The 47,790-nt window shown below is 46.5% G+C and carries 42 protein-coding genes; 23 read left to right on the plus strand and 19 right to left on the minus strand.

Annotation, left to right across the window (positions count from 1 at the left end):
- Positions 1-248: 248 nt before the first annotated feature.
- Entirely contained in the window at positions 249-2,318 is a 2,070-nt protein-coding gene (locus H8K52_RS18280) for an esterase-like activity of phytase family protein (protein WP_246464673.1), read from the minus strand.
- A gap of 337 nt (positions 2,319-2,655) precedes the next feature.
- On the opposite strand from H8K52_RS18280, the gene H8K52_RS18285 reads away from it, so the two are divergent.
- Entirely contained in the window at positions 2,656-2,799 is a 144-nt protein-coding gene (locus tag H8K52_RS18285; RefSeq protein WP_186924353.1) for a hypothetical protein, read from the plus strand.
- Positions 2,792-3,043, plus strand: a complete 252-nt coding sequence (locus tag H8K52_RS18290) for a hypothetical protein (protein ID WP_186924354.1) — start codon at positions 2,792-2,794, stop codon at positions 3,041-3,043. The genes H8K52_RS18285 and H8K52_RS18290 overlap by 8 nt, the downstream gene beginning before the upstream one ends.
- A gap of 44 nt (positions 3,044-3,087) precedes the next feature.
- Here the strand turns inward: H8K52_RS18290 and H8K52_RS18295 are convergent, their stop codons facing one another.
- Positions 3,088-3,372: a hypothetical protein gene (locus H8K52_RS18295; RefSeq protein ID WP_222613839.1), complete on the minus strand. Its 285-nt coding sequence runs from the start codon at positions 3,370-3,372 to the stop codon at positions 3,088-3,090.
- 264 nt (positions 3,373-3,636) lie between these two features.
- A complete protein-coding gene (locus H8K52_RS18300; RefSeq protein ID WP_186924356.1) occupies positions 3,637-4,749 on the minus strand; it encodes an ornithine cyclodeaminase in 1,113 nt (370 codons plus the stop codon).
- 261 nt (positions 4,750-5,010) lie between these two features.
- Between H8K52_RS18300 and H8K52_RS18305 the strand changes: the two genes are divergently transcribed.
- Together H8K52_RS18305 and H8K52_RS18310 are read left to right on the plus strand one after the other, a co-directional pair.
- A complete protein-coding gene (locus H8K52_RS18305) occupies positions 5,011-5,445 on the plus strand; it encodes an Lrp/AsnC family transcriptional regulator (protein WP_186924388.1) in 435 nt (144 codons plus the stop codon).
- A gap of 376 nt (positions 5,446-5,821) precedes the next feature.
- Positions 5,822-6,238: a hypothetical protein gene (locus tag H8K52_RS18310; RefSeq protein WP_186924357.1), complete on the plus strand. Its 417-nt coding sequence runs from the start codon at positions 5,822-5,824 to the stop codon at positions 6,236-6,238.
- Between the two features lie 35 nt (positions 6,239-6,273).
- On the opposite strand, the gene H8K52_RS18315 is transcribed toward H8K52_RS18310, so the two are convergent.
- The 3 genes from H8K52_RS18315 to H8K52_RS18325 all read right to left on the minus strand — a co-directional run bounded on the left by H8K52_RS18315 (position 6,274) and on the right by H8K52_RS18325 (position 9,345).
- Entirely contained in the window at positions 6,274-7,068 is a 795-nt protein-coding gene (locus tag H8K52_RS18315; RefSeq protein ID WP_186924358.1) for an EAL domain-containing protein, read from the minus strand.
- Between the two features lie 362 nt (positions 7,069-7,430).
- Positions 7,431-7,937 (minus strand): single-stranded DNA-binding protein, encoded by a 507-nt coding sequence (gene ssb / locus H8K52_RS18320; protein ID WP_186924359.1) that lies wholly within the window; start codon positions 7,935-7,937, stop codon positions 7,431-7,433.
- A gap of 160 nt (positions 7,938-8,097) precedes the next feature.
- Entirely contained in the window at positions 8,098-9,345 is a 1,248-nt protein-coding gene (locus H8K52_RS18325) for an MFS transporter (protein WP_246464675.1), read from the minus strand.
- Positions 9,346-9,729: 384 nt separating this feature from the next.
- Here H8K52_RS18325 and uvrA point away from each other — a divergent pair, with 384 nt between their 5' ends.
- Both uvrA and pth read left to right on the plus strand, forming a co-directional pair.
- On the plus strand, positions 9,730-12,597 hold the full coding sequence (gene uvrA / locus H8K52_RS18330; protein ID WP_186924390.1) for an excinuclease ABC subunit UvrA: 2,868 nt from the start codon (positions 9,730-9,732) through the stop codon (positions 12,595-12,597).
- 330 nt (positions 12,598-12,927) lie between these two features.
- On the plus strand, positions 12,928-13,506 hold the full coding sequence (gene pth / locus H8K52_RS18335; protein WP_186924360.1) for an aminoacyl-tRNA hydrolase: 579 nt from the start codon (positions 12,928-12,930) through the stop codon (positions 13,504-13,506).
- Between the two features lie 95 nt (positions 13,507-13,601).
- Here pth and H8K52_RS18340 read toward each other — a convergent pair whose 3' ends face one another.
- From H8K52_RS18340 to H8K52_RS18350, 3 genes are all read right to left on the minus strand, one after another.
- Positions 13,602-16,388 (minus strand): TonB-dependent receptor plug domain-containing protein, encoded by a 2,787-nt coding sequence (locus H8K52_RS18340; RefSeq protein WP_246464676.1) that lies wholly within the window; start codon positions 16,386-16,388, stop codon positions 13,602-13,604.
- A gap of 369 nt (positions 16,389-16,757) precedes the next feature.
- Positions 16,758-16,955, minus strand: coding sequence for a type II toxin-antitoxin system antitoxin (locus tag H8K52_RS18345; RefSeq protein WP_186924361.1), 198 nt, complete (start codon positions 16,953-16,955; stop codon positions 16,758-16,760).
- 209 nt (positions 16,956-17,164) lie between these two features.
- Positions 17,165-18,109: an SPFH domain-containing protein gene (locus tag H8K52_RS18350; protein ID WP_246464678.1), complete on the minus strand. Its 945-nt coding sequence runs from the start codon at positions 18,107-18,109 to the stop codon at positions 17,165-17,167.
- 204 nt (positions 18,110-18,313) lie between these two features.
- On the opposite strand from H8K52_RS18350, the gene H8K52_RS18355 reads away from it, so the two are divergent.
- A complete protein-coding gene (locus H8K52_RS18355; protein WP_186924362.1) occupies positions 18,314-19,699 on the plus strand; it encodes an MATE family efflux transporter in 1,386 nt (461 codons plus the stop codon).
- A 134-nt stretch (positions 19,700-19,833) separates the two neighbouring features.
- Complete coding sequence (gene ychF, locus H8K52_RS18360) at positions 19,834-20,925, plus strand: redox-regulated ATPase YchF (RefSeq protein ID WP_186924363.1); 1,092 nt, start codon at positions 19,834-19,836, stop codon at positions 20,923-20,925.
- 71 nt (positions 20,926-20,996) lie between these two features.
- Here ychF and H8K52_RS18365 read toward each other — a convergent pair whose 3' ends face one another.
- The 5 genes from H8K52_RS18365 to H8K52_RS18385 form a co-directional block, all read right to left on the minus strand.
- Positions 20,997-21,305 (minus strand): RHS repeat domain-containing protein, encoded by a 309-nt coding sequence (locus tag H8K52_RS18365; protein ID WP_186924364.1) that lies wholly within the window; start codon positions 21,303-21,305, stop codon positions 20,997-20,999.
- Between the two features lie 33 nt (positions 21,306-21,338).
- Positions 21,339-21,518, minus strand: coding sequence for a hypothetical protein (locus H8K52_RS18370; protein WP_186924365.1), 180 nt, complete (start codon positions 21,516-21,518; stop codon positions 21,339-21,341).
- A gap of 150 nt (positions 21,519-21,668) precedes the next feature.
- On the minus strand, positions 21,669-22,397 hold the full coding sequence (locus H8K52_RS18375; RefSeq protein ID WP_186924366.1) for a hypothetical protein: 729 nt from the start codon (positions 22,395-22,397) through the stop codon (positions 21,669-21,671).
- A gap of 9 nt (positions 22,398-22,406) precedes the next feature.
- Complete coding sequence (locus tag H8K52_RS18380) at positions 22,407-22,634, minus strand: hypothetical protein (RefSeq protein WP_186924367.1); 228 nt, start codon at positions 22,632-22,634, stop codon at positions 22,407-22,409.
- Between the two features lie 3 nt (positions 22,635-22,637).
- Positions 22,638-23,660 carry an RHS repeat-associated core domain-containing protein gene (locus tag H8K52_RS18385; protein ID WP_186924368.1) on the minus strand — a complete coding sequence of 341 codons (1,023 nt, stop codon included), beginning with the start codon at positions 23,658-23,660 and terminating at the stop codon, positions 22,638-22,640.
- Between the two features lie 95 nt (positions 23,661-23,755).
- On the opposite strand from H8K52_RS18385, the gene H8K52_RS18390 reads away from it, so the two are divergent.
- From H8K52_RS18390 to H8K52_RS18405, 4 genes are all read left to right on the plus strand, one after another.
- Positions 23,756-24,091 carry a hypothetical protein gene (locus H8K52_RS18390; RefSeq protein WP_222613840.1) on the plus strand — a complete coding sequence of 112 codons (336 nt, stop codon included), beginning with the start codon at positions 23,756-23,758 and terminating at the stop codon, positions 24,089-24,091.
- Positions 24,092-24,284: 193 nt separating this feature from the next.
- On the plus strand, positions 24,285-25,355 hold the full coding sequence (locus H8K52_RS18395) for an HD domain-containing phosphohydrolase (protein ID WP_343044249.1): 1,071 nt from the start codon (positions 24,285-24,287) through the stop codon (positions 25,353-25,355).
- Between the two features lie 49 nt (positions 25,356-25,404).
- Entirely contained in the window at positions 25,405-26,553 is a 1,149-nt protein-coding gene (locus tag H8K52_RS18400; RefSeq protein WP_186924370.1) for an FIST signal transduction protein, read from the plus strand.
- Positions 26,553-30,116 (plus strand): PAS domain S-box protein, encoded by a 3,564-nt coding sequence (locus tag H8K52_RS18405; RefSeq protein ID WP_186924371.1) that lies wholly within the window; start codon positions 26,553-26,555, stop codon positions 30,114-30,116. Before H8K52_RS18400 ends, H8K52_RS18405 begins: the two co-directional genes overlap by 1 nt.
- Before the next feature lie 26 nt (positions 30,117-30,142).
- Here the strand turns inward: H8K52_RS18405 and H8K52_RS18410 are convergent, their stop codons facing one another.
- Positions 30,143-30,946 carry an AraC family transcriptional regulator gene (locus tag H8K52_RS18410; RefSeq protein ID WP_186924372.1) on the minus strand — a complete coding sequence of 268 codons (804 nt, stop codon included), beginning with the start codon at positions 30,944-30,946 and terminating at the stop codon, positions 30,143-30,145.
- Between the two features lie 246 nt (positions 30,947-31,192).
- Between H8K52_RS18410 and H8K52_RS18415 the strand changes: the two genes are divergently transcribed.
- The 5 genes from H8K52_RS18415 (at position 31,193) to H8K52_RS18435 (ending at position 38,821) form a co-directional block, all read left to right on the plus strand.
- Positions 31,193-32,479, plus strand: coding sequence for an MFS transporter (locus H8K52_RS18415; RefSeq protein ID WP_186924373.1), 1,287 nt, complete (start codon positions 31,193-31,195; stop codon positions 32,477-32,479).
- A gap of 284 nt (positions 32,480-32,763) precedes the next feature.
- Positions 32,764-34,350: a phosphoethanolamine transferase gene (locus tag H8K52_RS18420; RefSeq protein WP_222613841.1), complete on the plus strand. Its 1,587-nt coding sequence runs from the start codon at positions 32,764-32,766 to the stop codon at positions 34,348-34,350.
- Between the two features lie 372 nt (positions 34,351-34,722).
- Positions 34,723-36,342, plus strand: coding sequence for a methyl-accepting chemotaxis protein (locus H8K52_RS21660; protein ID WP_222613842.1), 1,620 nt, complete (start codon positions 34,723-34,725; stop codon positions 36,340-36,342).
- Positions 36,343-36,707: 365 nt separating this feature from the next.
- Positions 36,708-37,520 (plus strand): peptidylprolyl isomerase, encoded by an 813-nt coding sequence (locus tag H8K52_RS18430; RefSeq protein WP_186924375.1) that lies wholly within the window; start codon positions 36,708-36,710, stop codon positions 37,518-37,520.
- 8 nt (positions 37,521-37,528) lie between these two features.
- Positions 37,529-38,821, plus strand: a complete 1,293-nt coding sequence (locus tag H8K52_RS18435; protein ID WP_186924376.1) for a dicarboxylate/amino acid:cation symporter — start codon at positions 37,529-37,531, stop codon at positions 38,819-38,821.
- Here H8K52_RS18435 and H8K52_RS18440 read toward each other — a convergent pair.
- Complete coding sequence (locus H8K52_RS18440) at positions 38,798-39,607, minus strand: hypothetical protein (protein WP_186924377.1); 810 nt, start codon at positions 39,605-39,607, stop codon at positions 38,798-38,800. The two genes, H8K52_RS18435 and H8K52_RS18440, sit on opposite strands and share 24 nt — an antisense overlap.
- A gap of 281 nt (positions 39,608-39,888) precedes the next feature.
- Between H8K52_RS18440 and H8K52_RS18445 the strand changes: the two genes are divergently transcribed.
- Both H8K52_RS18445 and H8K52_RS18450 read left to right on the plus strand, forming a co-directional pair.
- On the plus strand, positions 39,889-40,635 hold the full coding sequence (locus H8K52_RS18445; protein WP_186924378.1) for a hypothetical protein: 747 nt from the start codon (positions 39,889-39,891) through the stop codon (positions 40,633-40,635).
- Positions 40,636-40,865: 230 nt separating this feature from the next.
- The gene (locus H8K52_RS18450) at positions 40,866-41,999 is read left to right on the plus strand and encodes a sensor domain-containing diguanylate cyclase (protein WP_186924379.1); all 1,134 of its coding nucleotides are present in this window, start codon (positions 40,866-40,868) and stop codon (positions 41,997-41,999) included.
- On the opposite strand, the gene H8K52_RS18455 is transcribed toward H8K52_RS18450, so the two are convergent.
- The 3 genes from H8K52_RS18455 to rsmD all read right to left on the minus strand — a co-directional run bounded on the left by H8K52_RS18455 (position 41,996) and on the right by rsmD (position 43,543).
- On the minus strand, positions 41,996-42,256 hold the full coding sequence (locus H8K52_RS18455) for a YfhL family 4Fe-4S dicluster ferredoxin (protein WP_186924380.1): 261 nt from the start codon (positions 42,254-42,256) through the stop codon (positions 41,996-41,998). The genes H8K52_RS18450 and H8K52_RS18455 overlap by 4 nt on opposite strands.
- Positions 42,257-42,283: 27 nt before the next feature.
- Entirely contained in the window at positions 42,284-42,772 is a 489-nt protein-coding gene (coaD, locus tag H8K52_RS18460; RefSeq protein ID WP_186924381.1) for a pantetheine-phosphate adenylyltransferase, read from the minus strand.
- Positions 42,773-42,874: 102 nt separating this feature from the next.
- Positions 42,875-43,543: a 16S rRNA (guanine(966)-N(2))-methyltransferase RsmD gene (rsmD, locus tag H8K52_RS18465; RefSeq protein WP_186924382.1), complete on the minus strand. Its 669-nt coding sequence runs from the start codon at positions 43,541-43,543 to the stop codon at positions 42,875-42,877.
- Between the two features lie 174 nt (positions 43,544-43,717).
- Between rsmD and ftsY the strand changes: the two genes are divergently transcribed.
- The 4 genes from ftsY (at position 43,718) to rpoH (ending at position 47,610) form a co-directional block, all read left to right on the plus strand.
- Positions 43,718-44,803, plus strand: coding sequence for a signal recognition particle-docking protein FtsY (ftsY, locus tag H8K52_RS18470; RefSeq protein WP_186924383.1), 1,086 nt, complete (start codon positions 43,718-43,720; stop codon positions 44,801-44,803).
- 33 nt (positions 44,804-44,836) lie between these two features.
- Positions 44,837-45,523 carry a cell division ATP-binding protein FtsE gene (locus tag H8K52_RS18475; RefSeq protein ID WP_186924384.1) on the plus strand — a complete coding sequence of 229 codons (687 nt, stop codon included), beginning with the start codon at positions 44,837-44,839 and terminating at the stop codon, positions 45,521-45,523.
- Between the two features lie 27 nt (positions 45,524-45,550).
- Positions 45,551-46,468: a cell division protein FtsX gene (locus H8K52_RS18480; RefSeq protein ID WP_186924385.1), complete on the plus strand. Its 918-nt coding sequence runs from the start codon at positions 45,551-45,553 to the stop codon at positions 46,466-46,468.
- 242 nt (positions 46,469-46,710) lie between these two features.
- Positions 46,711-47,610 (plus strand): RNA polymerase sigma factor RpoH, encoded by a 900-nt coding sequence (gene rpoH / locus H8K52_RS18485; protein ID WP_186924386.1) that lies wholly within the window; start codon positions 46,711-46,713, stop codon positions 47,608-47,610.
- Positions 47,611-47,790: the final 180 nt, after the last annotated feature.

A 47,790-nucleotide genomic window follows, 5' to 3' on the forward strand; every position in this document is an offset into this window, starting at 1 on the left:
AACCAGTTGTTCCAAGGTGACCATTTCTAATTCGTGTTGGAAAGGTGTGGGTGTTTTTAGCATGCCGCTATTAAACCAAAAGGCCTCGCACTTGGCGAGGCCTTTTGGGGTTTGTCAGCAGTCTGAAGGGCACCTCTCGGTGCCCTTTTTTCCAACTTAGCTGCTAGCCAAAATGCTCTACTCTAGGGAGTTTAAAAAACCTCGCCATTCGCCAATGGCAGCGCTTATCACTCATGACAGTGGAGATTTTATGGAACAATAAACTCGTTCAATTTCTTAGTGAACTTAATTAACCACAAGCGATTTGGTCGTTCAGTGTCTGCACCACGAGCAACACGAGTCGTATTTCCCGCGGCACATCCAGCACTTGAACTGGCCGCCAACGCCCCATTCAAATCAACTGTGCACTTGGTGATATCAGCACCATCAACAATAGCACCGCTGCCATTCTGCACGATCGTCTTTAAACCAAAGTCATCATCATTTGCCAGTGCCAAGGTATTCTCATCCACCAGTGCTAATCCTTCTGCTTTCTCCGCCAACCAACCCGCTGCATTCAAATCTAACAACAGCGTTTTCTTCAAGACCACCACATTGGCGTAGTTCACGGCATTCACAGCGCTACCAGTCATGCTGCTTTTTTCCAGATCAGTACTAAGCGCGGCAATATCTGTCACATTATTGGGGATCTGCACTAACATCAAACGATTAAACACTTTGCCATCGGTGCCAGCACCTTGTTCGATCACGATAAATTTGCCATTCCCGAGTGAGATCAAATCGCCTAACTTCGCACCACCTGTTTTACCGCCAGAATACATTGCTGGATCAAGTGGATATGCATACAACTTCGTTTTTTCTGTGCTCGGATCAAACTCGACCCAGCGATTAAACTTGGCATAATCCTTAATACTTTCACTCGTCGCAGCACTTGCACCGGGAACGACAAACGAGGCTTTGCCGTCATCTAGTGGACTCTGGATAAAGCCATGCAATTTACCACTTGCTAATTCTAAACTCAGGCCTTCCATGCCACGATTCGCGCGACGTTTCAACAACACCGCTGGCAAATCCGAGGCGTTCGTGCCTGGCTGATATTTTTTCAAAATAACGCCAGTACTCAAATCGATCTTCAAGATGAATGGACCATACTCATCAGAAACCCATAACGCGTTGCGAGCAACATCCAACACGATAGATTCAGTATCGATGCCGTAATCGCTGAAGATCGTTTTCGTATTCGCTTCATATTTGGCGGCATCTGTGAGCGGAACTTCGCCTGAGGAACCCACTTTTCCTGCAGCGATAGACAAACCAGATGCATTAATCGAACTTGAGAACTTGATTGGCATCGTTGACTTCAGCACTGCACCAGTCTTACCCACTGAGATAACACCAATCGACGGTGTAAAACTCGGAGAAGGGAAAAATTTGCCATCACTAGTACCCGTAGAACCAGTCGTAATCATGGCATTTGGTACTTTCGGCCCATCACCATTTGGACCACGATCCGTGATTCCATAAAACTCCAGTGAACCATCGCTGGCTTTGCCTTTGAAGGTCAAACCAGAACCATAGGACGGTAAAAAGCCTTTTGGAAAATCGGCTTTAACTGCAGCGATGCTCCCCTCATAAGGAACATAAAAGGAATCAGCGGCCTGAATCTGATAACGTGTGACAGTAGCGCTAACTGCACCAAGCGCATTATTTTGTGTCACAGCTTCATTGATCACTGTTCCGACCTTACTCGTCAATGTATCTTCAAAGTGTTCACGTACCAAAATACGTCTGTCACTATCAACGCTTCGGCTTTTGTAATTAGCAGGCAATTTTGCCAACACAGCGGTCATTGCAGCATTGAAGCTTACGGCATTGACACTAAAGTCCAGAGTTTGCCCGGCCAATGTGGTTTTCACTTCGTTCGAAATTTGGATACCGTTGGATGGATCATTATCGGTATCAAGCAATTGCAAGGCCAACAAGCGATTGACGACTTTATCGTCTTTCACATTGTCACTGGCAGCTAGATTCAAGGGTGTGATGACGGCATTACACTGTGCAGAGCCCAATGTAATTCCACCGATGCTAAACACAATCGGTTGTCCTGGATAGCATGCAAAGCCGCCGCTGGCGTTTGTGCTGAGCTTAGCCGCACCATTCGCGACATAATCTAAGCCTTCAACGGTACCATCAAAAAACACCCCAGGAATTGCGGAAACCGGTTCATTGTTGGACGCTTTGTCGCTACTACCGCAAGCGACAGATAATAAAGTTGCAGCAACAACGCTGACACTCATCATGACTTTACTTTGCTTCATATTTCCCTCTTTATTTAAGCGACAGGCGTGACGCGTTCAAAACTAGTAAAGTGAGAAATGTAGTGTACGAATATGTCGCCGATATGACAGTTGCTGATCTGTTCACATGCGTAGGCCGCAGATTCTTGAGAGTGATGCGCGCCGAAAACAGAAAAGTTATGGGGACAATTTCGTCCCTTCATCAAAAATCGTTTTAAAAATTCTAAAACTTGGGGCTAATTCTAATCGCCTAAGCCGATTAATCTAGATCCTGTAGTTCTGCATTATTATTTGGCAAAGCTACGTATCGGCCGCTGCCTTATTAGTGATATTCACCGAGTCAGAAATGAGAACGATCATGAGTAAACTCTGCCTATGCCTTGTTATAGGCTTGTTCACCTCGGCATTAACAGTTTGTGCGGCAGCCTCACAAACGCAAATTGCCGCCGATCTCTTTCAAGATCAGCATTTTGCAGCGCCAAGTGTGGCTATCGATGGATAGTGAAATTTTCCGTGCAAATGCAGCGATGGAACGGTTCATTGCAAATGACATTCACCATTTCATTTTTCAGTTGGGAATAAATGCAAAGAATCGAAGTGATTTTGAAGATACGAAATCTTTATTCAAAAAAGAATTAGCAAGAGCAAAGGAAAGCAGTGTCACACAAAGAGATATTGCGCTTTATGCTGGCGAACTAAATCGACTAAACAGCATGACACAAAAAGGAGTAAACGAAAAAAGCTAGCAAACTCAATTTGCTAGCTTTTTCAATCGGAACTTACTTAAAACTTAGGCTGCCAAAAATACCGGAGCTTTAGATGGTGTCGCGTCACGCGCGCTGACTGGCAATTCCGCCAAATGCGTCGCACCGCTCATCAACTCGGCAATACGATCTGTCAGAGCGCCTTCTTGTGTGGCTAACTGGAAGTGCGCTGGTCGTTGCGTTTGTACGATACCCCAGCGAACGATAGGAGAGCGTCCAGAGCCATCCAACAATGCATGGTCACGCAGCCATTGTTCGAAGAAACGTGTAGGCATATTGCTGTCGATCCAGATCAAATGATTAGATGTCATCAGTTTGTTGTATGACGGGCGGACTAAAATTTCGTAAATCATTTTTATAACTCCCCTAAATGTCTTTGTCTTTTATGGATTCGACAAAGCTGCTGTTAGGACAAAAAACGCAGTTCAATTTAGTTCGGTTGACACAAATTCTTACAAGTTTCAGGTTTTTTTAAAGAATTTAGCGATTATTTTTGATTTTTTCGGATGTCACCAAATAAAAAAGCCCAAGTCTTTCAAGACTTGGGCTTTCTCATGAATTAGAAATATATTTAATTATGAAACATAGGCTGGTACGCCACGGCTAGCGGGAACTGCCAATGGCGCAGAATTTGCGTTATCGCCAATAAAACCAAATAAATTCTTAGGATTTTCCATTGCGGGGATCAAGGACAAAGTCTCGCTCATACCCAATTCGATCGCCACATCACGCATAAAACGTAAAGCAGAATAATCTTCTAGGGCAAAGCCTACCGAGTCAAAAATGGTCACTTGATCAGCACTACTACGTCCAACCACTTTACCGGAGAGTACGGTCCACAGCTCTGTCACTGGGAAGTCTGCTGGCATTTGCTGCATATCACCTTCAATGCGGGATTGTGGTTCAAACTCACAGAACACCGGCCCCATACGCAACACATCAGCATGTATTTCCGTTTTACCTGGGCAGTCTCCGCCAACGCCATTAATATGCATACCTGGCTCTATCATGTCAGGCGTAATGATCGTTGCATTGGTTTTGTCGGCAGTCACCGTCGTAATAATATCAACGCCCTTAACCGCTCCTTTGGTGCTGCTAAAGCGTTTCGTTTTTAAACCAAATTTTGCCAGGTTGACTTCCAATTTATCCGTGGCGCCACTATCGATATCAAATAAATGAAAGGTTTCTACACCTAATAAGTGATGGAAGGCCAAAGCTTGAAAATCGCTTTGTGCGCCATTGCCGATAATTGCCATCGTTTTGCAATTGTCACGTGCCAAAGCGCGTGCGGCGACAGCTGACATAGCAGCAGTGCGTATCGCCGTGGTCAAGGTCAATTCGCTGACCAATTCGGGTACGCCAGTTTCAACATCAGCCAACACACCAAATGCCATCACAGTTGGCAAATTAAAACGATGATTTGTCGGGTGACCGTTCACATACTTAAATGCATACGATTTGTCATCCGCAATCGGCATCAATTCAATAACGCCGACGTCAGAGTGATTTGCAACACGTGCACATTTATCGAACGAATTCCAGCGTAAAAAATCTTGATTGATATAAGAAGCAACGCCAGTAATGCAAGCGCCAATGCCACGTTTATTGATGATTTCTGCGACACGTTCCGCGCTCAAATATTGGGTCACTGCTTTACGTGGTGTGATAGTTACATTGTTGGTACTCATAATTGTCTCCGTTTGTATGGTGAGTCTATTCATGAGAACTTGCGTAAAATTTCTACAGCCAGTTAAGAGAATCCTCAACATTTCACCTAGATCATTGACATAACAACTGGGTGACTCTCGCTGCAACAACTTTGCGTAAGTTCTTTAAAAACTTAATGGAAGAATCTTACGGTAAGTTAATGTTAAACAGAATCAGCAAAAATGTACCAAATTCGTCAAATATCTGCCAAAATGACATAGCGAATTAACGAAATGAACAATATGGATGCCTTAGACCAACAATTAATCGGACTCTTGCGCACAGATGCGAGGATGAGCATTGCCACTCTGGCACATAAACTTAAAGTGTCACGAGGCACAGTCAATAATAGGATCACCAAGCTTGAAGATGAAGGTATTATTGTTGGCTATACGGTCAGACTACGACCCGATGCGCAACAAAATGAAATTCATGCTTGGATCAGTATTGCCGTAGAAGGTAACGAAACCCGCGCTGTCATTGCTACCTTACTTGGTGAGCCGGGGATAGAGGAGATTCATGACACCAATGGTCGCTGGGATTTATTGGCAAGCCTTCGCGCCACAAATCTATCTGAATTATCCTCAGTTCTCGAGCGTATTCGTTTAATCAAAGCGATTCAAAATACCGAAACCAGTATCCACTTGCAAACCTACCGTACATCAAATAAAGCGTGATTCCTTAAGATCGGCAATTTTCCTAAAGTTACGAGAAACCGATCTCCACAATAGGGGTTGACAACAATTACGCAAAGTCAGTCGCCAGCGAATCGAGATAGCAATACCATCACTACTGACTTTGCAGAAAGTTCCGACGAACATCGTCAACAATGACTATATGTAACGAGGTGGCGAGTCATAGGATCAAAATATTGAATAGGATCTCTTTGAACAGAGACTCTTAAGCAAAAAAAGTTGCGTCAATTAACGGCACAGATATTGCTTAACATCATGTAGCCAATTTTTTGTTTCATGGTCTCGTGACTTGGAAACTAAACTCGCTACATGGACATGACTTATCTTCATTGACATGTAAATCAAGTGGAAAAAAACCGTGAATTTTCTTAAAAAACTATTTGGGCTAGACAAAGCCAAAACACCTAAAAGCACGCTCAAACGTACGCCTGAAATACAAGCGAGTTTAGACCGCATCGAGGCACGCAAGCAAAAAGAGTTGCGAGAGTCCGATGAAAAAAAACGACGAGAACGATTATTAAAACCCCATACGCCCTCGGCACGTGATGTCAGCCAACATCCCGTCTCCGCTGAAGAGGAGTTACGTAGATTAGAAAGACGAGCACAGCAGCCTCATGCCGACCGACTACAGGCAGACAGTGGCATGGTAGCAAATAGCAAAATGGACCTATGGCTCAATACCATCGCACCAGAAGATCCACCCGATACGATTGCTCCAGACATGCGCATTCCAGAAACCGTATTCAATGTGAAAACCAATAAATTTGAAAAATAGTGGCTGCATGAAGTAGGCTCATGCTGGATTCTGACTCACTCCCAAGCAGAAGATGGAATGTTGCCGAGCCCCTTAAAAACCGGCTTACTAAACCAATAGCCTTGCATCAAGTTAATTCCGACAGAGCAAAGAAAATCCCGCTCAGCGCGCGTCTCGATTCCTTCCGCTAGAATTTTAATATTTAACTCTTGGCAAATAGACGCTATGCCTTTAACAATAGCTTGGCGGGCAGGATGTGCGTCAATCCCTCGCACCAGATCCATATCGATTTTGATAATGTCTGGCTGATACTCTGACAAAAGATTAAGCCCGGCATACCCAGCGCCAAAATCATCTATCGCCGTCATAAACCCAAAATTACTGTACTGCCTGAAGATATTCACGAGGTGCGGCCGATCTTGCACTCGCTCTCCTTCGGTCACCTCAAAAATAATTCGCTCAATAGGAAAATGATACTTACGCGCCGCTTCCAGTGTGGTCTGAATACAGACCTCTGGCTTATACACAGCATTTGGCAAAAAATTAATCGACAGAAATTCTCGCATACCCAATCGCGCCGCGCCTTCAACGGCTTTCACGCGACACAATTGATCAAAACGATACCGATTACTGTCATTCACTTGCGCAAGAATACTTGCTGCCGATTCACCATGAGTGCCGCGCACCAAGGCTTCATGCGCAAAAATAGTTCGGGTTGCGAAGTCAACAATGGGTTGATAAGCAAATTCAAATTCAAGCTCGAAAGGACTATCACTTCGACACCCGACGCACGCGCCGCTGGCCTTAGCGTCATCAGAATTATCCGGAAAAATCGGTACAGTCGCACTCATATTGAATTTCCTATCCTTACAAAAGTAGTTAAATCAAGTAGGAAACTAAGCTTTCTAACATTGCATACCTTCGGGTGCTTTAATCTAACTCTTTAAGAGAAACCAGAGCCTTATCGACTACATCCACGCTTCAGATGCACTCACATTGAATATGTGACCATCAATAAGGTGTTAGGAAATAATAACATCGTCTAAGCTTAGCAACACATGTTTAAGCTACGCACTACCACAAATAGACACGCTGTCTCACATCTTAATCTCTCTCAATGAGGAACAGCATGAAGATCTCGATCTCTCAAAAAAAAAACCAGTTACACCCCTCGGGTAAAACTGGTTTTTTACAATTTACGACTGACTGCGAATTAGAACGGAATATCGTCATCCATATCTGAGAAATTCGGCGCTGGACGCTGTTGTGGCGCTTGACGCGGTTGCTGCACTGGCGCACTGTAAGCTTGCTGTTGACGTGGCGCTGGAGCACCGCCGCCATAGCCGTCATCATCCATCGGAGCACCGCCACCACCGCCCATACCTTGACGGCTGCCGAGCATTTTCATTTCGTCAGCACGAATGTCGGTCGCATATTTTTCTACACCATCTTTGTCAGTGTACTTACGTGTGCGCAAGCTACCTTCGATGTAAACCTGTGAACCTTTTTTCAGATATTGACCAGCAATCTCTGCCAATTTGCCAAAGAAAGTGACGCGATGCCATTCAGTCGCTTCTTTCTTTTCACCGGTTTGTTTGTCTTTCCACGATTCTGTGGTTGCTACTGCAATGGTGGTCATTGCATCGCCACTTGGCATGTAGCGTGTTTCTGGATCACGTCCCAGATTGCCAATAATCAACACTTTATTTAGTGATGCCATCTTAATGTCTCCTACTCTCAAATCGGTAAGATTATCAATTCAATTGTGAATCGTTAATACCTACCTTTAATTTATCAACGTAACTCGCGTGTTTCAATAGATCAAAAATGCTTTCCATTCAGGAGGACAAATTTGCTTACTGCATTTCTGCAAATACTGGCTAGACCGCGTTAGCGATGTCGCTTGTATTCTCAGAATCCGGTTTGCTGGCGCGCTTGGGCAATTCCGGCATCCGGCTTGCGATTATAAGCCAGATTAAAGACAAAACTGCAGTAAATATAAACACCGAACTAGCACTGATATGTTGCTTCATCCAACCACCAACAAAACCACCACAGGCCAAACCCAGCGCTTGCAAAGTGTTATATACGCCGAGCGCAGCGCCTTTCGCTGACGGCGGTGCTAGACGGGAAACTAAGGAAGGCTGGCTCGCCTCCAAAATATTAAAGGCAAGGAAAAATGCAAATAGCATCGCGATCAACATCGTTGCATTTTCTAGGAAACTCCAAAAGCCCAGTTGCACCAGCATCAGCAAGGCGATCGACCACACAAAAACCTGCTTCATTTTGCCGCTGCGCTCTCCACGCATAATCGCCAGTAACATCACAAAGAAAGATCCAAAGACCACTGGCAAATACACTTGCCAATGTTTATCCAAAGGCAGCTGTGCGTATTGCACTAATGCCGACGGTACCACCACAAACATCGCGACCTGACTGAGATGCAATACGAATACGCCTAAATTCAAACGCATCAATTCTGGATTTTTCAATACCTCAATGAGCGGTACTTTTACATTCGGTATCGACGGTGCATCGGGTGTCACCCATGTCACGACGCCGATCGCAGCAATCGCCATGATCGCTGTCAAAATAAAGATGCCATCCATGCCTATGCGTTGATACAAAACTGGCGCTAACACGAGCGACAAGGCAAAGCTGATACCGATAGAACCACCAACCATCGCCATCGCCTTAGTACGGTGTTCCTCTCTGGTGGTGTCAGCAAGTAAAGCTGTAATCGCCGCAGATATCGCACCAGCGCCCTGCACTGCACGTCCAATCAAGATGCCCATCACTGTATGCGACATTGCTGCGATCACAGCGCCTACTGCGAACAAGATCAATCCAACAATAATTACTGGCTTACGACCATATTTATCCGAAGCCATGCCAAACAAAATCTGCAAGCAGGCTTGCGTTAAGCCATAAATCCCCATCGCCATACCGACCAAGGCGGCATTGTCGCCATCGGGCAAAGTTTTGGCGTGAATCGCAAAAATTGGCAGAATCAAAAATAAGCCGAACATCCGTAAGGCGAAGATGGATGCCAAAGAGGCACCAGCCCGAATTTCGGACGATGACATTTTGTTGGGGACTGAAGTTGATGAGAGCGGTTGTGAGCTCATAGGTGTTGCGCTATTCATAAGACTAATACAGCAAAAAAACCAGCAAAATTCAGGCAATAACCGAGTGCCATCATCCCTAAACATGATTCTCGGGACAATTTGATTCGACACCCGCGCTTATTTTTGAAAACCCGTTATAGTATCAGGTTGCTTGCTTTTCATTTCGAAATGCGACCGCGATTTGTGTTTGTTCCTTTGATAGAGATTAAATCCTGTCATCGACAAAACCAATCCGAGTCGCCAATTGAATAATTACTCTTCTTTTTATTACACTTATATCTTTTCAATCAGCAGGAATCCTGCAGGAATTGTTTCATGACCACTAGCAAAACTAAGAAATCCCTGAAGTCCGCGCCCGCAGAAATCGAATTCGATCTCGTGGACATGCCGCTCCCCAAGAAGGACGCGATCCGGGTTCGTGGTGCACGTACACATAATCTGAAAAATATCAGCATTGATCTTCCACGCAATAAGCTGGTTGTGATCACCGGTTTATCAGGCTCGGGCAAATCTTCACTCGCGTTTGATACTTTGTATGCAGAAGGCCAGCGTCGTTATGTGGAATCCTTATCTGCTTACGCACGTCAGTTTTTGCAATTGATGGAAAAGCCGGATGTGGATTTGATCGAAGGCTTGTCGCCAGCGATTTCGATTGAACAAAAAGCGACTTCGCATAATCCACGTTCGACCGTCGGTACCGTCACCGAAATTCATGATTACCTGCGTTTGCTGTATGCCCGCGTTGGCACACCCTACTGCCCAGATCACCCCGAAAATCCTTTAGCAGCCCAATCAGTTTCGCAAATGGTCGACGCCGTGTTAGCGATGCCAGAAGATAGCAAGCTGATGATTTTGGCGCCGGTGGTATCGAATCGTAAAGGTGAGCACGTCGATTTGTTTGAGCAAATGCAGGCGCAGGGTTTTGTGCGTTTCCGTGTGCAGAGTGGCACCCACGATGCGAAGATTTACGATGTTGATGATTTACCGAAACTCAAGAAAACCGAAAAACACACGATTGATGTCGTAGTTGATCGTGTCAAAGTCAAAGCAGAAATTAAGCAACGCTTAGCCGAGTCCTTTGAAACCTGTCTGCGCATTGCCGAAGGTCGCGCCTTGGTGGTCGATATGGATAGCGGTCACGAGCAATTATTCTCAAACAAGTTTGCCTGCCCGACTTGCGGCTATAGTCTGCAAGAATTAGAACCGCGCCTTTTCTCGTTCAATAATCCTATGGGCGCTTGCCCGGAGTGCGATGGTCTCGGCCATATCGAATTCTTTGATCCTAAACGCATCGTCGCTTTCCCGAATTTATCCTTGGCGAGTGGCGCGGTTAAAGGTTGGGATAGACGTAATCAGTTCTATTTCCAAATGCTGTCAAACCTAGCAGCCTTCTATGATTTCGATCTAGATGTACCATTTGAACAGCTACCCGAAGCCGCACAACAAGTCGTTTTGTATGGCTCTGGCAAGCAAAGCATCCCGTTCACTTACATCAATGAAAAAGGTCGCACTGTCGTCAAGGAACATACCTTTGAAGGCGTGGTCACCAATCTGCAAAGACGTTATCGCGAAACTGATTCAATGGCGGTGAAGGAAGAGCTAGCGAAGTTCATCAATGAGAAAGAATGTCCATCATGCCACGGCGCGCGTTTGCGCGTGGAAGCTCGTTTTGTGAAAGTGGGCACGGGAAAACAAGAACGCGCGATTTATGAAATCAGTGCGATGCCTTTACGTGAAGGCATGGACTTTTTTGGTAAGTTAAAATTAACTGGAGCGAAGCGCGATATCGCGGATCGTATCATTAAAGAAATCAGCTCACGTCTGACATTCTTGAACAATGTTGGTCTCGACTATTTGTCACTAGATCGCAGCGCCGATACTTTGTCGGGCGGCGAAGCACAGCGAATTCGCCTCGCCTCACAAATCGGCTCAGGCCTAACTGGTGTGATGTACGTTTTGGATGAGCCGTCTATCGGTTTGCATCAACGTGACAATGACCGATTGATCGGCACACTCAAACATCTCCGCGATATCGGCAATAGCGTTCTCGTGGTTGAGCATGATGAAGACGCCATTCGCTGCGCCGACTTCATTGTCGACATGGGCTTAGGCGCTGGCGTGCATGGTGGTGAAATCATCGCTCAAGGTTCGCTTGACGATATCATGCAAAGCAAGCGCTCCTTGACTGCTCAATATTTATCCGGCGCATTGGAAATTGAAGTACCGAAAAAACGCGCAGCCTTTAATCCAGAGAAACAATTCGTGATCGCCGGCGCGACTGGCAACAACTTGAAAAAAGTGACGATGAAATTGCCGGTCGGTTTACTGACTTGCGTGACGGGCGTTTCCGGTTCGGGTAAATCAACCTTGGTCAACGATACTTTATACCTGGCGGCATCGCGTCATCTGTATGGTTCACAAACTGAACCAGCGGCGTTTGAAAGTATTAGCGGCCTAGAACATTTTGATAAAGTCATTGCCGTCGATCAAGCGCCAATTGGTCGTACTCCACGCTCGAATCCTGCGACTTACACTGGTCTGTTCACACCGATACGCGATTTATTCGCGACTGTCCCCGTCGCTAAAGAACGCGGCTACAGCGCCGGGCGTTTTTCTTTCAATGTCAAAGGCGGACGCTGCGAAGCTTGCCAAGGTGATGGCGTGATCAAAGTCGAAATGCACTTCTTGCCTGACGTGTACGTACCTTGCGATGTGTGCCACGGCAAACGCTACAACCGCGAAACTTTGGAAGTGCAATACAAGGGCAAGAACATCAACGAAATCTTGGCTATGACGGTCGAAGACGCGCATGAATTCTTCAAACCTGTTCCTTTAATTGCGCGTAAATTGCAAACTCTGTTGGATGTCGGACTCGGCTATATTCGCCTCGGCCAAAGTGCGACTACGCTGTCTGGTGGTGAAGCACAACGTGTGAAATTATCTTTAGAATTGTCGAAGCGCGATACGGGTCGCACCTTGTATATTTTGGATGAGCCGACCACCGGTTTGCATTTCCACGATATCGCTTTGTTGTTGAAAGTGATCCATCGACTGCGCGATCAAGGAAATACTGTCGTCATCATTGAACACAATCTGGACGTGATTAAAACCGCGGACTGGATCGTTGATATGGGACCAGAAGGCGGCGCTGGTGGTGGGCGCATTATTGCCAGCGGCACACCGGAAGATGTGGCAGCGAATGAACATAGTGTGACTGGGCATTATTTGTTGCCGCTGTTGAAGAAGAAGTAAAAGCTTTCGCCGCAGAGGCGCAGAGTACGCAGAGAAATCCCTCTCAAAAACTCCGCCTACCAGCTTCTAGGCGGCTAGGCTTTTGAGCGATTTGAACGTAATTCTCCGTCATTCCTGCGCAGACAGGAATCTAGTGTCGTCAGTTGATCAACGAACGACGCTGGGCTCCTGCCTACGCAGGAGCGACACAAGGATAGTCACATCGGTTTAGAAAGAAAAACTCTCTCGCCACAGAGGCGCAGAAGACGAAGAGAAACTTTCCAAAAAAAACTCTGTACCCTCTGCGCCTCTGCGGCAAAGCTTTTTGATCAAAAAAATTCTTAAATTATTATGAGCATCAAACTAATCGTAGGCCTAGGCAATCCAGGCCCTGAATATGAACAAACCCGCCACAATGCGGGTTTTTGGCTAGTCGATCAACTCGCTGGCAGCAGCTTGCAACGCGATAAAAATTTCAATGCCTTGGTCGCGAAGACGCGTATTGCAACTGAAGAAGTTTGGCTATTGCAGCCACAAACTTTTATGAACCGCTCGGGGCAATCTGTCGGCGCAATCTGCCGTTTTTACAAAATCATGCCGGAGCAAGTATTGGTCGTACACGATGAACTCGACATCGCCCCTGGCCTAGCCAAGCTAAAGAAAGGCGGCTCATCTGGTGGACACAACGGCCTAAAAGACATCACCGCAGCTCTTGGCACACAAGACTACTGGCGCATGCGCATAGGCATCGGTCATCCACGGACTTTGAATTTGCAACAAGGCGTGGCTGACTTCGTTTTACATCGACCACGCAAAGAAGAACAGCCATTGATCGATGAATCGATTGCGCGCGGCTTGGAGATTATCCCAATGTTGATCAAGGGTGAATTTGCTGATGCGATGACCAAACTGCATACGATTAGCAAATAAGATCTAACACAACGCAAAAGCCCCAGACAATCGCTTGTCTGGGGCTTTTGCTTTTTTAGGTGAACAATCATCCGTCCACCTATGCAATTACAAAATTAGAACTTGTAAGTTGCATTCACGTAGAAAGTACGGAAAGTTGGTGATGCACCACCGCGCCAGTTAGTTGGGTTTTCTGCCTGGAACACATTACCGACGAACAAATTCAAGGTGGTGTTTTTGATGCCGGAGTAAGTCAAACTATAGTTGACGAAAATTGAGGCATCAATGCGCTCACATGTTGCCATGTTTTCTGGTGCTACTTTTTGCGTTACGCAGTAAGTTGGTGAAGCAATACTGTTTGCACTGTAACCGCTACCGTAGTTAACAACAACTGCATTGCCCCAGTTACCTGTTTTCAAATCAGCAACAAATTTGCCTGACATACTGCCACCAAAATCATAAGTACCTTCTTGACGAGGACCCCATGCATTGTCAGCTTGACTAAATTCTTGATAGTTCAAAACATAGTTACCTTCCAATTGCAAACGTAGATCACCTACATTTGCAATCTTGAATCTGGATGTTAAATCGAAATCCAAACCAGATGCACGAGTTTTACCAGTATTGACGTATGGATTGTAGACCAAACCAAGTTTGCCAATGTTTTGGAAGCTAGTGGTATTGCCCGGTGCATATTTTTTCACTAAAGCTAAGAATTCATTGTCCGTCGCTGTGTTATCAACCCGCAACAACTGACCAGCTGGCAGACTTGCCTCGCCTTTCAAAATGTCCACAACGGAACGGCTACCGATTTCGCCTTTGCGCTCGATATTGTAGTAGTCCATTGCAAATGACCATTGCTTGGTCGGTGCAAAAACCATACCTAAAGTATAAGAACGAGATGTTTCTGGTTCCAAATTCGGATTGGACGCAACAAAACTCGGCAAACCGGCTGAACAATCTGCATTGCGATAAGTATTACCCAAGTTTTTATCAGATGTAGTTGCTGCCTTATTGTTTTGAATCAGATTGTTTAACTCGGTCGCAATTGGGCAACGACGCAAATCATTGACACCAGTCGCTACAGAGCTACGACCTAAGCCGTTTCCAGATTCAACAATATTCGGTGCGCGGAAACCACCTGCGGCTGTCGCACGCAACAAGAGGCTGTCACTTGGACTAAAACGCAATCCCAATTTTGGAGAAACGTGTGCATCAAAACCGACAGTTTTATCTGCACGCAATGCTGCACTCATTTCCAAAGTTTTGAGGACTGGAATGGTAGCTTCACTAAACAAGGCGTATTGATTACGCGTATCTTTCACTTGCAATCCAAAAACGCCAACCAACTCACCGTTGAGAACATTGTCTGAACTCTTCATTTGATAAGATTCACGACGAATATCACCACCTAAAGCGATTGACAAAGGTCCGGCAGGTAACTGCATGACTTCACCGGTGATCGTGCCATCGAGGAACGTGATCGTGGATTGCCCCTTCGTCGTACGGATAGGGAACATGCTTTCCAAGACTGCCGCATCATTCTTCTGCCCAAACTTATAAGTCTTGTTCAGAATCGCGTCGGTATAACCTTTGGCGCTAGTGGAGCGCGTCGATTTATCAGCAGTAGAATCCATGTGACCAAAAGCTGACTTCCAATCAAAACTACCGACCGTGCCGTCCAACGCCAACATCACGCGATATTGCTCGGAATTCGTTTTATTGAAGTTAAAGCCATCACCGGTATCCATCATACGCGTACGAATTTCAACAGGTGTTGTGTATGGATTGCTTGGGTGACCCACTGGCAGTTTTGGATACGTAAATGGTCCTACCATTTTCGCGCCATACACGTTGTACCAGATGCTAGAACCTGATGTCGTTGGTGTTGTGAAAGGTGCGACGATATAGGAATTCAGTGCAGTAGCATACGTCAATTCAAGATTCGCATTGATCTCTTTGCCAATCTTAAAATGGGTATTACTTGCCAATGCATAACGCTCATTATTTGTCGTTAATCCAGAGTATGGCAGCACATCAAATTTACACTGCTTATCAACTGGATCGATATCCGCAGCCGGACAGCCTGGTGCCGCGACAATGTTGGTACTACTGATGAAATAGTTGCCAGTTGGTGAGTAAGCTGACTTTGCATCCCAAGTCGAACGACCTGGTGTCTGACGATGCCATTCAGGGTAATGATTACGCAGATCACCCGTGGTATAACCATCACGCTTGTAGCCTTCGACTGTCAAATAGGTATTAAAGCCATGCGTGTCGATATCGCCAAATCCATAAATAGCAGAGACGTTGCGACTACGGTTGTCGCTGAAGTTTTCTGAATTACGGAAACCAGCTTTGATTTGCGCACCTTGGTAATCTTTGCGCAAAATAATATTAATTACACCAGCGATAGCATCAGAGCCGTAAATCGCTGAGGCACCATCTTTCAAAATTTCGATACGTTCAATCGAATCCGCTGCAATCGCATCTAAGTTAGAAAAATTCTCTTGCGCGCCATCTGACAAGCCATACGGTGCAATACGACGGCCATTGACCAAAACCAGCGTAGAAACTTTACTAAAACCACGCATACTCACCGCAGAAGCGCCAGTCGCGAATCCACCAGAGCCTTGGGTTCCAGAATTCAAATCGGTACTAACAGCAACGGTATCAGTCAAAATGCCCAAGGCGGTCGCTGAACCACTGCGTTCGATATCCTGACGGGTCAAAACTTGTAGTGAAGCTGCAGACTCGAGACTGGTTCGTTTGATGCTAGAACCTGTTACCTCAACTCTTTGCACCTTAGTTTGCGCTTCTTGCGCTACTGCAGGTGTCATAGCGACGAGTGTATGAACCACACCAATTGCCATCAATGCTTTTGTCATCTGTTTGAGTTTCATGTTTTCTCTCTTGTTTGTGTTGAATTTTGTACTTCAATTTACCTGACAACTTGAAACATCAAATTGAGGAATTCAAGCAATCGTGCAAATTTTGAAATTTTATTTTCATTATTAGTTTAGACCTGCGTTTATAGTACAAGAATTCACCAAAAAAGATCCAGCATTTTTGTAAGACTCCTTACAAAATACTCTATGCAATACCAAAATGAGACAAATTATATTGTTATTTTTGAAAATTTAATTTCAAAAATAAATTGATTAAAACTCAAGCGCGCAAAAAAAACCGGTGAATGCTTTTTTTATATTGAAAAAAAGTATTCACCGGACTAGTTAGAATTGACTTCTGGGGATTTGTGTTGACGTCAAAAACTAGTCTTGATGCTCGTCATCGACAGGACTACTGTCAGCAGCAGGCAGTTTTCGACCACGCTGTCCTAACGCCTGTCGCAATAGATATTCAACCTGAGCGTTAGCACTACGCAATTCCTGCGCGGCCATACGTTCAATCTCAGCCCACAAGACCGGATCAATACGCAGCGGAAACGATTTTTTACCTGGACTTGCCATATTGTCTCTTGATTACATTTTTACACGGCGCCTCGTTGTGAGGCATTTATTTTTTTACACCGCCGCTTCGTTGCAGCCTTTTCGTTTTACTCATGCCTGCGATAACCACAATAAGCAACACGATCGATACACCAGTCATTATTATCCTCCTTGCTGCAAGAATCGGACTTCCTTATCCGATTCTTGCGAATGTCGCGCGGTACTGAATATCAATTGTAAAGTGTGCCCGTGTTAATCACCGGCTGAGTCTCTTTATCCGAACACAACACCACCAGCAAATTACTCACCATAGCCGCTTTGCGCTCATCGTCGAGTTCAACAATTTTCCTCGCAGACAGACCTAATAGTGCCTCCTCAACCATGGTCACAGCGCCATGCACGATCTTTTTGCGGGCACTGATAATGGCCTCAGCCTGTTGACGGCGTAGCATCACTTGGGCGATTTCTTGGGCATAGGCCAAGTGCGTTAACTTCGCATCTTCAACATCAATACCTGCCGCCACAAACCGATTGTGTAGCTCTTGTCGCATCGCATTCGCAACGACATCCATACCCGCCCGTAAAGTGGTTTCACCTGCTGCCAAATCCTCGCCATCATCATAGGCGTATTGCGCGGCCAAGTGACGCAAGGCCGCCTCTGCCTGCACGTGGACGAACCGTTCAAAATCATCAACATTAAACACTGCCAAGGCCGTCTCTTCTACCCGCCAGACGATCGCTGCGCCAATTTCTACTGGATTTCCACGCTTATCATTCACTTTGAGTGGTGGCGTATTTAAGGTGCGGGCACGCAAACTGAGCTTACGTTTGGTATATAAAAAATTCGCCCAGCGCAATCCTTCGCTACGATCCGTGCCTTTGTATTGTCCAAACAAAGAAAGTAAAGCGGCTTCGTTAGGTTGCAACATATACAGGCCAGCAAAAATCATCGTCCCTACCACATTGAGCAACAAGATCGCCAACACCCCCAATATCTGTGGCGCGCTAACCGTCAGCAGCAGATAAATACCGGCCACATGCAATAACACACCACAACCAAGCATCAAATAGCCATCCATTGATTGTAGTTGGCGTTCCTGTATGTCTTTGCGCACAATCGCTTTTCTGGCAATTTGCCTTGCGCCTGATTTTTCTGCCTGCGTTTCGCTGTTCATTTTATTCTCCATAAAAAATCTTCCACAAATGTTAGACCGTCAATACGGATCAACTTCCTCAACCACTGAAATCAAAGTGATATCACTTTAGGATCACTTGAAATCAATGTCAAGACTTTTTGTAAAATTTTTCAAGCTATGACAACCACCAAAATTGGCAGTTCAGGTAAGATGCGCCGACATAGCAGAACTCCTTCGCCCTCAATGAAAACCAAAATACGTAGCGAACTTGCCAAGCTTTGGCAAATCGCCTGGCCTGTGCTAATTGGGCAACTCGCCACCGTTGGCATGTCAGTTGCTGACGTTGCCATGGCAGGCCATTTCAGTGCTCAAGATTTAGCAGCAGTCGCGCTAGGCGCCTCCCTTTGGTCGATTATTTTGGTCACCGTAATGGGAATCATGATTTCCATTAATGCCGTGGTATCACATGAAGTGGGTGCTGGTGCTTTCGACAAGATCCCGCACATCATGCGTCAATCGATGTGCATGGCCTTTGGCATTGGCATGATCGCTTGCCTTTTATTAAATCTTTCCACGGCCGTATTTGATTACTTACAACTTGAGCCTTTCGTGCAACAAAAGGCAACCGAATTCGTACGCGTGATCAGTATCGGCATGCCGGCATTCGCCATGTACCGCGCGCTCTACAGCTACACGACCAGCCTAAATGAAACCAAGCCAGTCATGATGATTGCGATCGTTGGACTCATCTTTAACATCATCGTTAATTACCTCTTTATTTATGGCAAATTTGGTTTGCCGCAATTAGGCTCGACGGGCTGCGCACTGGCGACCGGTGTCGCGATGTGGCTGATGCTGGGTGTGATGTTATGGTGGATGCGTCGTGCCCCAGTATATCGCCAGACATATCCATTCACCCATCGAGAAGCGCCAAAATGGAGCGAAATCCGCTCAATGCTGAGAATTGGTTTGCCTATAGGTGTCACTTACTTCGCTGAAGTTTCTGCGTTCTGTGCAGTTGGCTTACTGGTCGCTCGCTTTGGTGTGGTGGCAATTTCGGCTAACCAGATCGCGCTCAATTTCTCCTCCCTTATTTTTATGGTGCCCATGAGCCTAGGGATTGCATTGACGACTCGCGTCGGTCAAACTTTGGGCGAAGGTGATGTAGTTCGAGCTCGCTTTGTCTCATGGACCGGCGTTGGACTCTCCTTAGTCATTGCGGTCTTTTCTGCCACCTTAATGACGCTCTTCCGTCATCAGGTCGCTGCGGCGTACACCTCAGATCCAGCGGTTCAAGAAGTCGCGGCAAACTTACTGTTGTTAGCAGCCATTTTTCAATTGTCGGATGCTGCCCAAGTCACCTTGTCTTGCGCCTTACGCGGCTACAAAGTGACTCGCGTGCCGATGTTCATCCATATCATGGCGTTTTACGGATTTGCCCTGCCTATCGGTTTAGCATTAGGTTTAGCACCTGACTGGATGCCTTGGCACCCTGCTAAACCTATGGAGGCTAGCGGTTTTTGGATAGGCTTGGTTTTGGGTCTGACGGTCGCGGCAATTTTGCTTGCCATCTTCTTACATAGACTTTCCAGCACTCGAATCGCCTATCACTTAAATGCAGAAGAATAATGCCTTCTCTCGGTATGATGCGCCTGAATAAGTCGCACCAAAAAGCACATAGTGTAAAATGTCGGATTCATTCCCATAATCTTTCTATTTGCGCAATCAACATGTTGCGCATTTATTTCTGAGCAAAGTTCATCATGAGTCTTCAATGCGGCATCGTCGGCCTACCTAATGTCGGCAAATCCACGCTTTTTAATGCTTTGACTAAAGCAGGTATCCCAGCGGAAAACTATCCTTTCTGTACGATTGAACCAAATGTTGGTGTGGTTGAAGTTCCAGACCCGCGCTTGAAACAGCTATCAGAAATCGTCAAACCAGAACGCGTCCAAAACGCGATCGTTGAGTTTGTCGATATCGCTGGTTTGGTCGCCGGCGCATCCAAAGGTGAAGGCTTAGGCAATCAGTTTTTAGCCCACATTCGCGAAACCGACGCGATCGTCAATGTTGTTCGCTGTTTTGAAGATGACAATGTCATTCACGTCGCAGGCAAAGTCAGTCCGCTCGACGACATCGAAGTGATTCAAACCGAATTATGCCTAGCCGACATGGGCTCGGTAGAAAAAGCCATCCATCGCGAAAATAAAAAAGCGCGCTCGGGCGACAAAGATGCAATGAAACTCGTCACCCTGCTCGAAAAAATCATGCCAGGCTTAAATGATGCCAAGCCAATTCGCGCCATGGGTTTAGACAAAGAAGAAATGGCACTCATCAAACCGATGTGTTTGATCACGGCTAAGCCAGCCATGTACGTCGCCAACGTCTCTGACCATGGCTTCACGAACAACCCATTGCTGGATCAATTAACGACTTACGCAGCATCACAAAATGCACCTATCGTCGCCATCTGCGCTTCTATCGAATCTGAAATTGCCGATTTAGAAGATGCCGATAAAACTGAATTTCTGGCAGACATGGGCATGGAAGAACCTGGCTTAGATCGCCTGATTCGCGCGGCATTTAAACTCCTAGGCTTACAAACCTATTTCACGGCTGGCGTCAAAGAAGTACGCGCCTGGACGATCCATGTCGGCGACACAGCACCGCAAGCTGCTGGCGTGATTCACACCGATTTCGAACGCGGCTTCATCCGCGCCCAAACCATTGCGTTTGATGACTACATCACCCACAAAGGCGAGGCTGGCGCCAAAGAAGCAGGCAAAATGCGCGCTGAGGGTAAAGAATATGTGGTGAAAGATGGGGATGTTTTGAATTTCTTGTTTAATGTTTAAATAACATCTAAGTCATACTAGTTCTGTCAGAGAAGGGTCACGAGTTACGCGACCCTTTTTTCTTGAAAAATTTAGAATCCAAACACTTCCGACGAAATCGACACGAACTCAATTCCGTTCGACGTCATGTTGCATCTTCCCTTATGGTTCAGCACAGCGAGAATTTCACTTGATCTGATTAGACATCCTAAGGAATCGTAGCCATTGGTCGTGCTTTTACCATTAGCATCGGTTGTGCTCTCTATCCGCCCTGCTAGATCGTAGGTGCTGCTGGTGCTGGTGCCATCGGCGGCGATGGTCTTCACCAAACGATTTAGGACATCGTATTCGTAACGGGTGGTTCGGCGTTGACGATCGGTGGTGGAGCAGGGAATTGGCAAAGCACCGCTTTGCCCCTGCGCAACGATCTCGCCTTACAAGGCGAGATTCCTTACACCCACTTTTGCAGTGGCGCTTACAAAGGGGTTGGTTTTTGCTTTATCACCGAAGGTGATCTGTTGTGATGGTTTTGTTGGTGGCGCATCCGTTGCGATGTTGAGGCTGATGTCGCTGACCGACGCAAAAGCGGGCTCGTAAAACAGCATCGCTGCCATGATGGCAGCGATTATGCGGTGGTTTGTTGAGTGTTTGGTTTTGATGGGGTAAACCTGTAAATTTACCGTTCATTCTGAATGTTAGGATGTAATAGTTTGACTCCGTTCTGCGCATGATCCCGTTCTGCGCATCTTTGTACTTTTAGTCTGCTAGCCTTCTGCTTGGCCCAATATCTCTGCCGACAGCTTTACCTGTGATTGCCATTTTCTACGCGATTCTGCATCGTCAAAAGGAAGACTCTGAATTTCTTGATGAAGGCAACTCAATTCCTTTTTTAAAGCCCGCAGAGTTTCTACAGGCTGTTTTTTGATCTGCTGCAACACGGCGGAAAAAGGATAATACTCTGCGGATAGTCGGTTTTTTGCACGAAACAAAGCACTCTCTGTCGTTGCCTCAATTAGTGTGTGGGTTTGATCGACCTTCAGTCCTATACGGCCTCGAAGCAACTGCTTATCGAAGCAAACCATTGCATGTAAAAATTCTCCGACCGCTTCGTTCCGAGCAGAAAAAAGACCAAATCTTGAATGATCTATTTCTAACGAATCAAGGATGTTGTCAAGGGAGCCAAGAAGACTAGAGTTCGGCACCTGCGCTTGCATTTCAATCCTGCTTGTGGCTACTAAAGCGGACGTTGCTACTTCGGGCCTTAAATTTAGAGGAATGCTTTTTACATAGTCGCCAACTCTATTGTCCCATTCGTCGAACTGAGAATTCGTCCAACCGTTCTCGTATGGGAGCCAGATCGATTCTGATTTATCGAGAAGCCGTCCCCTGAGATAACTCAGCAATGATGCCGGTGCCTCGGCCTCTGAGATTTTTGCATATACAGTGGAGAGCAAATTATTCCAGATTTTTATATCGATCCTTTTGATCTTCATACCATATCCTTAGAAACACATATCAATGAACGCATCAGTCAAGAAGTGCGCTAACCCGACAAATCCACTTATTAGCTCGACTCCGCCTTTATTATCTCCAAGAGCATCCAAGATACGTTGCTTTTCTTTTGGCTTGAATTCCTTTCCAAAAACAACGGCAATACTTCCGTGTGTTTCTCTACCAGATTTAATTTGTGCTATTAGCCGGTCGAAGGCTTCGGAAGCTGCTTTCGGCACTTTCTACTTCACTTCAAGCAATTGCGTTCTGTCCTTCAGATCCAGCAAGAAATCAATCTTTCGATTGCCTCCGCTTCCTGAAACCGGAACATGTTTTTTTAGATCCCCTTTAAAACATTGACGGATCATTTCCTGCACCCGTCGCTCAACGACTCTTCCAAGCGCGCGAACTGCCGCCCCACCGGCTTGTTTTCCTGTTTGAAACGCAACTTGAGCCCTTGTGGCGAAGCCGGCCACTATGTTGCTGGCTACGCCGCCAACGTCCATCAATCCCATTTGCCCACTTGGATCCGTCACATTAATGGGATCGTTATTTGCATAGACATAATCATGCAATGTAATGGGTTGAGCCATTGACCCGGAATGCGTGTCCATTCCATTGAACCGGCCTACCGCCGTGTCATACCACCTGGCGCGGTTGTACTGCAGCTGGATCGTATCATCGAAATATTCCCCAGTATACCGATAAGCATTGTCAGATGCCCCGCTATGACCCTCCACAGTCCCAAACGCATCATACACATAGGCATCTGTGGTAATGCCCGCTGCATCCGTCAACGCCTTAACACTACCCAAACCATCGGCATGATAATAGCTGTTTTGTCCTGCCCTGCTTTGTGCAATTAAACCGTTACCCCAGACATAGTTAGTGATAGTGCTGTTCGCACCCAATGTGACGGTTTCTTGCAGGCTTTGTGCATAGGTATAGCTGCGGTCAACTAGGTAGTTTGTGATTTTGTCTGGATTGCCGTTTTGCCCTGGTTCGACTTTTTGCGTGCGATTGCCATCAAGGTCGTAGCTGTATTGCGCTACCGTGATGGCAGTGGCTTCGCTCGTGCCTTGTTTGACGGCAGTCAAGCGTTGGTCGCTATTCCACGCATAGAACGTGGTTTGGCTTTCGCCTAGTGTTTTGCTTTTGAGGTTGCCGTTGCTGTCCCATGTGTAGCTGATGCTGCTTTGGGTGCTGCCTACGGTTTTTGTCTCTTGCGTGAACCTGTTCCTCAGAAACTCCCTACAGCACGGCATTTTTTGCTACGATGCTGCGCTTGCCTGTGTTGGGCTACTTACGGTGATATCTGATTATGCTGCGTGAAAAATTATTCTTAAGTATGGCTTCTTTAATGTTGTCATTGCTCGCCAGTTTGGCTTGCTTGCCTTTGTTCGCAGCAATCTTTCAAAATCGGGCGATAGCAGGTCAATTTGGGACTGCGGTCATTTTTTTATTGCCGGTGCTCAGTCTAAGCTTGTTATGGCGTGCAAATCCTGCTTCACATTATGATTTGCGCCGTTTTTGTTTTTTAGGCTGGGCGACTTTGCTATGTTTGATTGGCGTCAGCAATTTTGTGCTGGTGCAAGATCAAGCAAATTCGAACAACACAGTATTGATGGTAGGAATCGTTTGTGCAGCGATTAGCATGCATGCCGCTAAAAAAGCCCAAAAACTTGCATCTCGTTGATACCTGCATCCTTCCAATATCAAAGCGAATACTCGCCTAAACATGTTCAAATAAAGACAAAACTTAAACTTTTTTTCTCCTTAGCAATAAATTCTCCGTATTTCGGCTATCATTTTCACTAGTTCGTTTCAAAAATTCTTCGTATTCAACACAAGCTCTGCCTCATGTGCAGCTTTGTCACGGGAGTTGTTCGATGGAGATGCGGGTACTAGTTATTGATGACTCACAGATTAATGTGACGCTTCTCTGTCGTTTGCTCGAAAAAATCGAGCACTGCTCTTCCGTTGATTTTCTGGATCCTGAATCAGCGCTACATTGGTGCGTTAAGGAAGCGCCTGATTTGGTACTGGTTGATTACATGATGCCCAATATGAATGGCATTGAATTCATTCGACAATTCCGTAATTTGCCACATTGCCAGGACATCCCAGTCCTCATGATTACTGCCAATGATGAGGTGGCATTGCGTTATCAGGCACTCGAAGTCGGTGCCAATGATTTTTTGATCAAACCCGTCGACAAAATAGAATTTCTCGCCCGTACCAAAAATATGCTGGCCTTACGGCGTCATCAGCGTTTACTAGAAAATCGTGCCGCTTGGCTGGATGCGGAGGTGCAAAAAGCCACCGCAGAAATTCGGGCGCGTGAACAAGAAACCATATTGCGACTATCAAAAGCAGCGGATTCACGTGATCCAGAAACTGGCGCTCACATCGTCCGCATGGCAAATTACTCACGTCTAATCGCCCAAAATCTCAATTTGCCAGAAGCCGTTCAACAAATGATCCTGGAAGCTGCGCCCATGCATGACATTGGTAAAGTTGGGATCCCTGATCACATTTTGCTGAAGCCAGGAAAACTATCTGTCGATGAATTTTCCATCATGAAAACACACGCGAGACTGGGTTTCCAGATTCTCGATGGAAGCGCGTCGGAAACCTTGCAAATGGGCGCGGAAATCGCCTTGGCACATCACGAAAAATTTGACGGCAGTGGCTATCCACAAGGTTTAGTAGGCTCCGCTATTCCACTATCGGCGCGCATCGTTGCTGTGGCCGATGTGTTCGACGCGCTCACTTCAGAACGACCATACAAACAAGCTTGGGACATTGAGCGAGCAGTCAATTTTTTGAGAGAAGGTAGCGGTCAACATTTTGACCCGCTATGTGTGAATGCGTTTCTGCAAAATTTTTCTGAAGTTTTGGCAATCAAGGAGCGCTACCAGGAAGACCAAGATGATGTAGAAAATTTTGGTGCGTTCTAATTTATCGTCCAGCAGTACCCCGACAAGACTATCGCAAAGGAAACGCAAGATGAAAATCGCCCAAATCGTATTGAAAGATTTACCTGCTGATTTAAACAAGCTATCCGAGCTGACCAAGATCGATCCGCAATTAGTATTGATTTTTGGATGCGTGGAACACTTCACGACGCCAGATTTCAGCTCCAAACTCGCTGACTATTTTCCCGCAGCGCAAAGGGTCGGGTGTACCACCGCAGGAGAAATTTCCGCGGTGGGTGTGAGCGACCAAACGACAGTGGTGACCGCGGTCCACTTTTCGAACACCCAATTTGTGGTTGCCACCGCGCCCATCGACAGTATGGAAGAATCGTTTGATGCCGGTCAGGCTTTAGCAGCACAATTGCAGGATAAGGATTTGCGCGCCGTACTAGTGCTGGGTCAAGGCGTCAGCATCAATGGCAGTGCGATGATCGAAGGCATGGTGAACGTACTAGGGAACTCTCTTCCAATCACCGGTGGCTTGGCTGCGGATGCTGGCGCTTTCGTCAAAACCTATACGTTGTCGAATGCAGGCGTATCAACCTCACACCTAGTCGGAGTCGGATTTTCAGGCGAAAAATTAATTTTCTCGCACGGCAGCTTTGGCGGTTGGAAACCATTTGGCCCGACCCGCAAGGTCACTCGTTGTATCGGCAATATTCTGTATGAACTAGATGGAGAACCAGCCTTAGAAGTCTATAAGCGCTACCTCGGCGATTACGCCAAAGATTTGCCTGGCTCTGGGCTCTTGTTTCCATTCGAAATGCTCAGTGATGCCCGCGAGTCACTCGGACAAATTCGTACCATTCTGGGGATCAATGAAGACGATGGCAGTTTGGTACTAGCTGGCGTCATTAATCCTGATGGTTATCTGCGCTTGATGCACGCCCACACCAACGATCTGGTCGATGGCGCGGAAACGGCTGCGAATGCGACACTCGAAGGCACTGGTGAACGCGATGGTCAAGCTTTGGGCTTACTAGTCAGTTGCGTCGGTCGCAAGCTTGTTATGGGTGGCCGTGTCGATGAAGAAGTCGAGGCAGTACAAGAAATATTAGGTGATGACGCCACCCTATGCGGCTTCTATTCGAATGGCGAAATTTGCCCTGGCTATCGATTGGAAGCGTGTAGCTTGCATAACCAGACTATGACCATTACTTATCTTGCCGAAAGTCTGTAATGTCTCACAAACTGTCCTTGCGCCAATACAAACGTCTGCTTGGTATCCAAGGCGAAGAGCAACTCGCGAGCGTATTAGACGAATTTGAAAACTTGGATGAAAACAGCGGGCTGAGCAGCGCAGCTCGCACCGCGCTAAAGGGCATGCGACAGTTTTTGAATCAAGTCGATGAAGCTTATGATCAAGCAGATCGTGACCTCGATCTTGGCAAGCGCAGTCTGGAATTAAGTTCCGAAGAATTAATGAATGCCAACCGTAGCTTGCGCCAAGAATCCGAAATGCGTCAGCAAGTCATGCAGACCTTGCGCCACACCACCAATGAAGTGTTGGCGCAATTAGGGAAACGCTTAGACGACGAAGATAGTCTAGAGAATCTCAGCACGCTATTGGCGGGTCTCGTTGGCGACATATTAGCCACCAGAAGTGAATTACAAACGGCATTGAATGCGGTCGAAAATCAACAATTCGCACTAGATCAACATGCGATCGTCAGCATTACCAATGCACGAGGCGACTTGATTTACGCCAATGACAAATTCTGTGAAATCAGCCAATACCCACGCGACGAACTGCTAGGTTTCAATCATCGTATTGTCAATTCAGGATTACATTCACGAGAATTTTTCGCCGCTATGTGGCAAACCATTTCGTCAGGAAAAGTTTGGCATGGCGATATTCGTAATCGGTCCAAGGAAGGCAATATGTACTGGACCAATGCGACGATCGTACCGTTTTTGGATGCCGACAAAAAACCTTACCAATACATTTCCATTCGAACCGATATCACACAAGAACGTTTACTCAAAGAAGAAATAGAGACTAGTAAACGGCTATTGCAAAATGTGATGAACACGTTAGGAGAAGGCGTCTACACATTAGATGCCGAAGGCAACTGCACCTTCGTCAATCCAGAGGCAGAAAAAATACTAGGTTGGACTCTATCGGAGCTGTCCGGCAAAAGCTTACATCATTTAATTCATTCGCAAACAATCGATGGCCAATCGGTCGCTCGAGAGCATTGTCCAATTAGTTTAGCGGTCGATTCTGGACAAGTGTTTCGCTCCGATCAAGAGTATTTCCAACATCGGTCTGGGCGATTATTTCCGGTTGCTATCGTGGCGTCGCCGATCTTCGAAGATGGCAATATCGTCGGTTCAGTGGCGGCCTTCCAAGACATCACTGCCCGACATGCCGCAGATGCAGCCTTGCGTGAAAGTGAAAACAAACAACGAATGATGTTGGATAACGCCGCCGATGCGGTGTTTGTTGCCGATCGCCATGAGCAATGGATTTACGTCAACGACCTTGCCTTGAGCATGTTAGGTTTTAGCCGTGAAGACATCATCGGCACCAGCATCTATGCGCTCTTGCCAGAAAATTTTAGAGAGCTATCAAAAGCTACGTTTAGCGAACGCTTGCAACGTGAAAAGTTGATACGTCAAGAAATTCGGCTATTGAAAAAAGATGGCGGACAAGTGCCCGTAGAAATGAATGCAGCGCTACTGCCAGACGGTAGTATTTATGGTTCCTGCCGCGACATCACCAGTCGCAAAGAATTTGAAGCCGCCTTAATCCGCGCAAAAATTGGTGCAGAAGAAGCGAGCAAAGCGAAGAGTGAATTCCTCGCGACAATGAGTCATGAAATTCGCACCCCCATGAATGGCATTATTGGCATGACGGAATTAACGCTCGATACCCAACTCGCGCCCCAACAACGAGAATATCTGGAGTTGGTTAAAGTTTCCTCTAATTCCCTACTAGGTATCATCAACGACATCCTCGATTTTTCCAAGATAGAATCCGGAAAAATGATACTGGAAAAAATTGAGTTCCCAATCCGAGAACTGATTGCCACCATGTTGAAAGCATCGGCTATTCGCGCCGAACAGAAGAACATTGAGCTAGTCTATCAAATCGATCCTGAGTTACCCGAAGTACTTATTGGCGATCCTGGCAAACTGCGTCAAGTACTCAATAATTTACTGGTCAACGCGATCAAATTTAGCGAGCGCGGTGCAATCACGATTGAAGTGAACTTAGTCGAACTACATGACACTGAAGCTCGGCTGCACTTCTCAGTGACAGATCAGGGAATTGGCATCGCACGTGAAAAACTCGACCATATTTTTCAGCCATTTAGCCAGGCCGACGCGTCCACCACCAGAAAATATGGCGGTACTGGATTGGGACTATCCATCTCGTCCCGCCTGGTCCAATGCATGCATGGTGAATTAGGTGTCGATAGTCAGGAGGGGCAAGGTAGCTGTTTCTATTTTTCTGCCGATTTCGGCGTTAGCACCGCCAATGCCATTGCCTTACCCGGCATGCAATTACAAGGGCTTTCCGCTTTAGTCGTCGATGACAACGCCATTAATCAACAATACATACGCGATACTCTGCTGAAGTGGCAAATGAACGTCACCGTCGCCAGCAGTGCTCAAGAGGCCCTAAACGCTTTACACCGCAGTGCCGCGATATCGCAGCATTACGACTTGATCTTATTGGATGCCTGCATGCCTGAAGTCGATGGCTTTAGTTTGGCACAGCAACTGATCAAAGAAAAACTGCTCGGTAACGGCAAAATGCTAATGCTATCGTCTGCTGCCTCAATCGATGACGCACAAAAATGTGAAACCATAGGGATTAATGGCTACGTCCGCAAACCCATCAGTCAGAGCGAATTACAAGTGGCAATCGATGCGGTATTCCATGGCGTTGCAACTGGCGCCGTGCATTATATCAATTTGATTGGACCAGAGGGCTCAACAAAACTGAAACCTTTGCGTGTCTTGGTTGCAGAAGACAATCCTATCAACCAAAAACTGGCCGCTAGCTTACTCGACAAATGGGGCTATCAGCATGAGCTTGCGGAAAATGGTCGCATTGCCGTCGAAAAATATCATCAGAATTCCTATGACGTTATTCTGATGGATATGCAAATGCCAGAAATGGGAGGTATCGAAGCTACCCAAATCATTCGTAGTCTAGAAAGCGACGATCAGCATATTCCTATCATTGCGATGACTGCGAATGCCATGCAAGGTGACCGCGAGCGTTGCTTGGAGGCAGGGATGGATTATTACTTATCCAAACCCATTAAATCCGATGCACTCAAGGACATCTTGAGTCTGCTATCCATTCAAGAAACCGACAACAAAACCAACATGGTTAGTTCGAATCTGGTATCAGACGAGGGTAAACTAGCCACCAATAATCTGGAACATACCGCGTTTGATTTTGCAACAGCCATGCTCGAAGGCGATGAGGAAGTGATACAAATCATTACACCGATGTTCTTGGACGGTTGTGACAAACAGCTTGATGAAATTCAAACCGCGATCCAAAGCAATAATGCAGAACTACTGCATCGCAGCGCGCATACATTCAAAGGCCTGGTGGGAAACTTCAATGCCAGACCACTAGAGCAACTGTCGAAAGCATTGGAACTCAAAGGCAAACAAGCTGACTTCACCGATGTGGCCGTTTTATTTGAACAAATTCAGCAATTAATGCCGTCTCTGAAGGCGGCATTGATCGACTATTTAGCAGAAAAGAATCGCTGACCGCATATTGTTTATGTTTGAGCACCCTACTTCGATGACTTGAAGAATGTGGTGGGAGACTGTCCAAAGGTTCTTTTGAACATGGCAGAAAAAGCCGACTGGCTAGCGTAGCCTAACTCGGCCGCAACCACAGACAATGGGAGTCCGCGCGCCATGAGAGGCGCTGCGCGAGCTAAACGCATTTGCTGTCGCCACAAGCCAAAACTCATTTGCACTTCGGTTTGAAATAAACGCGCCAGAGTCCGCTCCGAGGCGCCAACTTGCTTAGATAGATCGGCCAAACTCTGATTCGATGCGGGATCAGCGATTAAGATTTCACACAAGCTACGCAAACGACTGTCGCGCGGCATCGGTACATTTAGCGGTAACGGTGCTGCATACGCTAATTCGTCTAATAGACAAGCAGACAGATGCATCTCACGTTCGACTTGATGCGGATCGTCATTGAGTTCGATATTCGTCAGTGCTCGCACCAATTCGCGCATCAGCTCAGAAACTTCTAGTACGACACAGTCTTCACCAGCGATCGGTGCCAGTGATGAGTCCACGTAAATCGCACGCAGTTGAGCGCGTTCTAAAGTGCGTACTTCGTGCACCATTAGCGGCGGAATCCAGATGGCCCGCAGCGGTGGCACAAACCAAGTTTGATGATTCGCGTTGACCTGCACCGCACCATTCAATGCATACGTCACTTGCCCCCACGGATGTTGATGCGCTCGCAATAACTCATCCGCCTCAAGATCACGGGCAACGACCCGTAAAGGTCGAGCAACACTAGGTGCCAAACTAGCCGGCGGCGCGCCAGTGTGGGTAAGCGGAACTTGTGACATCACTAACACCTCAAAAATACGTCAACGATTTGGCATAAACAAGATAAATTATGACTGATCATCTTAAAACAGACTAGCAATTATTCCTTACACTGTAGCTTCACAATTCAATTTTTACTTTGATTTCGCGATGTTGAGCTAGGAACTTAACTTAATGCTTTATCGAGAATCGAATCTCGATAATTCCGAAAGCCTCAAAGGAAAATTCCTGATGAATCCCATGCGACGACCGCGAAAGTTTTTTCTATGACCAGCCTTACTGCCAGCCACGACCAAGTGCAAACACCGAATAGTTTTAGACAAGATGCGTTGGTAATTAGTCTTGTCGGTCTGGCGCACGGCATTTCACATTTTTTTCACATGATCCTCGCACCGCTCTTTCCTTGGTTGAAAGAAGCCTTTGGTTTATCCTACGCTGAGCTCGGTCTGTTAATGAGTGCTTTTTTTGTGATTTCTGGCATAGGCCAAGCTTTAGCAGGCTTTGTCGTGGATAAAATTGGTGCCCGAGCGGTGCTGTTTTTTGGTATTACTTGCCTTGCCTTGTCCGCAGTGGTGTTAGCAATTGCCCCCAATTATCTGGTGCTGATGCTGGGCTCTATGCTGGCAGGTTTGGGAAACAGCGTATTTCATCCCGCTGACTACACTATCTTAAATAAATGCGTTTCGACTGGGCGCCTTAGCCATGCGTTCTCGGTACACGGCATCAGTGGCAACTTGGGCTGGGCGGCAGCACCAATATTCTTAGTGACTTTGGCAAACTTATATCACTGGCGAGTCGCCTTGATGGTAGCAGCGGCACTTCCTATCGTCGTATTGGCGATATTGTTCGTTTACCGCGATTTGCTTCACACTAGCCCAAAAAAACAGGAAGACAACCATCAATTACAACCAGTAACGCCACCAAATGCGAATGCGGCTGTTCAGAATACTGACAATAGTCTATTTCACTTCATGCGTTTGCCTGCCGTCTGGATGTGTTTCTTATTTTTCTTTATGATTTCGATGGGAATCGGTGGCATCCAAAGCTTCTCTCCCACCGCTTTGCGCGAAGTGTATGGGATGTCTCTCGCATGGGCGACTGCAGGCTATTCCGCCTATATGCTAACGTCAGCACTTGGGATGGTATGGGGCGGTTTTATCGCAGCGAAAACCACTGACCACGACCGTACTATTACCATCGCTTTTTCGTTTTCCGCGACGATTGCCTTGCTGTTAGCGACGGGTTGGGTTTCTGCCAGCATGGCGGTCGTGCTAATGGGGGCGGTTGGTTTAGGTGCTGGGATTGCAGGACCTTCTCGCGATTTACTGATTCGCGCGGCCTCTCCCAAAAATGCAACCGGTCGCGTGTATGGCGTTGTGTACTCGGGTCTCGACATCGGCTTAGCTTTTTCACCTGCCTTGTTCGGCGCAATCATGGATGCCCATCATCCGCAATGGGTGTTCGCCTGCATCGCTTTGTTTCAACTGTTGGCAATATTTACAGCGGTGGGCGTGGGATCATCGACCCGCAAACGGCATAAGAGCGCTCATTAAGAATAAGGGCGACACAGGCAAATGACGGCGATGGGACAACTGACATGCACACGGTCGAAGGGTAAATGATTTATATAGTATGCTCTCGTTCGTAATTACCCAAAATCCGAAGTTAACGAATGACTATGCATAAACCCTAGCCTTTCAAAATTTGGAGACATTGATCACTCTCAGCTGACACTCATTTTCCTATGCTGCAAACAACATCATTTGCCAATCAGAATTTTCGCAACGGAATGCTGTCACTGTGGCGTCATCCTTTTCGCCCACTTTGGACATGGTGTTTGCTATTTGCACTCTTGATTGGCATCGAAGAGCTAGGACACGATCACGTCAAAACGCTACAAATGTTGGCACTCGCTTTGCCATTCCAATTGGTTCTACTGTTACCGATTGCAAATCCTCGCTACTTTACAGCTCGTACTGTCTTGGTCTGCGTTGTCCTCGCTAGCTTCCTGTTCGATAGCATTTTGCGCTATTTCATTTACCAAGCTTATCAAGCTGCACCTGAGAGTTCACTCGTACTAAGTGCAGTCGCCAATACAACGCCCCAAGAATCGATCGAATTCATTGCCAGTTTCACCAAGCCTATCATCACGCTGTTAGCGCTTGGCCTACTCACGTTAGGCTTATTGATCATACTCGTCAAAGCGGCATCGGCATCCGCCATTCGACCTTATCCAACGCAGTTTAGGTCAAAGGGCATTTTCCCTTTCTTAATCATAGCGATCGCTATATCAACACTCGCCTATGCCAGCAAACCATGGCGCAAACTGCATCCACTGAGTTTCTGGCCGCGCACCGCCACCAATGCCATCGAGCTGCGAGAAAGCTGGCATGACCTAGGGAAGAAGCGCTTGCAAGAATTCAATTTCGCCCAAACACTCAAGCCCACGATCACGCACGAAGAGTCATCGACACTCGTATTAGTCATTTCAGATAGCCTGAACCGAGACAATATGTCGACCCATGGTTACGCACGCAATACCACACCGCGACTTGCAGCCCTCAGCCAATCCTTGCGGCAAGACATGATTAATTTTCGGTATGCATGGTCAACCCAAGCCGCCACTCTCGCCTCTTTGGATAGTTTGTTCAACCTAGCGACTAAGGAAGGTCAAACAGTGCACTTGTTGGCGTTGGCAAAAGCCGCAGGCTACCATATCAGCTGGATCGGCAATCACGATGGCCAAGCGATCGAACAAGCCCATGCGCGGTTTGCCGATCACCTAGTAATGCTGAACAAAATACCTGGTCGAGATAGCACCTCGTCCGATTCCAGCACGCACCAACCACTGGCGGCAGCACTACAGCAACCACATCAACGGAAATTAGTGGTGGTGCACATGCTTGGCGCGCATCCTCAATATAAGATGCGCTATCCCAACTCAGCAGCGATCTATACGAATGCAAACGATGGCGTAACGCAAGCCATGAAGAAACAAGGTCGATCGAAATGGCTCATTGAAAAGCGCAATGAGTATGATGCCGCCTTGCGACACCACGACGATCAAATCGTCAAAACTTTTGAAATCACCCGCGAGGCATTACATACAACAAAACATGGCACTTGGATTTTTGTGTCAGATCATGGTCAAGAGGTCGGGCATACGCGGGAACATGCTGGTCATAGTGCCAGCACCGCCGCTGGTTATCGCATTCCCAGTTTTATTTGGAGCAAACAAGCATTGGCGCCATCTGCGCCCAACATCGCGAATCGCCCCTTTCGATTAGATTGGCTAGGCTGGACTATCCTATCGCAATTGGCAATCGAATGGACTGAACAGCAAACGCACAAAGATATTCTGCGCGAGGAATATCGGTTCGAAAACCCACAACTTGGCATTCCTATCAAGAGCTTCAGTAAGTAATTTTCGCTTTGAATGTACCAGTCATACCAGCAAAAACGTCGAGACGCGTAGGCAATAGTACAGGCTTTGTACCATAGATAAATTCACCAATAGAGCGATCACATCGGTCGCAATTAAGCACTTACCGCGAAATACGGACTGTTGCTACACCACCATGCAACACAGAATTATTTTCTCGAAAACATTAGGTGCATGATAGGATTTTGCCCTCAGGCGTAAGCGCTTCGGAATAGCTGCAAAGCAGATTGCTTACAACTTGAACGTAAGTCCACTTCGCTGCCTTGAGGATTTGACGACCCCAACCATCAAAGCGTCATTACAAAACAAAGTCGAACCCATGATCCGCATGATCGAACACATCAGGAGAACTATATGATCGGCCTCGGCCTCCAACAACTCACTGTCAGCAAACGTCTTGGAGTGCTCATCACCAGCGCGATTCTTGCCATGGTGGCGTTAACAACATTTTTGTTAAAGACGGAGCAAAATCTTCTAATCAAAGAACATCAAAACAGCATACGACATACGGTTGAACTGGCGAACACTTTGGTCGAACACTATCAAAAATTAGTGACAGAATCAAAGATGAATGAGACTGACGCCAAACTCGCGGCTATTACTGCCCTCAAAGCCCTGCGCTACGGCAACGATGAGTACTTGTGGATTAGCGACACCCATCCACGTATGGTCATGCATCCTGTTTCCCCCAACTTAAACGGGCAAGATCTAAGCGCTGACAAAGACAGTCAAGGCAAACTCTTGTTTCTCGCAATGCGCGATGTCGCTAAGCGAGATGGTGCAGGATTCGTCCACTACACTTGGAACAAACCTGACAGCAAGATGGCGTCCGAAAAAGTCGCATACGTCAAACTCAATTCTCAATGGTCTTGGATCATCGGTACGGGCGTATATCTCGACAAAATCGATAGCATCCTTTATCAACGCGTCATACAGATCGTGATTGTCGTAATCCTGCTCTCATTGATTTTGTTCGCCATGGGCTACTTCATTTCTCGTGGTCTGATAAAACAACTCGGCTGCGAACCACAATATGCCGTCGACATTACCAGTGCGATTGCGTCTGGCGATCTCACCGTCCACATCGCCATCGACACCAAAGATCAAAGTAGCCTGCTGTATTCCATATTTACGATGCGAAATAGCTTGCGAGATATTATTCGCGAAGTCCGCAAAGGTACCGATGCCATCGTCACTTCATCAACTGAAATCGCGCAAGGCAATATGGATTTGTCTGGCCGCACCGAGAGTCAGGCTAGCGCACTAGAACAAACGTCTGCCTCCATGCTGACCTTAACAGATGCTGTCAAACTAAACTCATCTCACGCTCGCAATGCCCATCAAATGGCATCATCTGCTTCCAGTGTAGCGATGAAAGGTGGCGCAGTCGTCACGCAGGTGGTCGACACCATGGGTTTGATCAACGCGTCTTCGCAAAAGATCGTGGATATCATTGCGGTCATTGATGGCATCGCCTTTCAAACCAATATTCTGGCACTGAACGCTGCGGTGGAAGCTGCTCGTGCTGGCGAACAAGGTCGTGGTTTTGCGGTGGTTGCTTCGGAGGTCCGCAGTCTGGCACAACGCTCGGCAAGTGCGGCCAAAGAAATCAAAACCTTAATCGGTGATTCTGTCGACAGCGTCAAACTAGGTACTCAATTAGTCGATCAGGCTGGTGAGACCATGAAGGAAATCGTCGAAAGCGTTGAACATGTCACGCAAATCATGCAAGAGATTACCAAAGCTTCAGATGAACAATCGGTGGGCATTGAACAAGTGAATTCAGCGATCCACGAAATGGATGATGTTACTCAGCAAAACGCAGCCTTAGTAGAACAAGCAGCAGCAGCGGCCACTGCTATGCAAGAACAAGCGAATGCACTCACGCAAGTTGTACACATGTTCAGAATGCGTGGTGATCCGGTCACAACAGCGAATGGGCATACGATCAAGCCTGCCTCATCATCGCATTAATCAAAGCGAATTGGCGCAATCGAGAATGCAATTATCGATGCTACGCTGATACACAAAAATGATGGTTTGCGTCTACCCTGATGCAAACCATTTTTTCATGCACATTGATAAAAATAAGACTGGCTCTGATCGCGAGCCTTACCTACAATAGCCGGAGCAATTCAACCCAGAATTTCCATTAGGATTTGAGATGATGGTGGATGCACTTTTCGAGGCAGTTTTTACGTGAATGAGGCGCAAATAGCTAGCTATTTGCAACGAAGAACGAAAAAAATGACCGAAAATGCGCCGCCAGCGCTCAAATAGCGTCGAAGACGCGCCTAATGGAAAATCTGGGTTCAACTCACTTCGATCAAGGAATCCGCATGCAAGTATTGACCCGCCTACTCTTTGCCTCGTTCGCCATCGCGGCAACACCAGTCTGTTTTGCCAGTGACGATTGGCGGACACTTGATCCTGAAAACACTTTGGTCATTGACTCCAATAAAGGTCGCATGATTATTGAGATGCGTCCTGAAATGGCGCCCAAAGCAGTCGAGCGCATCAAATTATTGAGCCGCGAAAAAGTCTATGACGGTTTGCAGTTTCATCGTGTGATTGCCAAATTTGTGGCACAAACAGGCAACCCAAATAATCAAGATGGTGGCGGTACCAAGTATCCGAACTTACCACCAGAGATGATGTTTAAGCTACCGTACAAATCCATCAGCAATATAGCCAGCAATAGCAGCGATGCGGCCAGCGGCTTTCTAGGTAGCGTCAGTATACAATCCTTACCAATCACCGATGCACTCAAGAAAGATGGTGCCAGTTTACGAAGCTGGGGTGCGCATTGCGCTGGGATCGCGGGCATGGGGCGCAATGAACCACGCGATTCTGCTAACAGCGAACTCTACTTCATGCTCGACGCCACCCGCCGTTTGGATCGCGATTACACGATCTTTGGACGCGTTGTGATCGGCATGGATGTACTACTCAACATCAAGCATGGCGAACCACCAGTGACCCCAGACATCATGCAAAGCGTCAGGATACTAGCGGATATTCCAGCCAATGAACGCCCACAAGTCAAAGTCGCGTCCGAGCAGGCAATGCAAAAAATCATCGCAAAAGTCCGTCAAGAAAAGGGCGCAGATTTTAGTGTTTGTGATGTCGTCGTTCCCGCCAAAATCAACTAAATCAAACTATGCACACGGCCTCCCATCACAGCTCCTCATTGCTACGCAACTACGCCAGCATCCTCTTGCTTTTAGCAGGCATCAGCATTGGTAGCTTAGTCGGCTTTATGTTTGGGAGTCAGGTCGAGAGCATTAAATTTATCGGCGATATTTTTCTCAATCTCCTTTTCACCGCCATTATTCCTTTAGTGTTTTTCACCATCGCCTCGTCGATTGCGAATTTGCAAAAAACCGATCAACTCGGGAAATTATTTGGCATCGTCACAGCCGTCTTTATCACGACAGTTTTGATATCCGCGGTCGTCATGCTAGTCGTGATGTTAGCGTTCCCACTTGCGCAAGATCCGACCTTGCGCGCCATGGCTGCACAAGCATTGATCGACAACCCTAGCTCGGTACAGCAGGCGACAGGAACTAGCTTGGCACAAGTATTGACCGTCAATGATTTTTTTGAATTGATGTCACGCAAGAATATGCTGGCCTTGATTCTCATTTCTATCATGGTTGGTTTCGCCACCTTACGCGCAGGAGAAAAAGGCAAAGCCTTTGTCATCTTTCTTGATGCTGGCAACGAAGTCATGAAGCAATTATTAGCCATCATCATGACCATCGCGCCGCTGGGTTTAGGAGCCTATTTTGCGTATCAAGTTGGCGTCTTTGGCCCACAATTACTTGGCGTATACATGCATCCACTGGCCTTGTATTACGCGACTTGCAGCGTGTACTTTGTGATTTTCTTTAGCTTGTATGCGTACTTTGCTGGCGGCCGTTTGGGCTTTACTGTGTTCTGGAAAAATAACTTAACACCAGCATTAACCGCAGTCGGTACCTGCAGCAGCATCGCTACCATTCCAGCGAATCTGCTCGCCGCCGAAAAAATGGGAATTCCAGCTCATATCCGAAATATTGTTATACCGCTAGGTGCACCGATTCACAAAGATGGTTCTAGCATGTCCTCGATCATTAAACTTGCGCTACTCTTCGCCATGTTTGGTAAAGATTTTTCTGCGCCAGAAATGTGGTTTGCAATTCTGGGCATCACGGTGTTGGTCTCGGTGGTTGCTGGTGGTATTCCCAATGGTGGTTACATCGGCGAAGTGTTTGCCATCACCGCCTTTGGCTTTCCGATGGAGCAGGCATTGCCGGTGGCAATGGTCATCGGCACGCTCGTCGATCCTATCGCCACCCTGCTCAATGCGAATGGGGATTTGGTTTCTGCAATGATGGTGACCCGCATCGCCGAAGGTAAAGATTGGTTAAGAAAACGACTTGGCTCTTCAGAAGCCAACAGTAACATTTAAGCCGTTGACGTTGCGCTTCTTAAGTTCTTCATTGTCCTCATACACCAATTCGATCACCGCGTTATCACTAAAACTAGGATCAAACAAAGTCAGGAAATATAAAGATTTAGCTGCGTCGATGATAATCGTTTGACGGCGCTCACCTTCCACCAACACCGCGCTTCGCAAACCCATAAATTCAGCCGGAAAACCAAGTGTTACTTTTTTGGTTTTGCAAGGACCACCCAAGGCCCTAACGAAATTACGTGCAATAAACGGTAAGTCGTCATAATGAATCGCCCAAAACATTTCGCACTCCAAACGCAGATCGCCTAAACGACGTTGATTTGGGGCTAATCCCGGACTTTGTACCAATGGCCACCAGCGAAATAAGTCTTTCTTACGATTGATCATTAACTCCGCATTTTGCGCCTCTGCCTGCGGATCACGTGGCAAACTAAAGCTACCGTCTTCACCCAAAACGATAAGACGACTGTAGTCATCCGTCGCTAAACGCAAACTGACACCGGTCAAACTCGTCTCTTGCTTACGCGGCTTCAAAATGAACTTATGCTCGGCGCGAGGAGCATGGGCGTGATGCTTTTCAAATGCATCCAAGCCTTTCAACATCGTTCTGTATGACTTCCAGTCTGGGTTTTTGACATTACTAATCTCTACCGATTGGGCGGATGCTTCTTGCTCTTGATTTTGCTCCTTTGCTGCTTGCGGAGTCGCCGAAGTTTCCTGCGCGAAGCTGTTCGTTGTAAATAGAAATGCGAAGATACAGAAAAATACGCGTGTTTTCATAGATGGTTTTTATTTACATATTGAGAGAAGCGTCATGATCGTGTGCAGATCGGTGAAGGTCAAAGAAATAATTTCAGGTCTCGTTACATAGTATTTTCTTGCACTTTTGATGCCACCAAACATCTTGCCTACCATGATCAAGTCAAGTTGAAACAGCTTAAAAATACATGCAAAAATTACTAGATTAATTTAATCTTGGCATTTATCATTCATGCCATTGCCAGCCCCTTAGCGGCTGCAACAGAAATTCCACCAAACCAATTCTTCACATAAGAGACCACATGAACATAACGAATTTCGGGATCTGTCTATTGTTATCCCTTCCTATCTTGACGGCAAGTGCGCAAGATGAAAACAGAGACAGCAGCACCAGCAGAGTCGAAGTATCTTCGCAAAAAGGTCTAGAACTCAAATCGTATTCGCAAATGCAGAAAGGCTTAAAAGCCTACGCCGAATACAATAAACTGGCTCCCAATTCAGAGCTCTTTTTCATCCTGATCCCCAGATCAAAAAAGCTAAGTTTAGAAGGTGTCACGATGCGTCTGGCGAGCGATGAAACCTCAATCAATATTCCAATCGATGCGGATGGCAAATTTCAGTTACCAGACATTGCTCTCAAACATGAGGACGAATACGATCTCATTTTGAATAAGCCAAAAGGTCAGTTTTATTTTAAGCCCTATGTCAAAAGTGCGAATTTATCCGATGATGTCAAACGCCTCGGTGATCTCAGACTCGAATGCCAAGTGCGATGGGCGGTAGAAAAACAAGACGTGTCCATCGTATTTAGCGCCCATGTGAATTTATTTGCATCCGGTAATCCATGTACATCACGCGCTGTCAACGTCATGTACTTTGCGCCGTCAAATATCAGCAAAGTCATTCTGAACTCATCTGCATCGACATTGGAAAAGAAGATAGGCTCGAAAGGGCAATATTCCTTACCAATTTGGGATACGAGAATCATTGATGATGCCCTGATCAACTACGAGCAAAGTATGTTAACCACATCAAAGCAAGAAAATTGAAATGACATTGCGATTAGAGCAAACAAAGAAAAATGTTTTTTCATGACACACAGAAACTATGTCGCATTACAGCGACAAAATATCTCGCACGATGTGTGCATTTATTAGATTTCAACTTGTTAAAGACTGTAAGTTCACGCTGCGCATCAACGGCCTATGTTAAAGTTGTGATGCAGTAGTGACATTATTGTCAAAAGCGCCTCCCTTGAATCACAGTACACAAGAACTCTATGGATAAGTCATTGACCTCTGGCTCGAATCATCTTGGTGATGCCACCCATAATGAAGTACATATCGTTCGCGCACAGTTGCAAGACCTATTGGTGGAGGCGCGCCATAACCAAGACATTTTAAATCGCCATCAGACCTTAGATCTGCAACTGATAGGATCACACAGCTTTCGTGAATTAATTCAGCATATCTTCGTGACTTTGGCAGAACTCTGCGAGCTCGATCAAGTCACTTTAAGTCTGGTCAATAGTCAACATAACTTGCAGGACATGTTGGCGGATTTGAAGATCGATAGTACCGAATTCCCGTTTCTGTTGTTTGTACAATCCGAAACCGAACTGCAAATCGAAGCGCGTCCACTAAAAAAGCCCGTACTCGGCAATTATGAAACCGATGTACATCAAATTTTATTTGCCCCTTGCTTCGAGCAACCAATCAGCGTTGCCATCATCCCCCTAATTCGTCAAAGTAAATTATTAGGAAGTCTGAATTTAGGCAGCATGGATGCGGAGCGTTTTTCCTTTGATATGGGTACCGATTTTGTCGAAAGGCTTGCTTCTATCATCGCCATTTGTTTGGAAAACGTCATCAACAGTGAGCGATTAACGCAAATCAGTTTAACCGATGCACTCACCAATGTAAGCAATCGCCGCTATGTCGAACAAAGAATGTTGGAAGAAATTGGTCGAGCGCGGCGTCAGCATTACTGTATCGCCTGCATGTATTTGGACATTGATCACTTTAAAAACATCAATGATCAGCATGGTCATCAAGGTGGAGACGATGTCTTGCGTGAAGTCGCCAAGCGCATCAAAGCCGAACTGCGTTTAAGCGATACGATCGGTCGATTTGGTGGTGAGGAATTTGTGGTTTTGTTAGTCAACACATCGCATGCCAACGCACTGATGGTTGCCGAACGAATTCGCAACAGTATCGCCGACAAACCATTTTCATTGAGCATGGGTGGCATGTGTGACGTAACTATTTCCATTGGCATCGCGACTTTATCGGATGATCACAATCTCGGAGAAATTGACAGCACGGCTAACGATTTGCTATTGCGTGCAGACCGTGCCTTGTACCAAGCAAAAGATCAGGGACGCAACTGCGTGCGTGTCGCGATCGACGATTAAACTTTCTTGGCCGCTGCTTGTAGCGTTTGGTACTTGGCCATTAACTGTTCCTTAGTCTCGCGCCAAGCTGGATTAAACGGAATACAACTGACGGGGCAGACTTGCTGACATTGCGGCTCGTCATAATGCCCAACGCATTCCGTGCATTTATTCGGATCAATCTCGTAAATCTCTGGCCCCATATAAATCGCTTCATTCGGGCATTCAGGTTCACACACATCACAATTGATGCAGTCGTCGGTAATTAATAGTGCCATGTTGTTCTTCGTTACTTTATTTCTTGATTACTTGGTTTGTTCTGCGATTTTTTTCTTCAGCCAAGCATCGACCGATGGAAACACAAATTTTGAAACGTCACCACCGAATTGCGCAATCTCACGAACGATGGTGCCGGAAATAAATTGATATTGATCCGATGGTGTTAAGAACATGGTTTCGACATCCGGTAGTAAATATCGATTCATCCCCGCCATTTGAAACTCATATTCAAAATCAGACACCGCACGCAAACCACGCACAATGACGCGCGCATCATTTTTGCGTACAAAGTCTTTCAGCAAGCCAGAAAAACTCTCCACCCGCACATTCGGATAATGTCCCAGCACTTCATTGGCAATGCTCAGACGCTCTTCCAAAGAGAAAAAAGGTTTCTTATTTTTGCTATCAGCCACACCGACGATCAGCGTATCGAACAAGCCAGAGGCGCGACGCACTAAGTCTTCATGGCCGCGTGTCAGCGGATCAAATGTTCCCGGATAAACTGCTGTGACCATAACGTTTCCCTTGGTGTGGTGGTGTTTGCGATTTTATTTTTACTAAGTTCTTGTCACAACAATCGACTTAGCTCTGATTTTAGACGGGCATTATCCCAGATTTTAAACAGCTTCACCGGAATCAGTGTTGCGTTGCAACAAATGAAAGTGCACGCTACCCGCTTTGTCTTGCCGTAAAACTTGCCATCCCGCAGTTTCTGTCACGCCAAGAGTCTCAAAAGCCTGCTCGGATTCCACGTACAAAACCCCATTTGGCGCCAACAGATCAATGCATAGGGGTAAAACTCTTTCCAGAAAGCCTAAGTTAAACGGAGGATCAAGGAAGATGACGTCAAACTTCTCAGCCTTCGTAATCAAGCTTTTCAGCAAAACGAGCGCATCACCGCGTTGCAATTGAATCTGTTCCGCCTTGAGCTTTTGCTTGGTCTGCTCTAACTGCGCAAACGCCGCTGGAAACGCTTCACACATTTTCACTTTCGCCGCACCGCGACTGGCCGCTTCGAATCCCAGAGCACCGCTACCAGCGAAAACATCGAGGCAAGAAAGTCGATCCCACTGGCTGTTAAACACATGATTCAGCCAATTGAACACCGTTTCTCTGACGCGGTCTGGGGTTGGACGCAAACCCTCGGCAGAAATCACCGTCAAAGGCGTACGCTTCCAATCACCGCCGATGATGCGGACTTGATGACTAGCCTGACTATGCTTTGCTGGCTTAATCGCCTTAGCGGGTGTAACAATTGGATTCTGGCGTTTCTTGATGTGATTCATAGCGGGTGGCGAAAAATCGTGGTTAGGCTCTGTTAGAATGGCAGCATTCTAAAGGTTTTTCGCACACGCTTTGCATTTCTCGGGTAATCAACACCCGATCTCACAGATTTGTCTTAGCTTACAAGTCAATATCAGCGAATCATCTCAACACTACTTTTGAGTACAAATTCATCAATGTTTAGCTTTTTTAGAAAAAAAACACCCGAAGTTGTTGCAACACCAGCGGCTTCCGAAGTTCAAGTCACCTCAAATCAGGTTGATCATGGCGCATCTGACGCCATTGTAGAGACCGCAATTGTTCAAACTCCAGCATCTGTTGAAGTAGATACAAAACCAGAGACCAAGCCAGAAGCAGCACCGGCAAAACTGTCATGGATCGCGCGACTAAAACAGGGTTTAGCAAAGACCTCATCGAATTTGACCACGCTGTTTGTTGGCGCAAAAATCGACGATGATTTATATGACGAACTGGAGGCTGCCTTATTGACTTCCGATGCAGGCGTCGAAGCGACCATGTATTTGCTCGACAGTTTAAAACGCAAGGTCAAAGAAGAGAAATTAACCGAAGCAGAGCAAGTCAAAGCCGCGCTCAAAGTCTTGTTACTTGACTTGCTAAAACCATTGCAAAAACCGTTTGAACTTGGTCGCCATCAACCTTTGGTAATGATGATCGCCGGAGTGAATGGCGCGGGGAAAACAACGACGATAGGTAAACTCGCCAAACACATGCATGCGCATAATCAATCCGTGGTGTTGGCAGCGGGTGATACCTTCCGCGCCGCGGCTCGTGAACAATTAATGGTGTGGGGTGAACGCAATAACATTACCGTCATCGCGCAAGAATCTGGCGACCCAGCAGCAGTGGCATTCGATGCCGTTGCTTCCGCCAAAGCACGTGGTACCAATGTCGTGATGGTCGATACTGCCGGTCGTTTACCAACCCAATTACACTTGATGGAAGAGCTCAAAAAAATTAAACGTGTCATTGGCAAAGGCATGGATGGCGCGCCGCAAGAAGTTTTATTAGTCATTGATGGCAATACCGGACAAAATGCCTTAACACAGGTCAAAGCCTTCGACGATGCACTGCAATTAACTGGCCTCATCATAACCAAACTAGATGGCACCGCAAAAGGTGGCGTATTGGCAGCAATTGCAAAAACCCGCCCTATTCCTGTGTATTTCATCGGCGTCGGTGAGCAAATTGAAGATCTGCAGGCCTTCGATGCACAAGAATTTGTTGACGCACTACTGCAATAAAACTGACCAGCACACGATGAAGGAAAGTTTGCAATGATTGAATTCCAACAGGTAACGAAAGCTTATGCCAACGACATCTATGCATTAAGGGACGTGTCCTTAACGATAGGCGATGGTGAATTAGTTTTCTTGGCGGGTCCATCGGGCGCTGGTAAATCGACTTTACTGCGCATGATTGCTGGATTAGAAAAGCCGAGTAGCGGCACGGTACTAATGAATGGTCAAGACATCGGCCAATTGAAAAGTGGTAGCTTGCCTTATTTGCGTCGCAAGTTAGGCTTAATTTTACAAGGTCAAGGATTGCTCTTGGATCGCAGTGTATTAGCGAATGTAATGTTGCCTATGATCGTCGTAGGTGAATCTACCAGTGAAGCAGAAACTCGCGCCTGTGCCGCATTAGATCGCTTAAATATTCTCGACAAAGCACATGCCTCGCCACTTGCGCTGTCAGGCGGCGAGCAACAACGTATCGCCATCGCACGTGCGATCGTCAATCGTCCCAAAATCATTTTGGCGGACGAGCCAACCGCTTATTTGGACCGCGACAATGCGATCATCGTGATCAATGCCTTGAAAGCATTTCAACGCTCAGGCGTGACCTGTATTATTTCTAGCCACGATGAACAGTTTTTAGATCAAGCCAATCGCGTCATTTATTTAAGTAAAGGCGAGGTCACTGACTCCTGGACTTCAGCAGTTGAACCGACTGTTGCTGCTTAAATCAGATTTCAAGGATACACATTCATCATGACCAATTGGTTCCGCCAACATGCCTATGCGATGCGCAGTGCATTGACTCATTTACGCGCTGCACCGGGTAATTTTTTGTTTAATGTTTTAGTGATTGCGATTGCCTTGTCTCTGCCAATTGCAGGCTTAACGGTTTTAGAAAATATACGCCCAGTCGCATCTCAGTTATCCATAGAACCCGAAGTTAGCGTGTTTCTCAAACCAGAGCTCGCTACTAGCGATGCGGCAGCATTGCAAGCACCGATCAAAAAGACCCTAAAAGATTTAAAGGTCGAGGCAAAAGTAAGATTTGTGCCTAAAGACAAAGCTTTGGCAACGATGGAGGGCACAAATAATTTGGCAGAAGTTCTGGCCACTTTGGGTGGCAATCCACTGCCAGACGCCTTTGTTCTCTCACTGTCCAGCGCAGATAGCACAAAAGTCGAACAGTTAACCAGTGCATTGCAAGGTCTCGATCACATCGATGTGGTGCAAGTGGATTCAGCCTGGGTGAAGCGCTTAGCTGCGCTTTTACATGTCTTGCAAATGGCTTTGCTATTTTTAGCAGTAACTCTAGCCATCGTTGTGATTGTCGTGATTTTTAATGCGACACGACTCCAAGTCATTTCGCATCAAGCCGAGATCAGTGTCAGTCGCATGTTGGGGGCCACGAATAGTTTCATTCATAAGCCGTATTACTACACTGGTGCTATGCTAGGTGTGCTCGCAGGTGGCTTAGCCTTAGGTTTAGTGGCGCTATCATTGCAACCGTTAAATCAAGCAATTGCCGAATTTGCCAAATTGTATGCTTCCGAGTTTCACCTCAGCCCGCTTGGCATATTGCCAAGTCTAGGTCTAATTCTGATGAGCAAACTGCTTGGTTTATGTGGCGCCTACCTCTCCGTTCGTCGTCAATTATCGAAAATTGCGGCCTAATCCTGACAAAAGCTAATGCACTCGTGCAACTTTTCAGGCGCCTTTGGGTCGAATACGCAGATTCCTGCCCTGAAATGCCAGTGAAAATTAATTTTTTTACAGCAAAGATCTTGAATTTCGTCGAAACAAACAGATTATTAGCACTCATGCCGATTGAGTGCTAATATTAGAACTTGAAGGTACTAAAAACTGTTTTTGGTACGGCTCCATAGATACAATCTGATTTCATATCAGGAGGAAACATGACACAAACATCAGCACAAGGCTTTTTGCGTTCTTCGGACAGCACCGCTTTAGCACTGGGGTTTACCGGTACATTAGGCAATATCGATGCCTATATCTCTGCGGTCAATCGTTTACCTATGTTGACGCAAGAAGAAGAGATTGATCTTGCAACGAAGTTAAAATTACACAATGACCTCAACGCAGCGCAACAATTGGTTATGTCGCATTTGCGCTTAGTCGTCTCTATCGCCCGTGGTTACTTAGGTTACGGCTTGCCACACGCTGACTTGATTCAAGAAGGCAATATCGGCTTGATGAAAGCGGTCAAGCGTTTCGATCCAGATCAAGGCGTGCGCTTAGTTTCTTATGCGATGCATTGGATCAAGGCCGAGATGCATGAATACATCCTGAAGAACTGGCGCTTGGTCAAAGTTGCGACAACAAAGGCGCAACGTAAACTGTTCTTTAATCTGCGTTCGAATAAAGAAGGTCTAGACTCCATGACACCTTCGCAGATCGATAACTTAGCAAGAAAGTTAGATGTCAAACGCGAAGACGTAATTGAGATGGAAATGCGTTTGTCTGGTCGAGATGTTGCTTTAGATGGTTCCAGCGACGACGAAGACGAAAAATTTGCGCCGATTGCCTATTTAAAAACTGACGCAGGTGAACCAACCAATGTCATCGAAGCACAGCAATACGATCGCATGCAAGGCGAAGGTTTGGAAACTGCATTAGCGAAGCTGGATCCACGTTCACGTCACATCATCGAATCACGCTGGTTGCAAAACGATGACGGCTCTGGTGCCACTTTGCATGAATTGGCTGACGAATATGGCGTATCTGCGGAACGTATTCGCCAAATCGAAACGGCGGCTTTAAAGAAGATGAAAACAGCGCTTAGCGAGTATGCTTAAGCGAATACTTATTTCAGTCTGAGATAAGCAAAAAGGCACTCAATCGAGTGCCTTTCAGACTGCTGACAAACCCCAAAAGGCCTCGCCAAGTGCGAGGTCTTTTGGTTTAATAGCGGCATGCTAAAAACACCGACACCTTTCCAACACGAATTAGAAATGGTCACCTTGGAACAACTAGTT

The sequence above is a fragment of the Affinundibacterium seohonense genome (assembly GCF_014284305.1).
GTDB classification, from domain to species: domain Bacteria; phylum Pseudomonadota; class Gammaproteobacteria; order Burkholderiales; family Burkholderiaceae_D; genus Undibacterium; species Undibacterium seohonense.

What these genes read in the sequence shown, in the direction of transcription:
- H8K52_RS18280 (WP_246464673.1), bottom strand. Translation starts at nt 2,318, where the DNA reads ATGAAGCAAAGTAAAGTCATGATGAGTGTCAGCGTTGTTGCTGCAACT.
- H8K52_RS18295 (WP_222613839.1), bottom strand. Translation starts at nt 3,372, where the DNA reads ATGACATCTAATCATTTGATCTGGATCGACAGCAATATGCCTACACGT.
- H8K52_RS18285 (WP_186924353.1), top strand. Translation starts at nt 2,656, where the DNA reads ATGAGTAAACTCTGCCTATGCCTTGTTATAGGCTTGTTCACCTCGGCA.
- H8K52_RS18440 (WP_186924377.1), bottom strand. Translation starts at nt 39,607, where the DNA reads ATGAAAACACGCGTATTTTTCTGTATCTTCGCATTTCTATTTACAACG.
- ftsY (WP_186924383.1), top strand. Translation starts at nt 43,718, where the DNA reads ATGTTTAGCTTTTTTAGAAAAAAAACACCCGAAGTTGTTGCAACACCA.
- H8K52_RS18300 (WP_186924356.1), bottom strand. Translation starts at nt 4,749, where the DNA reads ATGAGTACCAACAATGTAACTATCACACCACGTAAAGCAGTGACCCAA.
- H8K52_RS18395 (WP_343044249.1), top strand. Translation starts at nt 24,285, where the DNA reads ATGGAGATGCGGGTACTAGTTATTGATGACTCACAGATTAATGTGACG.
- H8K52_RS18435 (WP_186924376.1), top strand. Translation starts at nt 37,529, where the DNA reads ATGCACACGGCCTCCCATCACAGCTCCTCATTGCTACGCAACTACGCC.
- rpoH (WP_186924386.1), top strand. Translation starts at nt 46,711, where the DNA reads ATGACACAAACATCAGCACAAGGCTTTTTGCGTTCTTCGGACAGCACC.
- H8K52_RS18405 (WP_186924371.1), top strand. Translation starts at nt 26,553, where the DNA reads ATGTCTCACAAACTGTCCTTGCGCCAATACAAACGTCTGCTTGGTATC.
- rsmD (WP_186924382.1), bottom strand. Translation starts at nt 43,543, where the DNA reads ATGAATCACATCAAGAAACGCCAGAATCCAATTGTTACACCCGCTAAG.
- H8K52_RS18290 (WP_186924354.1), top strand. Translation starts at nt 2,792, where the DNA reads ATGGATAGTGAAATTTTCCGTGCAAATGCAGCGATGGAACGGTTCATT.
- H8K52_RS18455 (WP_186924380.1), bottom strand. Translation starts at nt 42,256, where the DNA reads ATGGCACTATTAATTACCGACGACTGCATCAATTGTGATGTGTGTGAA.
- H8K52_RS18375 (WP_186924366.1), bottom strand. Translation starts at nt 22,397, where the DNA reads ATGAAGATCAAAAGGATCGATATAAAAATCTGGAATAATTTGCTCTCC.
- H8K52_RS18385 (WP_186924368.1), bottom strand. Translation starts at nt 23,660, where the DNA reads ATGCCGTGCTGTAGGGAGTTTCTGAGGAACAGGTTCACGCAAGAGACA.
- H8K52_RS18410 (WP_186924372.1), bottom strand. Translation starts at nt 30,946, where the DNA reads ATGTCACAAGTTCCGCTTACCCACACTGGCGCGCCGCCGGCTAGTTTG.
- H8K52_RS18475 (WP_186924384.1), top strand. Translation starts at nt 44,837, where the DNA reads ATGATTGAATTCCAACAGGTAACGAAAGCTTATGCCAACGACATCTAT.
- ssb (WP_186924359.1), bottom strand. Translation starts at nt 7,937, where the DNA reads ATGGCATCACTAAATAAAGTGTTGATTATTGGCAATCTGGGACGTGAT.
- H8K52_RS18430 (WP_186924375.1), top strand. Translation starts at nt 36,708, where the DNA reads ATGCAAGTATTGACCCGCCTACTCTTTGCCTCGTTCGCCATCGCGGCA.
- H8K52_RS18355 (WP_186924362.1), top strand. Translation starts at nt 18,314, where the DNA reads ATGAAAACCAAAATACGTAGCGAACTTGCCAAGCTTTGGCAAATCGCC.
- H8K52_RS18325 (WP_246464675.1), bottom strand. Translation starts at nt 9,345, where the DNA reads ATGAGCTCACAACCGCTCTCATCAACTTCAGTCCCCAACAAAATGTCA.
- H8K52_RS18305 (WP_186924388.1), top strand. Translation starts at nt 5,011, where the DNA reads ATGGATGCCTTAGACCAACAATTAATCGGACTCTTGCGCACAGATGCG.
- H8K52_RS18450 (WP_186924379.1), top strand. Translation starts at nt 40,866, where the DNA reads ATGGATAAGTCATTGACCTCTGGCTCGAATCATCTTGGTGATGCCACC.
- uvrA (WP_186924390.1), top strand. Translation starts at nt 9,730, where the DNA reads ATGCCGCTCCCCAAGAAGGACGCGATCCGGGTTCGTGGTGCACGTACA.
- H8K52_RS18445 (WP_186924378.1), top strand. Translation starts at nt 39,889, where the DNA reads ATGAACATAACGAATTTCGGGATCTGTCTATTGTTATCCCTTCCTATC.
- H8K52_RS18345 (WP_186924361.1), bottom strand. Translation starts at nt 16,955, where the DNA reads ATGGCAAGTCCAGGTAAAAAATCGTTTCCGCTGCGTATTGATCCGGTC.
- H8K52_RS18480 (WP_186924385.1), top strand. Translation starts at nt 45,551, where the DNA reads ATGACCAATTGGTTCCGCCAACATGCCTATGCGATGCGCAGTGCATTG.
- ychF (WP_186924363.1), top strand. Translation starts at nt 19,834, where the DNA reads ATGAGTCTTCAATGCGGCATCGTCGGCCTACCTAATGTCGGCAAATCC.
- H8K52_RS18370 (WP_186924365.1), bottom strand. Translation starts at nt 21,518, where the DNA reads ATGGCAGCGATGCTGTTTTACGAGCCCGCTTTTGCGTCGGTCAGCGAC.
- H8K52_RS18390 (WP_222613840.1), top strand. Translation starts at nt 23,756, where the DNA reads ATGTTGTCATTGCTCGCCAGTTTGGCTTGCTTGCCTTTGTTCGCAGCA.
- H8K52_RS18350 (WP_246464678.1), bottom strand. Translation starts at nt 18,109, where the DNA reads ATGAACAGCGAAACGCAGGCAGAAAAATCAGGCGCAAGGCAAATTGCC.
- H8K52_RS18415 (WP_186924373.1), top strand. Translation starts at nt 31,193, where the DNA reads ATGACCAGCCTTACTGCCAGCCACGACCAAGTGCAAACACCGAATAGT.
- coaD (WP_186924381.1), bottom strand. Translation starts at nt 42,772, where the DNA reads ATGGTCACAGCAGTTTATCCGGGAACATTTGATCCGCTGACACGCGGC.
- H8K52_RS21660 (WP_222613842.1), top strand. Translation starts at nt 34,723, where the DNA reads ATGATCGGCCTCGGCCTCCAACAACTCACTGTCAGCAAACGTCTTGGA.
- H8K52_RS18400 (WP_186924370.1), top strand. Translation starts at nt 25,405, where the DNA reads ATGAAAATCGCCCAAATCGTATTGAAAGATTTACCTGCTGATTTAAAC.
- pth (WP_186924360.1), top strand. Translation starts at nt 12,928, where the DNA reads ATGAGCATCAAACTAATCGTAGGCCTAGGCAATCCAGGCCCTGAATAT.
- H8K52_RS18340 (WP_246464676.1), bottom strand. Translation starts at nt 16,388, where the DNA reads ATGAAACTCAAACAGATGACAAAAGCATTGATGGCAATTGGTGTGGTT.
- H8K52_RS18315 (WP_186924358.1), bottom strand. Translation starts at nt 7,068, where the DNA reads ATGAGTGCGACTGTACCGATTTTTCCGGATAATTCTGATGACGCTAAG.